Source organism: Halalkalibaculum roseum, from assembly GCF_011059145.1.
Classification (GTDB): Bacteria; Bacteroidota; Rhodothermia; order Balneolales; family Balneolaceae; genus Halalkalibaculum; species Halalkalibaculum roseum.
In genome coordinates this window covers 1-57671 of record NZ_JAALLT010000001.1, presented here as the reverse complement: position 1 = coordinate 57671, position 57671 = coordinate 1, and the positions used below count along the sequence as shown (strand labels likewise).

The following is a 57671-nucleotide window of genomic DNA, read 5'->3' as shown; positions in this document are numbered from 1 at the left end:
TGGTAACCCTTTCGCCCTTTGGTACCTTTCCCGGCTCCTCAAAAAAGACCAGCGAGTTGCCCATGGCCATGGATTGAATCATTGAGGAGCTCTGCCTATTCAGAATGGTGACGGTTTGATCCTCGACTTTTGCTTTGAGAAAAATGGGGCGGTCCGACCTGTTATCAAAGGTGTGTTTCAGTGGAATCAGAATTCTCTGCAGTCCCGGATCCTCGGCCCCGCTCAGTTTTTGAAGCAGGGGTAGCACGTGGATATAGAAACAGGTCAGCGAGGAGGCCGGGTTACCCGGAAGGGCAAATACAAATTTGTCTCCTTTTCTCCCAAAGAAAAGCGGTTTTCCGGGTTTTTGATAGACCTTGTAGAAGAGCTCTTCCACGCCGTTCTCCTCCAGGGCCTGTTTTACAAAGTCGTAGTCGCCGACCGAGATCCCACCGGAGAGCAGCAGCACGTCCGATCTATCGAGGTAACCGGAAATGCCCTCCTTGATGGCCTTGAAATCATCCCTGATATGCGTGCGCTCAAGACATGAAAAACCATACTGTTCCAGAACCGCATTCAGGGCATAACTGTTGGATTCATAGATCTGACCCTCCTTCTTCTTTCTTCCGGGAGGTATCAGCTCATCCCCCGTGCTGATAATGCGTATATCCGGTTTACGGTAGACCCTAACCGTATCCATGCCCAGCGAACCTATTTGCCCGATAGAAGCGGGGGAGAGATAATGTCCGGGTGAAAACACCCTTTCTCCCAGGCTCAGCTCATTGCCCCGGCGCCGTATATTGCTTCCTTTATCCACCGAATCGTCGACATAGAGCACGGCCCCGTCCACTCTGGTCTTCTCCTGCATCACTACAGATGTCGTATTAGGAGGAACCCTCGCGCCGGTAAAGATACGCACCGCCTCTCCCGGCTGGAGATCGTACTCGTCACCGGAGCCCGCCTGAATTTCACCTACGATTCGGTAGGTACTCGATTCTCCGCAGACCGCATAACCGTCCATGGCGGAGTTATCAAAAGAGGGCAGGTCGAACGGGGAGGTAATCTCTTCGGCCAGGTAATAGCCCCGGGCTTCTTCTAGCGATACTTCGATGGGTACGGGCTCTGTATCCTGACCGAGAATAATTTCCGAAGCCTGTTCAATGGAAATCATTATCCTCCTATTGAGGTCATGGAGCGGTTCTGCTCGTAATGCTCCTTCTTCATCTCCACATCCATACCGTCGCGCGAAAACTTCTTATCCTTGATAGCGTCCAGGATGATCTCATCAATGGCCTCCCCATTTCGGAAGGGCGTCAGCAGATCGGTTTCCGCCGTGGCAAACAGGCAATTCTTCATATTGCCGTCTGCTGTTAACCGGATGCGGTTGCAGCCGGCGCAAAAAGGATTGGTGATGGTACTCACAATACCGAAACTGCCTTTAAATCCCTTAACCTTGTAGTTGGCTGAGGTACTGTGCTCGGGATCTTCCAGTTTTTCAATCTCACTGTATTTAGAACGTACCGTCTTTAAAATTTCTTCTTTGCTGATCCCTTTGTCCCAGTCCCATTCGTTGCCCTTGAATGGCATAAACTCAATGAACTTCACCCCAATATTCTGATCTTCAGTCAGAGCAATAAAGTCGTTAATCTCCATATCATTCACGCCCTTAATCAATACGATATTCAGCTTGATATCGAAGTCATAGGCAATGGCCTGTTTGATGTTATCCATGATCCGGTCAAAGTAATCGCGCTTGGCGATGAACACCGACTTGGCCTTGTCGAGGGTATCCAGGCTGATATTGATTCTCTTCAGGCCGATCTCCTGGAAAAGTTCAAAATGCTTGTTCAGTACAATGCCGTTGGTGGTGAGCTTCAGGGTCACACCCAGTTTCGCCAGCTCCCGTGCCAGGAATTCAAAGTTATTCCGGATCAGCGGTTCGCCTCCCGTCAGTCGAATGGTATCCACTCCCAGCTTCGTGAAGGTTTTGGAGATGGCTACGATCTCCTCCAGCGTCATGACATTTTCCTTGTCGGTCAGCTCAATGCCCTCTTCCGGCATACAATAGAAACAGCGCAGGTTGCAGCGGTCGGTCAGCGAGATACGCAGGTAGGTATGCTCCCGTCCGAAGCTATCGATAATTTGAGGTTCCGGATTAATCATGACGCGCCCCTTTTAGAATTTCAAAAATGTGCAAGAGTGCAGGGAAAATGGCATCCAGGCATTCAACGGCGCCTTTCGATGAACCGGGTAGGGCCAGTACGACCTTCCCACCCTTAATTCCCGCGACAGAACGCGACAGCATGGCGTAGGGTGTACGCTCCTGACCGTAGCGGCGCATCTGCTCTTCCACTCCATGTAGTGTGGTATCTAGCAGTGGACGGAGCGTATCCGGGGTGACATCCCTGGGTCCGACGCCCGTGCCACCGGTATAAATTAATAGATCCGAATCCGACTCTTTGAGTTGCTCCTCGATCTCAGCGGCCTCGTCGGGGATGACCGTGCGGGTGGCAGAGATATCCAGCGACTCCATCTTCTCAACGATCAGTTTGCCGGATCGATCTTCCTTTTCGCCTTTGGATACCGAATCGGAACAGACCACAACTTTGGCGGTCAGTCCCTTGCCGGAAAAGATGATGGAAGATTTCCCACCGCTCTTTTTCAAAAGCTTGATATTGCGAATCTCCACCCCTTTGTCAATGGGCTTCAGCATATCGTAGATGGTCAGGGCCACCACACTGGCTCCATGCATGGCCTCCACCTCAACGCCTGTTTTATAGATCGTTTTTACCGTCATATGGATGACAATCTCCAGTCCCTCGATCTCATATTCAATGCCCGCATACTCAATGGGCAGGGGATGGCAATCGGGAAGCAGTTCCGGTGTTTTCTTTACGCCCAGCAGTCCGGCCGTCTTGGCCATTTCAAAGACATTGCCTTTGGGCACCGCATCGTTTTGGATGGCATCAATGGTCTTCTGACTGCTGGTCCTGACGACCGCCTGGGCCGTGGCCTCGCGAAGGGTGTTATATTTATGAGTGATATCTACCATCTACTGATTCACCTTCCACTGGTGCGTTTCATCTTCAAATAATTCCTTGCCGAATATGGGCACTTTCGCCTTAATCTCCTCAACCAGGTAGCTGCAGGCATCCGTCGCGGCTTTTCGATGGGCCGATGAGGTAAACACAAACAAGCAAATCTCACCCGCTTTCACCGTGCCCAGACTGTGGTAAATATGGGCGCAGGTCAGGTCGAATTTGGAGAAAGCCGCTTCCCTAATTTCATGAAATTTCTTCCCGGCCATCTCCTCATAGGCGGTATATTCGATGGCGGCCACTTTCTTTTCATTGATGACATCCGCCCGCACCTGTCCCAAGAAGATACTGTGTGCACCGATACCGGTTTTCGATTGGTGGTGCGCTATAGAACCGGCGATCTTGTCGGGTGGTATGGCACCTTCCACAAATACCTTTTTAATCTTCTTTTCGCTCATTGTATAATCGATTGAATGCCTTCCGTGACATTGTGCAGGTTTGTAAAACCGTATTTCTCACTCAATAACCGAATCGCTTTGCGGCTCCTGACCCCTGACTGGCAGTACACATGCACTTCCCGGTCTTTGGGAATTTCCGAATGCCTTTCCTCCAGCTGGTTCATGGGAATATGCAGGATATTCTCGGATTCCGGTTTGGGTTGTTCATACGGCTCACGTATATCCAGGTAGATCGTTTCCCGGTTCTTTAAAGTGCAGTTTATCGCCTCCAGTTCCAAATCCCGTTCTTTCACGCGGGCCACCTGCTCCTCGTTTCTGTTGAATCGAATCACATGATCCTGCATGGTCAGGGTGTCCACCACTTTCAGCTTACCCGAAAGAACTTCCCCGAGATCCAGGATGATTTTGATGGCTTCTGCCGCCTGCAAGGTACCCAGCACGCCGGGCAACACTCCCAGCACGCCCGTCTCCGCACAACTGATATCCCGGGAGGCTATTTTGGGAAACAGGCAGCGGTAGGTCGGTCCGTTTTTGTAGTTAAACACCGAGAGCTGACCCTGGTACTTATAGATGGAGGCATAGACCCACGGCTTGCCGCTCTTCACGGCCGCATCATTGATGAGATACTTCGATTGAAAATTATCGGTCCCGTCGATGATCAGGTCATATTCTTCAAAGACCGCCAGTGCATTTCCGGTTGTTAATCCTTCTGAATACGTGACGGTTTCAAGCTCGCCATTCATTTGTTGGAGAGCCTCCGCGGCCGCTTCGGCTTTAGGCTTGCCGACATCCTCTTCCGAGAAAAGAATCTGCCGGTGCAGGTTGGACCGGTCCACCCGGTCGTAATCCATCAGTCCCAGCATACCCACTCCGGCAGCAGACAGGTATTGCGCAACCGGACAGCCCAGCCCACCCATGCCTACAATCAGCACCCGAGCATTGCGCAGTTTTTCCTGACCCTCGATCCCGAGTTCTGGCAGCTGTATCTGGCGGCTGTATTTCTCTTTTTGGTTGGGTGTCAGCATCTCATTAGCCTCCGGCATAGGGTGGCAAAAAGGCCACTTCATCGCCCTCTTCCAGCTTTTCGCCGGCATTCAGCACCTGGTTGACGGCCAGTTGTATGGTCTCCTCCTCTTCAAGATCGTACTTCTGTACGCAATAGGCTTTCAGTTGCGCTACGCTGTTTCCGGTTTCATCCAGATTAAGCTCTTCTTCGGAAGTACCGGTCTGTTCGGCTACCGCTCCAAAATACTTTACGGTGATACTCATGGCAGTGATTGCGTAACGGGTTTATGATTCAAAATTGTGTAGTTCATTCCGGTCCTCCGGGGTATCCACATCAAAGTGACCCATCTCAAAGGGAACCGCAACCACCCTTTCAGGGTGCTGTTTCATAATTTTTTTTGCTCCCTGGTCCCCGCTGAGTTCCAGCAGCAGGGGAAACAAGGACTTTGAGAAAATCGCCGGCACGCCGATGTCTCCCTTATAAGAGCTGGCCGTGATCTCTTTGGTTTCCTTCCTATGTTCAGTCAACAGCTGACGGATCAGCTCCGTACTCACAAAGGGCTGGTCGGAGAGCAGGAACAACAGGTTTTCGGTATCGGGATGATTTTTCAGCGTCTCCTCCACACCTTTTCGGATGCTGGATGCAATGCCCTCCCGCCATTTCTCATTGATCACAAAAGTGAAGGAACCCGGATCAATCTGCTGTTGAATCTCTTCCGCATTGGACCCAAGCACAATGATGCCGGAACCAAAGGTCAAAGGTTCGCACTCTTTAATAACCTTCTGCAGCAGCGGCTGATCCTTGAACTCCACCAGCTGCTTGGGCTCGCCCAGGCGGGAGGAGGACCCGGCTGCGAGTACAATAACCCCGGTATCTTTGTCATCACTCATAGCTCTACTTCCTTGAATGCGCTTTGTTTGTGGTCATGGATGTCGCCCTCGCGTTCCCTGAGATGCGAAACATGTGCCCCCGTCAATACCGACTGTATTTCGGAAAGAATGGAGAGCGCAATCTCTGAAGGCGTATCGGCCTGAATGTCCAGCCCGACAGGAGCATATATTCTGGACAATTGTTTATCACTGAGCTCTATGCCATCCTCTTTCAATTCATCCAGCATTCGTTGGTACTTCTTGTTGGGACCAAGAATACCGATGTAGGGAATTTTAGGAATGTCCAGCAGCAGTTTTAACACCTGCAGGTCGTAGTTGTAGTTGTGCGAAATCAATACAAAAGAGGTCCGCTCATTGATGCTGATGTTCTCCAGTACTTCCTCCGGCTTGCTCACGATGACCTGGCAGGAGTTGGAAAAGCGGTCGGTACTGGCGTGGGACGGCCGCCCGTCCACAATGCTGATATCCCAGCCCAATATTTCCGCCATCTCCGAAAGAACCTGCGCGTCATTGCCGGCTCCCACCAGCACCAGCGAGGGCGGTGGGGTATAGAGATGCAGGAAGGCATGCAGCTGCTCGCCTTTGCTATGGTAGGCAATGAACTGCGAATACTTGCCCCCGATCACGCTTCGAGCGTCGTCCATAATCTGTTGCTCCAGCTCCGCGTCTTCCTCCAGTTCAGTGATTTGCTGTTCGTCATTGAAAATCAGTTTGGTGCCTGGTTGTTTTTTGCTTTTCTGCAGGTTGAACAGCGATACAATCACCGCCTTTTCCCCGCTTTCTACCGCCTTGCGCAGCAGCTCTACCGGGTTATGGGGATCCTCAAAATCCAAGGGTTCAAACAGCACCTGTATGATGCCGTTGCATCCCAGCTGGGCCCCGATCACCGCGTCATCCTCATCGCTGGTATCGTAGGTGATGAGTTTATTTTCTCCTTTCTCCAGGGCATGCAGTGCTTTTCGCAACGCATCGCCTTCCAGGCAACCGCCGCTGATAGCCCCGGTCATCATCCCATATTCATCCACCAGCATGCGCGCCCCGGCCCTGCGGTACGAAGACCCTTCTACGTGCACGACCGTGGCCAGCACGCAACCTTGTCCGGCAGCTTTTGCTTTCTCGTAAGCGGTTATAATGGATTCGGTTTCTTTCATGAAGTTGCCAGTCGTAAACGGTCTATAGATTCTTTGATGGTGTCAATGGCGATGGTTATCTCTTCCTCTTCCGTATAACGGCCGAGTCCGATGCGCAGGGAGGAGAGGGCCAGCTCATCCGAATGTCCCATGCCCTTTAAGACATGCGAAGGCTCTACCGTCCCCGAGGTGCAGGCCGATCCCTGGGAAACCGCCAAATTCCTGAGTGAGCGAAGCAGCTTGCTGCCGTCAATATGCTCGAAGGAGAGGTTGGTCATATGCGGCAGCCGCATCGACTTCTTTCCATTGACCCGCACATCACCCAATGCCAACAACTCCTCTTCCAGCCGGTCCCGCCATTGGCTCAAGCGTTTTGCATCTTCTTCCATCTCGGTGGCACAGAGTTCACAGGCTTTTCCAAAACCCACGATGGCAGGCACATTCAGGGTACCAGGGCGCAATCCTTTTTCCTGTCCCCCGCCAAACTGCACGGGTGAGATCTCTGCCTTCGGTTCCTGGCGAACATAGAGCGCCCCTGCGCCTTTTGGACCATACAATTTATGCGCGGAGAAAGCAGCCAGGTCTACACCCAGCTTCTCAACATCAACAGATATTTTTCCAACGGACTGCGTGGCATCGGTCATCAATAAAGCATCGTGCTCTCGGGTAATTTCAGCAATCTCTTTCAGCGGGTGAATGACACCGGTCTCGTTATTGGCATGCATCAGGCTCACCAGGATGGTACGGCCGGTAATGGCATTCTTAAGTTCCTCTAAATCAATAGCGCCTGAGGCATCCACCTCCAGGTAGCTGACCTCAATACCCCGCTCTTCCAGCTCATGGCAGGTGTCAAGTACGGCTTTATGTTCGGTAACACAGGTGATGATATGATCTCCCTTTTCCGCGTTCGCCCTGCATGCCCCGATCAGAGCCAGGTTAACCGCCTCAGTGGCACCGGAGGTGAAGATAATTTCACTGGGCTTCGACCCTATCAGCCGTGCAAGCTGATCACGGGCTATGCTCACCGCTTCTTCTGCATCCCAACCGTAGGCATGGTTGATGCTGGAGGCATTCCCGAATTTCTCGGTGAAATAGGGCAGCATATGCTCCATGACCCTCGGGTCAACAGGAGTGGTGGCATTATAATCTAAATAGATCTTCTTCACGGATTATAACCGGTTGTTTCGAATTGCTCTGTTCTGCATTTCCATGCACCTTGTATTGGAAGTTTTATCTAACCCGGACGATCCATATCGATTTCGGACCGGCGCATCTTGCAGAACTATCTGATTTTTCTTTGTTAAAACAATTTCCTTACTAGCAAAAATAGAGAATATTTGTTTATTTGAAAGCTGCACCGGGTAAGAAGTTTAAAAATGTTTGAAAGTCGAAAGCATTTGTTTGATTATTGTAATTATCTGTGATCCTCAGCTAATACAATAAGTTGCACGTCCGGGTTTAGTTAATAAACAACAAGTGGCCATGGCGATATTTCAGCTCACCATTAATAGCAAGGAGCAGCAGGTAGATGTTGCCCCGGATACGCCTCTGCTCTGGGTACTGCGGGATCACCTGAACCTGCCCGGCACCAAATTCGGATGCGGTATCGCCCAGTGTGGGGCCTGTACCGTACACCTCGACGGCAATGCCATCCGCTCCTGCTCCCTGCCTGTATCAGCAGTCGGCGATGCAAAAGTCACCACTATTGAAGGACTCTCCGAAGACGGGGATCATCCCGTTCAGCAAGCCTGGCTGGAGCATGACGTGCCCCAGTGCGGCTATTGCCAGGCGGGACAGATTATGAGCGCCGCCGCGCTGCTGAAACAAAACCCGGATCCGAGCGACGAGGATATTCAATCGTCCATGAGCGGGAATCTATGCCGCTGCGGCACCTACCTGAGAATTCGAAAGGCCATTAAATCAGCTGCTAACACTTAAATACCAGTATTATGGGAAGCGCAAAAACATCGATGGGACGAAGATCTTTTTTGAAAACTATGGCAATGGGCGGTGGGGGACTCATGGTCGGCTTCAGCTGGATGTCGGCATTGGCTAGCGACAGCGACATCGAAAATCTCCCGGATGAGATGTTCGATATCAATGCCTATATACAAATTGCGCCCGACGGCACGGTGACTATTCTCTCGCCTAACCCGGAGATAGGTCAGAATGTAAAGACCTCCATGCCGTTGATCGTGGCCGAAGAACTCGACGTTGACTGGGAACAGGTGAAGGTTGAACAGGCTCCCCTGAATACGAGCAAGTATACCCGCCAGCTTGCCGGCGGTAGCCAATCCATTCGACAGGGATGGGACAGTCTGCGGATGGCCGGAGCCACTGCCAGATACTTATTAGTAGCAGCCGCTGCCAAGAAATGGGGCGTCAATGTCAATAACCTTAGCACCGCTGACGGTGTTATCACCAATAAAAACACCGGCGACACCATTGGATACGGGGAAGTCGCTTCCGAAGCCGTGAATATTCCGGTGCCCGAGGAAGTCCCTCTCAAAAATCCCGATGATTTCAAGCTGATCGGTAAGTACATCAAAAATGTCGATGGCAAGGAGATTGTCACGGGTAAGCCTTTATTCGGACTTGATTTTACCCGCGAAGGGATGGCCATCGCCATGATCAAGCATCCCCCCTCCTTCGGCATGAAAATGAAATCTTTTGACGCCACCGAGGCGAAGTCGATGCCGGGCATTTATGATGTGTTCACCATCAACACCTCTATCGGGGAACCGCAGTGGTCGGACGTCAATGCGTTCCATGAGCTGGTTGTCGTTACCGGTGAGACCACCTGGCAGGTCAAAAAAGCCAAAGATGCCCTGAAGGTAGAGTGGGAAACTACCGGTGACCTGGAAAACAGCGCGGATCATACCCGCAAGCTCCGGGAAGCCATTACCGACCGCACCGGAGAGGTGCAACGAAAAGACGGAACGCCGGAGACCGTGGCGGAATCGGCCGCACGAGTCGTGGAGCGCACGTATACCGCACCCTTCCTGGCCCACAATACCCTTGAGCCGATGAATTTCTTTGCAGATGTGAGCAGCGACCGTGCCGAACTGATCGGCCCGATTCAAACTCCCGAACAACTGCGCGGGTCGGCTTCACAGCTGCTGGGTATTCCCGAATCGAATATTATGGTCGACATGACCCGCATGGGCGGTGGTTTCGGACGAAGGCTATATGGCAATTTCGGATTGGAAGCCGCTGCGATCTCCAAAAAGATCGGCGGACCGGTAAAACTGATTTACACCCGCGAAGACGACATGACCCAGGGTACCTACCGTCCCGCTTACGCAATCAACTATAAAGCATCGCTGGATGACAATGGAAACCTGCAGAGTTTCCAGGCCAAAGGAGCCGGAATTCCTTCGAGCCCATTGTTTGCAAACCGCTATCCGGCAGGAGCTGTTGATCACTACTCTTCAGAAAATGTGGGAGTGGAGACCAACATCACCACCGGTGCATGGCGCGCCCCGCGATCGAACTTCACGGCGGCCGCTGAGCAGTCCTTTATCGACGAGCTGGCTGAAGTGGCCGGCAAGGATCCCATTGACTTCCGTCTGGAGCTTTTCGACCGGGCCATGAAGAATCCGGTGGGCGAAGACAACGATTATGATGCCGAGCGTTATGCCGGCGTACTTAAGCTGGTTCGCGAGAAATCGAACTGGGATAAGGAGATGCCCGGTGTGTACCGTGGCGTGGCCGCTTACTACTGCCACAATTCCTATGTGGCCCAGGTGGTTGACTTAGTGAAAGACGGAGATTCCCACCGTATACAGAAAGTGTGGTGCGCCGTGGATTGCGGTATCGTGGTTAACCGCGAAGGCGCCATCAACCAGGTGGAAGGAGGTATTGTGGACGGACTGGGACATGCCCTTTACAGCAGGCTGACTTTTGATAATGGTACTCCCGATCAGGACAATTTCAACGACTACCGGCTCATCAGAAATCCGGAAGCGCCTCAAGAAATTGAAGTCTTCTTTGTGGATAGCGATGTGCATCCCACCGGACTGGGAGAGCCTCCCTTGCCGCCCGTAATGGCCGCCATGGCGAATGCCCTCTACAAGGCTACCGGCCAGCGTTATTACAATCAGCCCTTGATGGTAGCAGAACAGGAGATGGCAACGCGGGAATCCTAACAATCAGAAAGCATTAACCGCTAAATACACACATTATGGCAGCTTTTACACTCACGATCAACAATGAGAAACACGAAGTCGATGTAACGCCCGATACGCCCCTGCTGTGGGTGCTGCGGGATCACCTGAACATGCCCGGTACCAAGTTCGGATGCGGTATCGCTCAATGCGGGGCCTGCACCGTGCACCTCGACGGCAACGCTATCCGCTCCTGTTCCCTGCCGGTATCGGCGGTCGGGGATTCCGAAGTGACGACTATTGAAGGACTTTCTGAAGAAGGGGATCATCCTGTACAGCAGGCCTGGCTGGAGCATGATGTACCCCAATGCGGCTATTGCCAAGCGGGTCAAATTATGAGCGCCGCCGCGCTGCTGAAGCAGAATCCGGATCCGAGTGATGAGGAGATTGAATCGGCTATGAGCGGGAATCTGTGCCGTTGCGGTACCTACCTGAGAATTCGAAAAGCGATCAAAACCGCGGCAAAGAGTTGATGGAACACGGAGGCCACGGAATCGGCGGGTTTCCGCAGATTTTATATCTGTGAAAATTCGTGTTCTATAAGGTCTTCTTTATCCTGCTTCGTTAGCTGTTTAATCTGATACTCGCGCCGGCAGGCTTCTGATCGATCAGGCTGCTCCTCCACAAAGACCACCTTTCTCGGCTCATGGATGCGAAGGTACTTGGCCCCGTTGCCCTCCCGGTGCTCGTGCCATCGCCGAATGAGATTATTCGTACACCCCGTATACAAACTCCCATTCGCGCAACGTATCATATATACAAACCAGCTATTCATTTTTTTTACCACAGATCTACAATTGAACACGGAAACCACAGACAATGCGGTTTCTCGCAGGTTTCATAATGTTATTCTAATTAAGAATTATAAATCGTTTTTGGTGTCATTCCGACCGTAAGTGGGGGAATCTCATCCGCTCAGAAATGATAAAACTTAATATAACGGATGAGATCCCTCGACTAGGCTCGGGATGACAATAAAAGTGTTTGATGAGAAAAATAATAGTTTTAAAACTCGCCAATATCCGCATTATTAGCGGGCATACGTGTTCCATAACCTTGTTTCCCAAAAGAAATTTTAGGGAATGAAAAACTCTCTCCAAATCTCTAATCTGCTTGTGTAGATTTCAACGAAGCACAAACCGATGAAACACGCAATAACCTCCTTATTTCTTCTCCTATTCTTTTTCCTTTCCGTCGCCTCCCATGCCCAGACCATAGAGACAAAAAAAGACAACTACTATCTACAGGGGAAGAAACTGAAAATGTCGGAAGTCATGGATCTGATGAAGCCATATCCCGAAATACATAAGATGATGCGATCGGGAGTTGCAACAGGTTATCTGTCGCTACCGGTTTCACTTGGGGGTATTTCTCTGATTATGGCCGGATGGATTGAGGGCATGGATTTTTTCGACCATGAAGCAGAAGCAAATTATACCCTGATCGGAGTTGGTTCAGGATTGACTATTGTAGGACTCATCATAGGGACCTCCGCCCGTTCGCAGAGAAGAAGTGCGGTAGAACTTTATAATTACGAAAGTAGAGGCACCTTCCAATCGCCCATAAGAACCTTACACCTCGAAGCCACCGGCACCAGCGTTAAGATGAGGTTTTCGTTTTAAAGTAGTTGTTTGACCGTAGATTTACACAGAAGGGTATATTAATATATTCTCAAAATCCTTATGACTCCATTCTATACAATAGCATAAGTATTCTTTATTGTTACTTTGGGCCGCCAACAGTAACAATAAACACNCCTTACACCTCGAAGCCACCGGCACCAGCGTTAAGATGAGGTTTTCGTTTTAAAGTAGTTGTTTGACCGTAGATTTACACAGAAGGGTATATTAATATATTCTCAAAATCCTTATGACTCCATTCTATACAATAGCATAAGTATTCTTTATTGTTACTTTTGGCCGCCAAAAGTAACAATAAACACCCGCCAGGATTTGCTCGGCAGGGCATCGGTGCCGCTTGGCGGGGTAAAAACAAAGATCCATCACGGTCGTCAATTGCTTCAACAAACTCATCGGTGTGTTTTTACACCCATCCGCCTTCACATCCCCTCCGCACCCACCTGCCTCACAACTCCAAGTGTGGAAAACCTATTAACCCACCTCGTTTTGAGGGAGTTCTACTCCCGACGATTAAATTTCCAACAGACCTTTAAGCTGATCACTGACACACTGTCTCTGTACACTTAAAACGGGGGTCCGGGGGTATTGCGGGAAAGCTAAGCGTAAAAGCATTGAATGCGGAAGAGCAAAATCAACAGAGCGATTATAACCAGTACAACATCTCAAGCCCCCCGGTGGGTTTTTGGTTCGATTTTGCCCAGTCAAAAATGAACAGTGATCATTTATTACAAGCTAATGCTTATTTACGGAGCAGAGTATTAAAAACAGAGCATTTTCTTGCCGCAGATTTACACAGATTCGATTTAATAATAATCAATAAACCCGCGGACATCAGTATCGCCCGTGGCCTTCGTGCCTGCCCCGACTTGTGTCGGGGTTCTATTCAACTGGTAGGGCAATATCCTCGCCCCAGATGTACTTACCGAACCACTGCCAGTTGTGCCACATCGCCGCCAGTCGCTCCTTGGGTTTGGAGATACCATGTCCAAAGCCCTCATACACAATCATCTTGGCATCCACACCCACATCCTGCAGCCCCTGCAGCAGCTCGTATGCGTTGGGGATGGGCACCCTCCGGTCGTTCTCCCCATGCTGAATCAGCGTCGGCGTGGTGGCATTGTTGATATAGCTCATCGGCGAAGTCTTTTCATAGATCTCCATATCCTCCCATGGCGTCGCCTTCAGGTACTGCCGGGTAAAAGGGTGGATATCCGTATTCACATAATAAGTCACCCAATTCGAGATCCCCGCCCCCACACTCACCGCTTTAAAGCGGTTGCTGTAGGTGGTCAGAAAAGCAGAAATATACCCACCCTGACTCCATCCCATGCTACCTAGCCTGGCGGTGTCGATCAGCCCCTCTTCCGCCAGGTGATCTACGCCCGACAGCACATCCCAGGCATCACCCACGCCCAGATTGCGCACGTTCAACGAACGGAACTCCTCCCCATAGCCGGCCGAGCCGCGATAGTTGGGACGTAACACCAGCGCACCCTTGTTCACCCACTGTACGATAGGGTAAACATAGGCAGGAGTAGGATCCGGCAGGGAGATGCCCGTCGGTCCCCCATGAATTGCAACCAATAGTGGGTATTTCTTGGATGGATCGTAATCCTGCGGTTTGTGCAGTACCCCTTCGATGACGGCGCCGTCTTTGCTTTCCCAGGAAACGACCTCGCTCTGCACGGTAGCCCAGCCTTCCAACTGACTGTTATAATCGGTGAGCTGCTTCAACTCAAAATTGCCGGTACTGCCCAGGTATACCTCGTTCAGTTCATCACCGTCTCGCCCGCGAATAGCCACGCGCTTGCCGTCTTTTGAAAGCGATATATCAAAGACCAGACGCTTGCCCTGATCAACCTGTGTTACTTCCCCGTTTTCAGGATCCAGAAGAAACATCGGACGTGTGGTCTTACGGTAGGCGGTAGCATAAATTCCTTGATCCGACCATGTGATGTTGCCGAGGTTTTCATCAAAATTGGTCGCCACTTCCCGGGTGTTGCCACTCTCGAGATCGTAAATAAAGTACCGGCTGTTGGTGAAAAAGTTGGTACTGTCGTTGTCCACGCTGCTGGAATAGATAAAGGCATCCCCCTCCGGCGACCAGTCGCTGAAGACGTCGATGGCCGTATTGGTCACGACAGGGGTTCGCTCCCCACTTTCCGGATCATATAGTGAAATATCCGAGCGCAGGAAACTGGTGATGATGGGATCGGGCTGGTGGTTGATAGCCAGCTTGCTGCCATCGGGTGACCAGGAAACGCCCGTAACCGTAAACTCCGCATCCTCCAGATGGGCCTTCAACTCCGGTGCCTCCGGACAAGTGGTATAGGTGGTATCCTGCATGCAGGGCACCGGCTCGCTCATGGCATAATGCGGATCAAAATCCACCGTGTAGAGACGACTCAGTTGGTAATCCTCGTTGTCCACCGCGTAGTCGCCATAGCGCTCCTTGATGGTTTTCTCCTCTTCGGAGGGCTCATCCTGCACTGTAAAAGCCAGGGTACTGCCGTCCGGGGAGAGCTCAAAATCCTGCACGCTCTTGTCGATGTAGCTCAGTGGATGCGCCTCACCGCCCACGGGATTGATAATGAAAATGCGGTTCTTATCCTCCAGACTTCTGCTGAACAGAATCCACTTCCCATCGGGTGACCAGGTTGCAGAAGAACTGCTTCCATCCACATTGTTGGTAAGCGGAATGGGCGTGCCCCCGTTTTTGGAAAGCCACAGCTCCGAGTCGTAGCGGTTGTCGTCCCACTCCACCGCGCCGGACCTGTACAACACGTGCTGGCCGTTCGGGGAAATCTGCACATCCGCAGACCCTTTCAGCGAGAGCACCTCTTCAAATGTAGGATTGTGGAGTTCCCGCTCCGCCTGTTGGGCAATGACTGAGAAGTTTAAAACCAGCAGGAGTACCGGCAATAGGATGGCAGAAAAGAAGGCTAACCGGATATTCTTTACATTCATAATGGTTATCAATTTGGTGAGTGTGGAAGTTTTGGTTTGACCACCGAGCAAGGGTAAGTAACGTAATTTTAAGCGGGAATGGAACCCCAAAACGACTTGGAGGTCGGCTCGTTTTATTTAGTCGCAGATTTGCACAGACTTGAATTAATATATTAACAAATCCGCGGGCATCAGCATTATAAGTGACCCCTAGTAATATAATGGTACTTTTGACACGCAAAAGTACCGCTGCCAAAGGCATCCCTTCGGGAAAAACGTGCCGCCAGGATTTGCTCGGTAGGGCGTCGGTTCCGTTTGGCGGGGTAAAAACAAAGATCCATCACGGTCGTCAATTGCTTCAAAAAACTCATCGGTGTGTTTTTACACCCACCCGCCTTCACGTCCCCTCCGCAAGCACCTGCCTCACAACTCCAAGTGCGGATAAAGGGTAAACTAAAACGGGGGTCCGGGGGTATTGCGGGAAAGTTCAACGTAAAAGCGTTGAATGCAGATGAGCAAATTTAAAATGACCATTATAATTAANCCTGCCTCACAACTCCAAGTGCGGATAAAGGGTAAACTAAAACGGGGGTCCGGGGGTATTGCGGGAAAGTTCAACGTAAAAGCGTTGAATGCAGATGAGCAAATTTCAAATGACCATTATAATTAATACAACACCTCAATACCCCCGGTGGCTTTTGGTTACTTTTGGCCAGACAAAAGTAACACTACATTTTTATGCCACAGATCTACACAGATTCGAATTATTATGTATCATTCGTCACGCGAGAATCCGCCTCATCCGCGGTTTCCGTGTTCCATTCTGATCTGTACCAGTACCTGTCCTTGTGTTCTTGATGAGCCGGGAAGCTCTGGCTTATATTGAACCGTTCAATTAAGGTGAACTATTACTTATGACTTTACTCTTTTTCCTGGTCGGACTGATATTTTTAATTGTCGGTGCTGAACTCCTGGTACGCGGTGCTTCGCAAGTGGCATCTGAATTCGGAATATCCCCATTGATTATTGGTTTGACGGTCGTAGCTTTCGGAACCAGTTCTCCGGAACTTGCCGTCAGCATAAAATCCGCTTTGTCGGGACAGGCAGACATCGCTCTGGGTAATGTTATTGGTAGCAACATTTTCAATGTATTGTTCATACTCGGCATATCGGCACTCATAATACCTCTGCGGGTATCCAGCCAGCTGATAAAGTTTGATGTTCCATTGATGATTGCCCTATCCATAACAGTTCTGCTGTTTGCCATAGATCGAACCATTAGCTCCCTGGACGGTTGGCTGCTTCTTTCAGGTTTGATCTGTTATATAGGGTATCTGATTTATCAGGGAACCAAGTCCGGCCAGTCAGTTGACGAGAGTGCGCTTTCCCCTTCAACCGGTGAAGGGAACCGGTTAGTGCAAATCCTATTTATCGTTGGAGGTCTTTTACTGCTTATTGTTGGTTCGCGCTGGCTTGTTGATGGAGCTGTATCCTTTGCAACCTACCTGGGGGTAAGTGAAATAGTAATAGGTTTGACGGTCGTGGCGGCAGGAACCTCCCTGCCGGAAGTGGTCACATCTATCATAGCAGCAGTAAAAGGGGAGCGGGATATTGCGGTCGGCAATGTAGTGGGAAGCAATATCTTTAATATAGTGGGAGTTTTAGGTCTGGCGGGAATCTTTTCCGGTTCAGGCATCCCCGTCATAGAAGGGGCCTTTTATTTTGATATCCCGATTATGGTTGCCGTAGCCTTTGCCTGCCTTCCCATATTTTTTACCGGAGGTACCATCAATCGCTGGGAGGGACTTCTCTTACTAGGGTACTACCTAGCATACACGTTCTATCTTGTAATGGCGGCAAGCCGGTACGAGAGCCTGGCTATATTCAGCAATGCCATGCTATATTTTGTTATCCCCTTGACAGCTATCACCCTTTTGGTGGTATCTATTCAGGAATATCGCAAGCGAGGAAGTACCGTTTAGGGTCTAAGTAGATATAATGATCATCTATGCCCAGGCTCGTTCAACGTGACCATTCGGTAGTTTCCGGTAGAAGACACAACTTCAATTCCCAATCCTCGACAGTTATCATCCATGCTCCACCAGCCATTGGAATTAGGGATCTTTGGTGAAGTCCATACCGGAGTTATTATTATAATCTCTGCAGTAATCCTACCTGCATAAAAAATGGCCCAATTTAACTGAAAGGCGATTTTGAAAGCTCAAGAAAAACATCAGCATCTTTTGAGGAAAACATAGTGATGTTTGGAATAAAACATCACTATGTTTCGGGGAAAATGTCACTATGTTTTGAGTAATTATAGGGATACCAAAGTTATATTATCTGGCTGTTACCTAAATTTTTATTACTAAACTTTTTCTTTTCATGAGTCTGGATAAAATAGATCAAAAAACAATAACCTTTTTCCAGAACGAGATTTTAGATTGGTTTAAGAAAAATGGACGTTCATTCCCTTGGAGAAAAGAAAATCTAGGAAGTTATGAGTTAATTATTGCAGAAGTTTTACTTCAAAGAACAAGAGCAGAAACTGTCTCGAATAAATTTTATAATTTTTTAGAGCAGTTCTCCTCTTGGAAAGAAATTGATGAGAAGGAAACTAAAGAGTTAGAGGAAGCTTTAAGACCATTTGGGTTATATCGGCAAAAAGCTAAAAGATTAAAGATGCTTGCCGATGAGATGACAGATGCTGAAAATAACCTTCCTATTGTCAGAGAAGAACTCGAAGAAATACCACTTATAGGCCAATATATTGCTAGTGCAATAATATCATATGTTCATGAAAAGCCAGCTCCCCTTTTAGATGTTAATATGGCGCGTGTACTTGAAAGATTCTTTGGTCCAAGAGAACTTGCTGATATTAGATATGACCCCTATTTACAGAAGCTATCGAAAGAGATTGTCGATCATTCTGAACATCAAAAAATTAATTGGGCTATACTTGATTTCGCTTCTTTAATTTGTAGAAAAAGGAATCCAAAATGTCAGGAATGTATGCTGAATGATGAATGCCATTGGTTCAATAACATCAAGAACTAAAACCCCCTTCAACTAACCTGTAAAAAGGCAATGTGTTAATAAATGCCCCATCGTAATTGAAGGTTTTATAAAGACATTCAAATTTACCTTGTTGTTTAATCTTCTTCGGAAAATGATTCCCAATATCAGTAAAACCAATCGATTCGAGTTGAGCTTTTGAAATATCTGGTACTGAGTGTATAAACCAGGTATTCAACGCTTCACGATATTTCTTAGGAAAGTGTTGAAAATATTGAGTCGCTAAGATAACCCCCACACCAAACTCCCTACCTTTTAACATAATATCTTCTAGGATTGGAAGATCTAGGTCCATTACTAAATTAGCCTCATCAATTGCTAAATAACTATCAATAACACGTAAACTGGGGCTTCCATTAGTGAAAGGATGTTTTTCTACATTTAGCATATAATCTCGATATAATGATAAGAATACAATCATTGCTAGTTTCAAATCTTTATCGAGATTCGCTATAGATGCCAAGGAAACTATAACCGATTTGTCAAAGAATTTATCAAATGGCACAATTTTGTCAGGATTCGTTTCAAACATTTCACTCATCACTAATTTCTCCATTATAGATCTTGGAGCATCCTGACGGTCATCTGTAATTTCCTTATACTTTTCTAGTACCGTCTTTATTGTAGGTATCCTTATAGAGCTATAGTCATTCATACTACTACTATAACCAGCATCCTCGAATGATTTAATAACACTATTAAGTATTACAGTTTCTTGTTTTGGACCAATTCCCCCGTAAATCTTACTTAAAAAATCATAAAATAATCTAGCTTTGGTATAAGCTGGATTCTCGTCCTTAGACCCTCTAATATCAAAATAGTTAATAGGCAACCTATATGGTTTATACTGTTTGGCATCTATACTTTTTACAAAATCTTCATTCCCGGGTTCTTCTAGGGAGGCATAATCCCGCTTTGTATCTAAAACCAATACCTTCGGGGTAATACCGCGATTATTTCCTTTACTTATTGATATTTTATGTATCAAGGTTTGCAATAACTGGGTTTTCCCCGTACCTAAATTCCCTAAGACACCAGTATTTAATTGTGTTAAATTGGTATTACTTGGCCAATAGTGAATATCTTCCTTTTTAAATCCCGTGTCATAGGTTCCTACCTTAAATTTTATACCACCAGTTTCGTCATGTTCTTTTACCAATGATGATTGACCATCTTTTTCTTGGGATTTTCCAAAGTTATTTTCCTCGGTAGAGTTTCCATTCTCTTTTTCCATTTCTTCTTTGGCCTTTTCCGTAGCCCCATTTCCCTGTTCTTTGTTAATCAAAGGTTGCTGCTGATTACCTTGCACTGAACTTTTAAAATCCCAATCTCCAACTTGCTCATATAATTCATTAGCTAAAGTAGCTCCCCCAGTTTCCAGAACTTTCATAGTATTTTGCTTAGATACTAAAAACACATCGTCAAAACCTTTGGGAGAGAATATATTATTCAATTCATTATAGTTGCTATCGTCTTCATTTCTACCATATTCAAAAGTAATTAGCCTGCCATATTTATCAATATCTAAAGAATCATACTTAAAAAGATTTCCAAGAGATAAGTATCTAAAAAACTTAGCAACAATCTTTTTCTTCTCATCGCCCGTTACGTAGCCACTTTCAGAATTAATTAATTGAGTGGAAAAGGAGAAGTCCACCATTGAACCAATTAAATTTTTAAAACAATGGTCCCATAAAGCACTTTCTCTAGCTTTTTGAAAAAGCTTGCCTAAATCCTCAGCAAAATTTCTTGCTTGGTCCAACGCATTTTCTTGTTCTTGTGGGTTTAGTCTTCCTGAACGATACTTGACTTCGACAGGAGTAATCTTAACTCCTAGACCTTCCCCATTACCATCATTTATACATAAAACGATCAAGTCGGGGCGGGTATTTTTCCTTGTTCTTTTGTTAAAAATTAAATCTAGGATATTCTGAAATGGGTCTAAAGGTATGGTTAAGAACAAGGAATTTTCTGTTTCACTTTCTTCTTGAGTATCTAGCCTAGCAAGCAATTGATCTAATATCTCCATAGCCATCATTAGACCAATTTCACCCCTAGCACGATTCCCCCCTGAAGCCAAATTTCTAAGCATTGGCAAACCTAATGACTTATAACGACTTAAAATATTCTCGGTGACAGTCGATACATCATAGGATTCAGCAGGTAAAACCTGTGTCAAAAAACGCTCAATACTAACACGTATTTGAGAACCTTGATCAGTGTCACTCGTTAATAAATAATACCCTAAATGGCTCCCCCTTTTATTACCAAATTCGGGCATTTGAAAATCCCAAAGGTAAGAATCGCTGGAAGCCGAAAGGAAGCCTGAATTAAATGAACCAGCCGACACTGCAGCAAAGGTTGAATCAGCAGTTGCCATTCTTAATGGTTTATCATGGGGGCGAACAATTTTTTGTGTCTTTTTAGTGTTTAAAGAAAGAATATTTTGAACAGCCCAAAGATCATTTTCAATTGTATTAGCCTGATCCAGACCTTTAGGATAACTGTAGTATTCAATAATATTTCCAGCCTTGCCCTCTTTATTATTTTGAGAAGTTATCGAGGCAACTGATAATGGATTAAAACAGTATAGAGATCCCCAGCCGTTAAGATTTGAATCTCCTCTGGGTTCCGATTTCCATACCGGTTTGTTTTGATCAATATTTAATAATAAAGTTATATCATAATTTCTTGATTTATCATCATCCACATTTGCTTCAAACTTATCTCTATCATACCAGTATATCTTTTCATCTAGAGATTGGTAATAGTGAAGCAATTCATCTTCTTCCGGCTGTAGCTTTCGATCTCGATCATCAAAAACATGTAATTTAGTTGGAACGATATTTAAAAAAGAGTTGGTAATTAACTCGTTTAAATTAGTAGTATTATCCTGAGTTGATAACTTTCCACCTAACCAATCACTAAGACCTTGAGTTAGGTTCTGATTGTTTTTGGTTCCCCCTTGTACCAACACATTAATTGTCGACCTGGTTTGCAAAAGTTTATTAACATCTTTCAGGCTTGAATTAATATGATTCTGTGTTAGGATTGATACCTTTTCATCTAAATTAGAAAACCCAATTACCTCAAGGGCTTCTAAAGTATTTTCTTTATCGATAGCTAGAGTAGCTTCCTCATTTTTATAAATACCCCAATAGTCATCATCACTAGAAATTGATTTAAATAATACTTGCTCATCTCCTAAGGGATCATTTTTACTCGTAGTGAGCCCAAAAATTGCAGCAACAGAAGAAGGATCAATAACTGCAGCGTAGGGACAATATCTCCATTTATTTTCAAGCTCCAGACAATCTTTCATAATTGATTGTGCCCGGTATTGCCAAGCCAAACGCACGGGATGATATGGAGATACCAAGATATAAGCACAATGACGCCTAAACTCTTCATTAGTATTGTCTTGATCTCCATCAACTAACATTATGACATCATACCAAGAGGCAAGGTCGGTTTTATCTAACCATTTTTTATATGCTGAAAGATATGCCCGGATCTGTTCACCTAAGCCATCAATTTCGGTTAAACTAATAGACCTAATATCTGGTCTTTTGATACCTACCGTATCTTCAAGAGAGGATATAATTCCATTTCTAAGATTATTTAAATCACTCGGAATATCTATATCAGGAACACCGATCGGCAGGGAGTTTAACTCTTTTACTGAATTTTTTTTAAGTACATTTTCAACAGAAATTGCAAAAGGCTTACCATGATGAGTTAAAGCTTCATCTTCCAAATTGCCAAGATTTCTTGGACGATCGGACTCAAACTTGTACCCAGACTTCTCATTATAGTGGGTTTCGATTAATCTCCTGAACTCTGAATTTACTTTCGTACTTCTCTCATTCGATTCACCTATTACATCCCAATTATATACTTCAGAGACAGCATCTAATTTAAAACCTAACTCTTCATCTTCTCCAAAAGAATAAAGAAACTCAAAAATAGTAACAGACTCGTAAAATTTTACAGGCTTAAGCCTTAAATTTTTATAGTTATTTTCACTGCCGTTATTTGAGCTGACTGCTTCTTTACAATAAAGCTCGATATCTTCTTGTAGGGCAGAAATAATAAAACCTTTGATATAACCACCATCATTTATACACTCTATTTCTGCTCCCTTTTCAGTAAGAATAGTTGGCTTTTCATCGTAGACCGCTACAGCTTGAAATGATTCTTCACTCCCACCAATTGGAATTAATTTTAAAGTTAGGGGCTTACAGTTATCCGCATCAAATCTTACAATGCAGTGCCGATTTTTTTGGGGAGTTATATTTAAATCAATAGTATTTTCTTCAGCTTCTTGTTCTTCTCCACCATATACAAGCTTTAGATTTTGAAGTTTATCAAAATTGTTTATTTCTAATCTTACAATATTACCTTCAATCGGAATAGGCTCACCATCTTTAATAAAATCTTGAGCGATTCGATTTAGTACCTTAACCTCAATCTTTTTATTGCTTCCTGAAAGATATTCTAAATATCCCTCCCAAAAAGTTTGGTCTAATTTATACCACCAGTCTGCTGATTCATTATTACTAAGTATGTAGTGTACCAGGGGTTGACTCCCAAACTCAAACGCATTGGCCTGACTACCTAGTAAGTAATCATAAAAAGATCCTATCGGTTCTCTTTTTACCTCAAGTCCAACGCTTTCAATATATTCTAATAAATCATTTTTTAGACCCAAATAAGATTTAGATGAAACTAAATCGCCTATCGACTTTATAATATCTGTGCAATGCTCAAATGTATATTCTATATCATCATTTGTTGTAGGGCAAGGCAATCCTATTTTTAGAAAAATATTGGGCAAATAATTTTCTTGATCTAAATGCTTGATCTCCAATGAATCTAATCGCTTGATAACTTCCCATAAATTTGAATATCCATTAGAACCTTTCAAAAGTTCTTTAGCATATTTCCTAAATCCATTCAGCAGCTTAGTTTGATTAGGAAATTCTTTCAAAATTGCAGTTCCAACATTCTCAAAGAGATCTGACTTATACCATTTACTTAGATCATGATATTTATTTATGACAAGAGATGCTTCATGCATCGACTTCTCTTCAACAATACCCGGTTCATAAACTGTTGTTAGAACCCCCTCTTTAACTTTATTCCTTTGCTTAACCGCACTATCAGTATATATCCTTTTGTTGATATCAGCTTGGATTTTATCCGCACTGAAATAAAAGTGGAAGTTTGTTCCGTCAGCTTCTAACCCCCTTGGAGCTTTTAAGATATAATTTGCTATCCCTTCCTGAATTAAAGCAGGAATATTTTTTATCCTTACTCTAACAAGGCCTCCACTTAAGTCAACATTATCTTTTATTTCATCAATTAACGCTTGTACGTACTTACTCATAATTAATCGGAAAATGGATTTTTAATAATTACACCTCTTTCACCATCAGGGCTATCTAAAGTTATACCCAACTTATTAAAAGCTTCACCTAAATCACTCAATGCTAAAGCATCTGGATTAATCTCCCATCCAAAACGAGATAAAGTTTTAGAAATATCTAATGCACTACCATATTTACCATCTATAGATAAGCTAGACAGTAATAAAGTCGCTACGGGTCCGGTTTTGAAGATCCAGGGGGCAGCGTTATAATCACCTGTTTTTACCGTCCAATAACCCTGATCGTAGTTTTTATCTTTTTCATGTATAACCTGCCTTTGACCCAAAAGATGTTTAACAAAAAAGTGAATATTCCTTCCTACACCGCTTTTAGAATTTATTTTGTTTATTTCTTCATGAGTTATCTCTTCGTATGCGGTATCAAATTTTTTCTTTTTTTCAGAGTTGAATTCTATTTGTTCAATCCACTGTTTGTAATCGCCCGGAGATCGAAATTCTTGAATAGAAGATGGAAAGTGCTCCAGAGCTAGGTTAATACCAATTCTAGCATATATATAATTTGCAACCTCACTCTTTATTTGGCTGGTCAATCTTTCGTTAATATCAAAGCCCTTTAACCCTGTAAAAGTTTTTTCCACAATATTAAGTGATGTGGCATTTCTATCGAGTTTTTCTCTAAATGCATTCCATACGACCATATTTGCATGCATAACCCACCTTGCATGAGACGTCAATAAAATTCTTAGGTAGGATTCAATAATTGAAAGCCATTGTCTAAGAGAGACCTTATCTTTAATATCTCGAAGAACTTTTAAATCTGCTTTCAAGAAAATTGCCGGAAATCTTTCAGAATTAAACTGCTTAGCTGCCTGAGCAATCTCAAAGTTTCTGTCTAGTTCGATTTCCTCTATAGATTTCCTTTGCTGAGATAAATTCGAAAATACTTTATTCAATAGCTGAGCAATAGGATTATCAGTTTCTGGAATGCTAAAAATATCTAAGCATTCTTCTAATAATGAATTTAATTCTTCTTCGCTACCAGCTCCAAAAGAAAGAACCTTTGTGAACATCCTTCCTGGATTCCAAGGATTACTACCACTTGGACGTACCGGTGCTACAATAACTCCCATATTGGGTATTAATGGTTGCCAACCATAATAATTTTCTTTGTCCAAATAACTACTTTTAGGCTTGGGTATATCCAAGAAATCTTTCAGCTGGATATTATGCTCTTCAGAAAGAAATTGAAGTTTTTCATGTATTGGCCTTACTATATCCTCGTCTTTTGAAAATTTGTCTACCACCTGCCCCTCTCCAACATTTAGGAAAAAATTCCGATAGACACTCGCAACTACAGACTCAGGCACAACATACTCCGGAGCAGGTTCCAGACCTAAATAGGATCTATTATAAAAATCAGACTGTTGAGATTTACTTAAAGGGCTCGCCATTAGTCTTGATATCTTTTAAGATTCCAGAGTAGTTGATCCATATTTATCTCTTCATTTTTTTGAGGGTCTTTACTACCTTTAATAGTAATTATATCTAAGAAGTCTCCCATATTTTTTAGGGTTTTCTGACTAACTTCGGTGCCTAGGCGTTCTAGCTGTGCATGGACCTCTCTTGGGACCATTGCATTATCCAATCCTTTCAATTGTTGATACATGGCATTAAACAACTTGTAAGTAATTGGCAGGGGCACGCTCTTTTCTCCTGATTGATTCATTTTTGCAACTAAAAAAGCCATTTTCTTTGTTGGCTGTATCAAATTTTCAGTATGCATTATTTTAATATCAACTGTGAAGTTGCTACTTACTTCTAGAGTTAAAACTTCCCTTTCTGTATTTAGTGGTTGCCCAAAAGTCCTAGCCATGTCAATTGATAATTTTTGATTGGAAAGGAAAAAATCCTTAAAAGAATTTTTAAGGTTTCTCCTATGTAAATCACCTTCTTTACTACATAAAGTTTTGTATTCATTTACAGACTCAGAATGAATACAAATCCCATTTTTAACTGAAAGGGTGCGATAAGCATACAAACTGAAAAGCTTACGAAGTAAATTTTGAAGTGAACTTAAATGAGGGGCCAACGCTTTATTAGTATCCTCCATAGTTTGCAAGATACCTGACGCCTTTGAAAAATGGCTAAATAGTTTACAGTCTTGCTCAGATAAATTTAAATCTTCCTTTCGATTTATTAAATATTCTTCAGCGTATTCAATAGAGGTAGAAACCTTTCTATCAAAAGTCCTATACGAAAAATCACTCCCCAGGATTTTCATATCCATTTCCCAAGCGCGACCGGTTTCAAGTTCTTCCTCTAGACTTTCTAAAACACTTCCTATTTCACTATTACCAATATTTGGCAAATTACTTTGATAATCCTTGAAAAAGCCTTCTAAAAAACCACTTGTCTCATTTTTGAAAACTTCTAAAATATGCTGGTGTTCAAGTATAGCACTTAAGTCTGGATAAAATGGGAAAAGCCTAGAAGGGTATTGCTGGAAAGCCTCAAGCCAAACACTATTATTTTGTTCTTTTCTCTTCTCATCCCCTAGAATTGCTTGAACCATTAAGGAAAACCATTCCCGCATTGAAATGTTGCGGCCAGTTTTGACTTCATATATCTTGAAAAGTTCAACTAAATTTTCTATATGACCTTCATGATCTAGCTGAAAATCAACAAATTTTTCATTACCCACTTCAAGCTCATTATAAGCCAACCTTAAAGCTTGTTGCGCTGGTGAACTAGTATGTTCATCAGGTTTATTAAATACTGACTCTCTTTCCATTGGCCATACATAAAGTGATGGACTTGTAGTAACATCTTCTTGAATTTTATTATCGTTAATTGGCCAAGAGTTAATTGGATTTGGGTTAACATGTTGTGTTTCGTTTATGTTCTCTAACAGGTTGACTACTTTTGAAGAATAGCTATTTTTCAATTTTACATATTGCAAAGCATCCTGAAGAATACCCCGATTAATACAAACAAATAAGAACCTCTTCTTGGGAATTTCCTTTGTTAGCCATTCTAAATCATTTAAAAAGCTATGGCCAGCCCCCTCTCCTTCATTTCCAACAGTAGCATCTTGAATAATTTTTAACTCGCCTAATAACCCATCAGATTCTTCAGAAACATCAATATTTATTTCCCTTTTATAATCTTCTCCCTTTTTAAATAGAAGTTCTTTAATATCACCATTGCTTGATACCTGTTCTGATAATACTTCGAAGAAGTAGTTTAAAGCTTCTGTCTTGCCATTACCGGGCCCACCTAAAAGAAATATACCAACCCTATCACTTAGTTTTTTGTGAGAAACATCTTGAGCTAATTTTCCCAACTCTTTTATTAACCTAGTTTTAACTAAGTGTTTGTCAGGTTTAGTCCTTTTAGTAAATGCTACTGTCACACCTGACTCTCTGTGACCAGCCCATTTTCTAACTTCATTTTGAGTTGAACCCTTTTTTGACGCGACCATTCTATCCTCCATATACTCCTGCCAAATATTTCTAGTATGTTTATTCATGTTACTATGACTGTAATCCCCTCTCTCTAAGCTACGGAACATATAAAGTTGGGCTTCCACTGATCTCGTAGTTCTGCCAAGCTTTTTCCCAAGATTAATTATCTTTGGATTGTTTTCATGAATACCTTCTCCCTCAAGTTCACGATATAATTTAAAAACATATTCTATTTCTTCTCTCGACCAAGTAGTTCCTGACTTTTTATTTTCTTCTCCGCCAGGAACTCTAGTATGGTTACTCATTTTTTTCTATTTATCTGTTAAGCTCTTAATAAATTCACCAAACCCATAACCTAATAAAGGTGGTACTGCATTACCTACTTGAGTGTATTGTGGCACCTCATCCCTCCTGTTTAATCCCCCGGTGGTAACTTTTGATCTAAATACAAAAGAATCTGGAAATGACTGAATTCGAGCCATTTCCCTTACTGTTAATACCCTATTTTCTTTGACAGAATAATGACAATAATCATCCGGAATTGTCAACTGAGCTGGGGCAGGTTCAGTAGCTTTTAAGGCTTTCTGACTATGTTTTTTCGTTTTTAGATCCTCAAAATTCTCTCTCAAAATTTCTTCGGGGACTTTACCATTCGATCTTTTTACTAAACCCTTTTCAGAAGCTGCTTTAAATAACTTTTTAACCGACTCCTTCTGAGAAAAGAATTCATCTAATTTGGAGAAATCTAAATCGATTTTATTTTTTGATGCAATCTGAAGAAAAGAAAACCGCTTTTTCACCCTTTGGGTATGGTTTCTCTCTTCTTGGTTATAGGGATAATCATCTAAAGAAAACCCTTCAGGATGATTCAGGTAAGGCCTAAACCTTTTATTTAAGTTCTTGACATAGGCAGAAGGAGGACTTTCCTTAGATAAGTCATCTATTGCTTCTTTTGTAGAAATCTCCTGATCAGGTTTCTGAATTAAAAAACCATAGTTTGCTACTTCCTCACGAGTCATATTAATCAAAGGAAAATTTTGGCTATGCAATTTTGTATATGGCAAGTCAGCAAGGGCCTCTTCATTAACTTCCATTAATTTTTCTGCAAAAGTATGTACAGACTTATAGATAGGATTTATTGTCTTGAGAATTTCGAAGATCCGTGCTTGATCACTTCGAACTCCAAATAAAATAAATCTTGGCCTATTTTGGGGAATTCCAAAATCACGAGCATTTACGATAAAACAGAATGGAACATAACTCTGGGAAATAAATGCTTTTGCTAGCTCGAACCAAGGATACCTAACCCCACCATCCTTTTTAAAAGGTTGGGTTATACCGAGAACATTTTCTAGTATTACAAACCTAGGATTGGAAAGATGAACGAAATCTAAAAAACTATAAGGTAATTGATTCTTGGGATCTCTTTCTTTTCTCCTTCCTGCTAAGCTAAAACCTTGACAAGGAGGACCGCCTGAGACTAAATCGATATTTAATTTTTTTAATTCTGAACTATATATCTCACAAAATTCAACAAGTTTTAAAATATCACCTACATGTAATCTTGGACTACCGTTTTTAAAGTTTCTTATGAATCCTTTAACATCATCTTGTCCTTTGATCAGGAGCGATGAATTTTTATCTGAATGATTAAGATCTTGACCTAATAAATTATAAGAAAAAGTTTCTGCCGCCATTCTTGACTTTTCATTAGCAAGCATTAGGTCAAATCCGGCTGCTTTCAAGCCCAAACTTAATCCCCCGCAGCCCGCAAACAATTCAACGTGTTTTAGTCTAGGTACTGGCATAATTATTATTCGATTGCCTTAGTAATTTCAAATATTTAAATAATAACAGTTGTTATCGAGTAGATATGATCTTCAAATGCTATGAAGTAAGATATTAGCAATAAGGAAAGATCTAAAATGAAAGCCTTTCTTTCTAAGGTCTAATTGATTCTGATGATATTTTATTTGGTAATCAAATAAAGAAATTGGATAATCATTACAAATTATTTACAAAATATTTTCAATAATACCCCTTCCCCTCCACACTATGCCTCACCCCGCCGCTGGGGTCGTCCATGTCACCTTTATATCGGGGAATCAGGTGGCAGTGAAAATGAAAGACGGTCTGTCCGGCCTCCGATCCGCAGTTCATGCCGATGTTCCAGCCATCCGGCCGGTGCTTCTTTTGCAGTTTCTGTTTCACCTTTTGCAGCAACTCAAAACAGGCGGTCTTCTCCTCCTCCGTTAAATCGAAAAAGTCACCGGCATGCCTGCGGCTGATAATCAGTGTATGTCCCGGTGATGCCGGATACCGGTCATACATGGCAAAACAGAGTTCATTTTCAGCGATCATCTCTTCACCGGTATTGCAAAAGGGACAACTCATATCTGGCATCTGTTTTAGTTGATTTCTTGAAATCTTTTGAAACGTTCTATCAAAGCATCCTCATGTGGCATAAATCGCTCCTCCACAGGCAATAAAATCTCTTTCCCATCCCAAGCCAGAGTATGATCGATCTCTTTGCCTTCCTTTTTTAACCAAGCTGATAATTTGATTTGATAGTTCGGCTTTATGGTCAGTAGGTAACTGTCAAACATCCAATGATGAGTTTTACATAAGGCAAGACCATTACGGGGATCGTCGGTTCCTTTATCTTCCCATGGTATGATGTGTGCTCCGTCAATCAGCGATTCGTCAGTTCGGGTCACAACACTGGACCTACAAAGCACACAAGTGTCCTTGTAAATTCTGCGAAGTGCTTGACGGAATCCTTTGTCACGAACCTGGCGCTTATAAGATTGCTCTATATATCGCTTTTCATCGTTTGAAACATATTTTTCAAATGGCTCCGCAACCCGTTCTAGAAGACCTTCACTATAATCATAAGAAAGGCGATTCAATGAGATCAGATCTTCCAGTAATTCAGCAGTTTCTTTATTAAAATAGGTTGCCAGCAATAACTTTCTGTACCGGTTTCTTTCTTGTGAATCAGAAAAATGCCGGAAAAGGTCCGGATTTATTTCTACATGCTCCACCCGTTTTCGAAGCGATCCCAATGAGGGTGAACTTGAAAATGGCCTCGCGCCTTCTTTATAAACCAGCTCCCAAAACGGCTCGCTTTGCATATGGTAATAGGGAAGGGCGATCGTTGTAATTCGATCTTTACCCATTATAGCATTCCAATAGGTAAAAAAGGTATCGGTCAGATCACGGCTCAACTCGATTTGGTGATTTGTAATCCATCCGCTTTCAATACCGTCCAAAATACTTAGCAATAAAAACGGTTTATGCGGCGCCCGTCCCTTTGTTACTTCACCCCAGTCATGGGTGGTATCAGATCGAAGACTCGTTAATTCATTTCTATATGGAAGAGTATCCATTGACAATAGTTTTTTTACCTGATTTTATTTCTTGTCTCAATTTTAAAGGGATTTGGATTGTACAGCTGAAAGGATTGCGGTATTCAAAGCGGTCAGTTGTTCATTCTGATGAAGTCTCTTAACATCAATGATTATACTCTTTAATAATCAGAAAGTCAGATTAGTTAACATACCCGTTGGAACACGGATGACGCGAAAGGTACGAATGGCCTCAGATTTTCAATGTCCTTTAAAAATGAATTTGTAGCGGTCCAAGACATCAAGTTTTAGAAGGACGATCGAAATTTAGATGGTTACTGTTGATCCCTACAGAAAACCATGAATCAGTACCCTATGATGCCCTCAATACTATCAATCCTGCTTTTAGTAGCCATGAATACCGAAACCATTTTTAATTTTGAAAAAAATAATGATTTGTCAGACTGGAAAATCGTTAACGATAACGTGATGGGAGGCAGATCCGACGGCACCTTTTACCGTGGTTCGCAGGGCAACGGCATCTTTGAAGGAAGCATTTCACTCAAGAACAACGGGGGGTTTGCATCTGTACGCTATTGGCCAGGCAAACTTTCTGTGGAAGACTATGACAAGATCGTTTTCCGTCTCAAAGGGGACGGAAAAAGATACCAGTTTAGGATAAAGAATGATCTGAATGACTACCGGTCTTATATCACCTACTTCGAGACCTCGGGAGAGTGGCAGGAGATAGAGATATCTTTGCAAAGTCTATATCCCAGCTATCGAGGAAGAACCCTCGATCAGCCCAACTTCAGCGGTGACAACCTGGAAGAGCTCGGCTTTCTGTTTGGGAATGGCAGGGAAGAAGATTTCCGACTTGAAATTAAAAGCCTTGAGTTACAGTAGGTCAGTCTGTTTGATCCATTTTATATAATGGTACTTTTGACACGCAAAAGTACCGCAAAACGTGCCGCCAGGATTTGCTCGGCAGGGCATCGGTGTCACTTGGCAGGGTAAAAACAAAGATCCACCACAAACGGCAACAGCTTCCACAATCTCATCGGTGTGTTTTTACAACCGCCTGCCTTCGCGTCCCCTCTGCACCCACCTGCCTCACAACTCCAAGTGCGGTTAAAATAATAAACTGAAAATGGGGTCCGGGGGTATTGCGGGAAAGTTAATCGAAAGAGCATAGAGTGTGGAAGAGCAACATCAAAAGAACGATTATAGCTAAAACAACATCTCAATACCCCCGGTGGCTTTTTGGTTCGTTTTTGGCCAGTCAAAAATGAACAATGATAATTGTCTACAAGCCAAAACTTGTTTCCGTGCTAGGGACTGTATGGAACACTGATGACACGAATACTACAGATTTACACCGATTAATTATAGGAATTCAAAAATAAAATCTGCGATAATCAGTCTTGCCCGCGGATTCCGTGTTCCATATAGCTGCTCACTGATAAAGGAATGAATAGCAGCAAGACATAGTTGTAAATCCTTCAATCCCAACTCAAATTATTTCTTACATGAGCGAAGTACATGCCTACGCTGCACAATCTGCCGATGCCGATTTGAAACCTTTTGATATTCAGCGCCGTGAGGTGCTGCCCGATGACGTTAAAATAGATATTCTGTACTGCGGTGTCTGCCACAGCGATATCCACGTGGCACGCAATGAGTGGGGCAATTCCATGTACCCTGTAGTGCCGGGCCATGAGATTGTTGGACGAGTGACAGAAGTGGGAGATAACGTATCTGATTTTAAAGAAGGCGACCTGGTCGGAGTAGGCTGTATGGTAGACTCCTGCCAGACCTGCGATTCCTGCAAGGACGGTCTGGAACAATACTGCGAAGAAGGGGCTGTGATGACCTATAACGGTCCGGACGAACATCTCGGCGGACACACCTTCGGTGGATATTCCGGGCAGGTAGTGGTAGACCGGGAATTTGTACTGAATATACCTGAGAATATTGACACCAAAGCCACTGCGCCCCTGCTGTGCGCCGGTATCACTACCTGGTCGCCGCTGCGCCACTGGGAGGTGGGGGAAGGAGATAAGGTTGGCATCATCGGTCTGGGCGGTCTGGGACATATGGGCGTCAAGTTTGCCCATGCACTCGGTGCCGAAACCGTGATGATTACGCGTTCGCCTGAAAAAGCCAAAGACGCCAAGCGGCTGGGCGCCGACGATGTACTGATCTCCACCGATCCCGAACAGATGGAAGAACATGCCGGCAGTTTTGACTTCCTGCTGAATACTATTCCGGTGGGGCATGATATGAATCCCTACATCAACCTGCTGGGCCGCGACGCCACCATGGTGCTGGTAGGCGCTATTGAACCCCTGGAGCCTATGCACGGGGGCGGACTGATTATGGGACGCAAACGCGTTGCCGGTTCGGTCATCGGAGGTATCCCCGAAACCCAGGAGATGCTGGATTTCTGCGGGGAGCACGGTATCACCTGCGATGTAGAGATGATTGACATCGAGGAGATCAACGAAGCCTACGAGCGCGTGGTCAACTCCGATGTGAAGTACCGCTTTGTCATCGACATGGATTCGCTGAAAGAGAGCTAAGGGTCTTATGGAACACGGCATCCGCGGGTAATGCGGATGTTCACAGATTTTTTATGTTTACCCTCACTTCCGCCGCTCTGCTGCGGAAGTGAGGGACCTATTTAACTCAACCAAGCCCCCTCCCATAAATATATCTTTGATTTGATCCGGCAAATCCCCACTTTCATTTACACAGTTGTACAAATAACAACTACTTACCTATAAAATAAAGGGACCGAGGGTGAATATGATAACTATGAAAAAAACACGGGTATGGACAGGAGGTATTCTGATGGGCATGATGCTGCTTGCGGGATGTACGCAGGTTGTAGAGGATGGCAATGAAAGATGGGATATCGGATCGCCGGAATATGCCGAGATGGCCGAACAGGCAATGATGCATATGCAGAGCATGGACTTTGATGCCTGGGGAGAGATGCTGGCCGATGATATTGAGTATTACTTCCCTGATGGGGATGCGGGAACGCGCACTGTACTGACCGGCAAAACGGCTGTACTTGACTGGTGGAAAAACTGGGAAAATACGTCAGGCGTATCTTCCATGACCTTCAGCAACCCGGTGTTCCTGCCGGTAGTTGCCCGGGAGGCTCCCAACTATGCCGGCTTGACCGGACCCTACGTGATATCCTATATGTCCAATGAAATGGTTTTCAATGGGAGTACCGTGAATATTCGCATGAATTTCACGCTGCATTTCAACGATGAGAAAAAGATCGACCGGTATTACTCCTATTACGACCGATCGCCGATTATCAATGCCATGGGCACCAATATACTTTCCACTTCAGAAGAAAACTGATGCAGTTTATGGAGCGTGTTCATTCTTTCCACCAATCTCAGGTGAATCGAATGGATATGCTCCATTTTTATTGAGAGGGTAAGGAACACGGATTCCGTGTCATCCGTGTTCTATCCCGTATTACTCCGTGCATCTCTGTGTACCTTTGTGCTTCTTTGCGCACCTCTGTGTGACAGCTCGAAAGGCTTACTCTAACTCCTACAGATTTCCTTTATTCAATTCCTCTACAGCATAATTCGCCGACCGGGCCGTCAGTGCCATGTAGGTCAGTGAAGGATTTTGTGTGCCGGTTGAGGTCATGCAGGCCCCATCGGTTACAAACACATTCTTGCAGGCATGCAGCTGATTCCACCTGTTGAGCAGTGAGGTCTCCGGATCTTTCCCCATACGAACGCCTCCCATCTCATGGATGTCCAGGCCGGGAGCCTGTTCGGAATCACGGGTTCGGATATTGGTAAAGCCAGCCTTGTCGTACATTTCCGACATCTGCTCAAAGAAATCTTCGAGCATCTTTTCATCGTTATCGTCATACTCCACCGAGACGTTCAGCAATGGCATGCCCCATTCATCTCTCTTTTCCGGATCCAGGGCCACATAGTTGGATTCTTTGGGAATGGTCTCTCCCATCATATGTGAGCCCACTCGCCAGGGACCCGGGCTAGGATTGAGCAGGTTCTCCTTCAGGATTTGTCCGGCACCTGAGGTATCCCGAACCTGTGACCTGTGGGCGCTGAGGCCTGCCGCATAGCCGCGCAGGAAATCGGTTTCCTGGCTGAACACATTACGGAAACGTGGAATGTAACCCCCGTTGGGCCGCCGGCCGGAGGTAGTGCGATCCATAAATCCTTCATACTCGGCCGAAATGGTGCCGCGGTAGTTATGAAAAGCCACATATTTGCCCAACAGGCCGCTGTCGTTGCCCAAACCGTCGAGAAAACGATCTGAAGTGGAGTTCATCAGAATCATGTTGCTGTTCAGTGCGCTGGCGTTGAGAAAAATGATGTCGGCGTAATATTCTACCGTCTCTTTAGTGTTGGCATCCACAACCCGTACCCCGACGGCCCGTTCCTGCTGCTCGTCGTAAATGATGGAATCAACCACCGAATGCGGACGCAAAGTCATATTACCGGTTTTGGCCGCCCAGGGGATGGTCGAGGAGTTGCTGCTGAAATAAGCCCCATAGGGACAACCCCGCTGGCAAATGTTGCGATACATGCACTGACCGCGTCCCTGCTCCAGATGAATGGGCTGGGGCTCCGTCAGGTGAGCACAGCGGCCGATGATGACCGGGCGCTCGGGATAGTGCTCCGACATCTGTTCCTTAAAATAGCTTTCCACGCAGGTGAGATCCATAGGCGGCAGAAACTCACCGTCAGGCAGCTGCGGGATGCCATCTTTGTTGCCCGAAATACCCACAAATTTTTCAACATGGCTGTACCAGGGGGCAATATCTTCGTAGCTGATCGGCCATTCCACCGCGAAACCGTCCCGGGCGGGACCCTCAAAATCGTAGGGACTCCACCGCTGGGTCTGACGGGCCCACAACAGCGACTTGCCCCCAACCTGGTAGCCCCGGATCCAGTCGAAGGGCTCCTGTTGCACGTAGGGATGTTCAGTATCCAGTACGAAGAAATGCTTGGCGTCTTCCTTAAAAGCATAGCACCGGCTCACCACCGGATTTTCCTCGGCGATATCCCTGGGTATCTCCCCGCGATGCTTAAATTCCCAGGGCATCATATTAGTAGTCGGGTAATCCTCCATGTGCTTGACATCCCGGCCCCGTTCCAGCACAAGTGTTTTGAGTCCCTTTTCAGTGAGTTCCTTGGCAGCCCAACCGCCGCTCATACCTGATCCAATCACGATGGCATCATAGGTTCGTTCTTGCTTGCTGTCGATGTTCAGATTGGCCATGTCCTTACAGGATCTAAAATTTCATTTCATTTAACTTGTTAACTCGTTACGCAGCCGTCAAAATGGCCGGGAACCAGCTGGTAGGGATTGACTTCGGTCATCACATATTCCGATTGCAGAAAGCCCTGAATGGTATAGCCTTTGGTCATCCCAAGGAATGCACGGGCATCCTCATACGCAGGTTCCGCGGAAGTCCCATCCATCAAACCGGTCAGAAACACTTCTTTCTGTTTGGCATCGCAATCGGAGAAGGCGGTACCCACTTCTTCTTCAGCCAGCGCGTCGATCTGCCCCAGCCCGCGCTGAAAAGCTTCGCGGTCGGACGGACCCCGGCAGCCATCGACCATGACCAGCACAAAATGGTGAAGCTTCAGTTCCTTTGCCCCGGGGATATCAGTAGCGGGTATAAGGGTTTCCACGATATCGCCTAGTAGTGACTCCTGGGAGGGTGTGATCTTCAGGTTATCCAGTGCTACAGATACCCGTTCAGAACTGAACGTGCAGGAGGGCGCCAAAAGCATGGCTCCGCCAAGCAGGGAAAGTTGTTTGATGGCTGTACGTCGGTCCATAGCTGAATCTGTTCTATAATGTCGGATATCTATATTTACCTAGGTAAGCATAAATCTTTTTCCATACAAAAGGAACTTTAATATCTGTGAAGAGCTACCATTTTTATGGAACACGGTATCCGTGGATAAGGCTGATTTTTACAGATATTTATTTTGAACTTTTATCTTTAACCGACGTAAATCTGCAATATTTGTGTCATCTGTGTTTTTTACTGGTACTTTTGACGCGCAAAAGTACCGCAAAACGCGCCGCCAGGATGTGCTCAGCAGGGCATCGGTGCCGCTTGGCAGGGTAAAAACAAAGATCCATCACACCCGCTAATAGTTTCCACAATCTCATCGGTGTGTTATTACAACCGCCTGCCTTCTCGACCCCTCTGCACCCACCTGCCTCACAACTCCAAGTGCGGAAAACCTTCAATAGTTTATCGTTATAATAGAGCTCTTCCAGCGTCTATCAGGATAGTTGGCCTAATCTGTTACTTGACCACTGACACACTGTTCACTGCAAAACGGGGGTCCGGGGGTATTGCGGGAAAGATAAACTAAAAAGCATTGAGAGTAGAAGAGCAAGATCAACAATACAATTATAGCTAAAACAACATCTCAATACCCCCGGTGGCTTTTTGGTTCGTTTTTGGCCAGTCAAAAATGAACAAAGATGCTCTTCGAAATAGTAAACTAAAGTGAACTCAATTGAGAATGAACAAGGCATTTGTTTCCGGAGCAGAGCGCCGGAAACAGAGAGTATATAAATTAAGATCCGTAAAAATCAGCCTTATCCACGGATACCGTGTTCCATTTGCCGTTTCACATATAGTCCCTTTTCCCCTACCACTAAGTCGCATTTCTCCACCCGGTACGCCTCTACTTTAGGTTCAGCACCCTCAAAGAACCTAATTGGTAATTCGGAGGCCTCTTATGAAAACATCTAAAACCTATCTACTTAGCACCAGTTACAGATTTCAAATTGTATTGTTTGTACTGTCAGTACTTGGACTTATCCTGCAGGGCTGCGATAATGTCCTTGGCGATGTCGGTTTAGGCTTTAATTCAAAAACAAACAACCGACCTGCCTACACCAGCAGTAGCTTCTCCGTATCCGGAACCGTAACCTTAAAAGAGAGCGGCCAACCTGTAGACAGCGCGATCGTGAGCCTGGTGAACCGTCCATTGTACGAAGACTGGGAGTGGGGCGGCTACGACTACACACATCTCGGCCAGTTTTACACTGATTCATTAGGCAAGTATAGCTTCTCACGGTCCACCACGAAATGTGGCTCGCGCCATTTCTTTGTCAGTGCCCAGGCCACAATTGATTCTGTACTATACTCGGCATCTCAGCAGTTTGTCTCCTGCAGCGGAAGTAATCGCATTAACTTTGAACTGACTAAGTGGAACCCGTTTCAATAGAACACGGATAACACGAATACTGCAGATTTACACCGATTAAAGATAGGAGTAAAAATAAAAATCTGTGAGAATCAGCCTTGACCGTGGTAATCAGTGTTCTATACCGGGTAATCAGAATCGGTAACTATAAGTCACCTTAATCGTCCCCGTCCTCTGCCGGGTCTGGAATCGATCAAACTCCCTCAGCCAGTTATGGTTGTACACCAGGTACACATCCGATCCCGGGCGGATAATCCACCGGAAGCGCGTATTCAGTCCCATCAACTCACTGAGGGTATCATACTGCAACTTGGTCGATAGAAAAGTGGCATTCGTAAAATCGAAATTGCCCTCAAACAGGAAAAGATCCGTGGTGAAACGCCCTTCATTCAGGTCCACCAAAGTATGTACATACTCAGGATTCAGGCGAATGCCGGGAAAGGGCCTCAGGTTGAGTCCAATCGAATATTCCCGCTGCAGACCGGACCAGAATTCCCCGAACTCAAATTCGGTGTTGGCAGACACCATGCGATAGGATGCGGTCTCCGCACGTATCGATCCCCTCCATGTGATGTATTCATCCGGTGGGATAATTACCGTTCCGTCTCGGCGGATATCAAAAGGACTCCGAAGTCGCTCATAGCTTCTGGAGACTGAAAGGTCCACCTGATCCCCGCTTTCCAGGGTAAGCCCCAGCAGGGTGAAACCCAGCTCCTGCGACAGCAGCTTGAAATCGAGATCCGTTAAATGTTCAAAGCGAATTCCCCAATTGATTTCCCGAATCCAGTCGATCTTTTCAATGCGTGGATTGTAGCCTATGGAAGGTTGCAATCTCCGGAATCCCACACGCCTGACGAATCCTACCGCCGGATCAAAAGCAGTTCCGAATTCCCGGTACGACACATGTCCCGACCATGGCTCATTCGGGTAGTTGAGGCGAATGCCCCTGGTGGATCGGTCCCAGACATCCGTGGAATCGTCCAGCGGGGAAGAAGGATTGTGCAATACAAAAAAGGCCTGAAACTGAAGATTCTTATCACCCAGAAAATTGGAAGTGCTCAACTCAAGATCACTGCCGAAGGTGTGACGGGTCTGCAGGGGATCAGCCAGTTCATCCCCGTTCTCGGTGTCCCGGCGTGTGTAGATAATACCCAGGGTACTCTCTGACCCGATGTTGCGCTTCACGCGGGCAACCGTGAAGTTTTCCGGGCGGATATCGCTATGCTCACCGGTGCGGACATGCAGCATGGCCAGGTTATAGTTTCCGGCATTGCCCAGCAAGCGCGCTCCGTAAGTGATGGGAACAGGCTCGCCTTGGCGCAGGCCGATACGACGGCTGAAAAAGGGTGTCTCGAAACTGCGCGGGGCAAAACGGTAAATGTTGGATCCCTCCAGGAAAAAATCACGCTGCTCCGGAAATTGCAGCGGAAAGCGGGTCAGGTTGATGCGGCGCTGGTCCACCTCGGCTTCCGCAAAATCGGTATTCAGTGTAAGGGAAGCTTTCAGGCTTGGGGTGATGCTGTAGTTTATATCCAGTCCGGCATCGGCGGTTGTAGAGGTTTCAAAATCCCCGCCGGTGAACTCCTTGTTGTTATTAGCGATTCCGTAGGGTACCACTTCCAAACCGATGCCCTGACTTATCCCGGTCAGTCCGGTGACCCTCCCGGCGTCCTGTGGCCGCTCGATACCCTGGCTGCGCCGGTAGCCTGACCACAGCACCGTCTCGTTTTTACGACGAATCACCCGCATGAAATTGGCTCCCCATACCGAGCTCTCGGGATCAAAATTCAGCGTGCTGAAGGGAATCTTGATTTCCGCCGACCAGCCGAAATCACCGATCACGGTTTTGGCATCCCAGATACCATCCCAATTCAGGTTGATATCATTGCCCTGGCCGGTACTCAGCAGCCCGTCGGTCCGCAGGGCATTGGGGTTGATCTCCATGAAATAAGCATTGCGCTGGTCGTTGAAGGTGTCGAAAATCCAGGTGAAACGTTCGTCGGAGGTGATGCGTACATCCCGCCGCTTAAGAAAGGCTTTTATCTGAGAGGGTTCACTGTCGTAAAGCATGACCCCCATGTAGAGGTAGTCACTGGTATAGGCAATATAGACCTCAGTCTTTTCGGAGGCCGGATCGCCTTCCCTCGGCTCCTGCATGCGAAAACCGGTAGCGGGAGTTATTTCCTTCCAGAAGGCCTCATCCAAGCGCCCGTCGAAGTCGATCTCCTGTCCCGCTTCCAGCTTATGAGCGCCGATGGTTTGGGTGGATTGCGCCAGGGCAGTGGTTGTTGCCCCTATTATCAAAAATAGCAGGAGTATGGTTGTGGCAAGAGATTCACGCCATGCAATTCTGTCCCGTATAATATCCCTGTTAAATATTCCCATAACGCAAAAAGGTACACAAAGTTCAGCAGTAAATATTTAAAATCTCTTAAATCCAATGGAACACGGATGACACAGATGCTGCAGATTTACACTGATTTTCATACTTACTCCCCCAAAGAAACTTTATGTACCCAAAAACCCGCATAAACCCTTGTTTTTACCTACATTTAAAATCAAACGTGGTCTTGCCACACCACCCGAACTCAATCAATCGATTGGAGGATATGCTATGAATCTATTCAAACTCACTTCCAAACCAGCTTTCGTCGGAACTTTGTTAACCTTCACATGTACGGCTATAATGATGCTCGCTAGCTTGACAACTGATGGCATTGCCCAGGATCTCCCTTCTGCAACCGTTGATGGCAGTGTCGTTTATAATGACTTTCCTGTTACCGAAAATAATAACAACGATGAAATTGCCCGGCTTCAGCGGGGACTGCACGGCATGACGCTGACCTTCATCCGGTTTGCACAAGAACAAGAGATTGATGCCTTCAAAACAGGAAAATGGACCGGAACTTTTCTTACCCGTCATACCGATGAGGTTTATAATCCATCGGAGTTTTTGGAATGGATGAAAGATGAACTGGCTATGCATGATGTCAGCTTTGAAGTAGTGGAAGAGACTACCGACCGGATCGAAGCAAGCCGCGGTCACCTGCTCACGCGTGATAAGTTGCCCTGGTTCTACCGCTACGACATCACTCCGGGAGAGTATGAAGATTTTTACCACGGTGCCCTGGTTGAAATTGCCAACGCCTACGGTGTAAGCTACACACAGAAACAGGAGGGTGATCAGATCATACTTACCATTGAGAAATAGCTGACTTCAATAGAACACGGAAAACGCAGGTGCAACAGATTTTCGCGTTTTTTTAATTACTCTCCTTCCGCCGCTCTGCTGCGGAAGAGAGGTGACTGCCTCTTTCCTGTCCCCGTTTCACGTTTGACATTTCACGTTTCATAACTAACCTAAAATCCTCATTTAATTTTCCTACTTTCCCCTTACCTTAGGTGCACCAAACAGATATTCAATCAAAGTGAGGGAAAAAATTATGGAAGTATTTGTAGCCGACAAACTCCCGCAGGAAGCCATTGAAGAGTTAAAGGAAATCGGGGTGAATGTGACCTTTAAACCCACCTCCGGCAAGGTAGACCTGGACAAAGGTCTGGGCAATGCCGGGGTACTGATCGTCCGCTCTACCGTAGTCAGTGAAACGTGCATTAAGAACAGTCCCCAGCTGATGCTGATCATCCGCGCCGGGGCCGGTGTGAACACCATCGACATCGAAGCGGCCAGTAACTTCGGAATCTATGTAGCCAACTGCCCGGGACAAAACTCCATCGCCGTGGCGGAGCTGACAATGGGACTCATCCTATCACTGGATCGCTCTCTACCCGATAACGTGATCGATTTCCGTCAGGGACATTGGAACAAGGCCACCTATGCGAAAGCCGATGGTTTGTATGGCAAAACCCTGGGTGTAATCGGTGTTGGACAAATCGGTAAGGAAGTGATCAAGAGAGCCAAAGCCTTTGGACTCGATATCATCGCCTGGTCACGTTCCTTAACGCCCGAGAAAGCCAAGGAGATGAAAATCAACTATGCCTCTGAGGTGAAGGAGGTAGCCAAACATGCTGACATCCTAACGGTACACCTGGCCATGACGCCCGATACCAAGGGAATCATCTCCAAAGAGGTGCTTTCCTCGCTAAAAGACGGGTCCTTTTTTATCAACACCTCCAGGGCTGGAGTCGTAGATGAAGATGCCCTCTATGAAGAAGTGAAATCGGGACGTCTCAAGGCCGGACTCGACGTGTTGAGTGATGAGCCCGAGGTTAAGCAGGGAGACATGGAAAGTCGTTTTGAAGAGTTGGAAAACGTCTATGTCAGTCACCATATAGGCGCCAGCACCAAACAGGCGCAGCTTGCTGTGGCCTCAGATGCGGTGGATATCGTAAGGGGCTACCTGAAAGAAGGCAAAGTGCGGAACTGGCTGAACCGCTGCGACCACACCGAAGCTCCCTGGAAACTGGTTGTACGCCACTACGACCGTCCCGGCGTCATTGCCAATGTAATGAACGAGCTGAAAACAGCAGACATCAATGCCCAGGAGCTGGAAAATGTCATTTTCGATGGCATGAAAACGGCCTGCTGTACCATTCAGCTTGATTCCAAGCCCTCCGACGAGGTCTACGAGCGCATCAGCACTCGTCAGGATGAGGTTATCAGCGTCATGCTGATCGAGAATTGATTATAAATATTAAACAAACCACCCTGTCAGGGTTCGCGAACCCTGACAGGGTGGTTTCTATTTATTCCTCTTCATTTTCTTCTGTCGCCGTGGAGTCAGGCTGAGGATTTCTGCCCATCAGCTCCTCAAACCGGCTTCGGGCTTTTGAGAGCTTCTCTTTCTGGTTTTCCAGCATCACTTCCAGCTCGGAAAGCTGCTCCTTGGCCTTCTCGACGCGTTCCACCCGCCGGTTGATGACGGTTGAGTCACCTTCGGCATTCTCCAGGTTCTCTTCGGCCGTTCGGATATCCTCGCGTGCCTTTTCAGCAACTTCTTCACCTTCGGTCACCTTTTGATCTAAGGCGCTGATCTCTTCCTGCAGCTTTTTGGCTGCTGCGGCCCGGGCCTGTCCGAATTCACGTCCGCTCATATCGCCTTTATTCCGGCCATAGGCATTACCCTGGCCCTGATTCTCTTTACCGGCTTTAGCTTTAGCATTCCCCTTTTTGCGCGTGGAATCGGGGACAGCCGTCTGTTGAACGCTATCAGCAACAGCTTTTCCTTTATTTTGTACTTTCTCAGCTTTTTCCTTGTTGCCCTTATTGCCGCTCTTTTGGCTCTGAGCATGGCTGTTGGTAACGGCACCGGCAACAAATAACAACAATGCGATTATCAGACTAACACGTGATAGTAACTTCATAAATAATAGAATTTGGTTTAGTTATTCAGGCTGTCCAGGCTCGACTGCAGCTCATTAATTTTTTGCTCAACGGAATCACCGGCGGCAGATAGGTCCGTTGCCATGGAATCGGTCTCGGCAACAATTTGTGTCTCTGAATCTTCCGGTGAGCTGTTATTAGTTTCTGCATTTCCGCATGCTGATGCAAGCAGCAAAGCCGCAACAGCAAAGGCTGTTTTTATCTTTCCCATAGTATCCCAAAATATGTATTCCCATTATGTTTAAGGCACTTATATGGATATTAGCACACTTTGTTCCCTTATTAAAGAAATGACCTTACCTAAACCCTCCAAGGGTCGTATTTATAACAGCCTGCTTGATATCATTTAGCAATCAAAAATTTAAGCCACCAATACCAAAAACAGCCTATCTTCCCTCTTTTCACTGTTGACATTTCATGCCCCTTTATACCCTATACCTTATTCCTAATCCCTTTCAAATCCAGCACCCAACCGAACCCTCCAAGGGTCGCATGACCCTTGGAGGGTTGACTTAGAGGCCCTAACCCATTAATAAAATTTAAATAATCTGTTACAAATGACTCTTTTTTAGCTCTTGTATAATGAATGCAGCTATTAGTCATTAAAATTTAGATCACTTACCCCATGATCGAAGTGATAAATGATATACAAACACATACCAACAGCTACCTGAAAATTCTGGAGCAGGATCCAAACCACCGCTTTCGGTCGTGGGAACATTGCTACAACTTTTTTAAGGATAAAGAACAGTTTCGTCAAGGATCAGAACTGGAGCGAATGGCCTGCCTGAACCTCGGTTTTTACCTGGCCAGCAGGGGCATGTACAGCGGATTAAACGGGCTCTTATGGAAGGATTACCGCATATATTCCGGGATGATCGAGATACTGATGGATCCGGACTACTCCACGCTCTGGGGTATCGGCATCAACCAGCTGGCCCACAATAATGCGCTTATCGATAAGATCTTTAAGCTGAAAAGCAGGCTGAACGATACCATCAAATCTATTCCCTACCGAAAAAGTACTTTGGATCAGCCGGATTATATCAGCGCGACCGATGCCCTTGTCACCAAAATCATATTCGGCACCATGGGTTGCGTGCCCTCTTACGATACCCACTTTAAAAAAGGATGCACCGAAGCCGGTCTGAATGTAAATCACACCTTTGACAAGGAGTCTTACCTTGCTGTGATGGGTTTCTATGTGGAAAACAACAAAACCTTTCAGCACGCTTCTTTTGAGATCTCCAACAGCCGCGGCATGGAGTACCCGGATATGAAAGTAGTAGACATCTACCTCCGCCAGCTCGGCGAATAGAACACGGAAGCCACGGACAGTGCAGATGTACACGGTTTATATAATGGTGTAAGAGATTTATATAATAAGTCTGTGAAAATCTGTTTATTCCGTGCCCATCCGTGTTCTATACCGTTTAGTAGCTACCTGTGAGCTTTCGGGTTTCCAGCAGCCAATCCTTTGCCGAATCTTCAGAATCCACATAGCTGATATTATTTAGTCCCCAGTAGCCGATAACTCGTCCTATGTACCTGATGTTCTCGCGATTCTGCGGATTCTCTTCCGCCCATGCAATTTTAAATGTCCATGGTGTACACAGCTCATCAAATAGATCTTTGTATTGGAAGGCATGACTCCTATCTATGGATTCCAGATCTGACTTAATAAAAATCCGCTTACAGCTAAAATATGTGCTCTTTTCACTGATCTTTTGCCAGATGATGTAGCTGTCATCCAGGTTAATGCTTCCTTCAATCTTTACATTCAGTATCCCATTGGCATAAACAATGGAGAGCAGATACCTGTCATTTTCCAGTAGATAGGTCATAATGGTAAAACTTTGTTAGTGAGAGTCCCGGGCTCCACTGCATGTTCAGATGTCCCGGTTGGAATATGACGAGGCAAATCACCGATGGTTACAAGAATACATCACCCGATCCGCGTGAATCAGTATTACCCGCGGTTTCCGTGTTCTATACTAGAAGGGCACCATTATTGTAAACTGGTGCGTCAGCACCGTGGCATCATCCAGCATCAGATCGCCGTCAGGAGCAAAGATAAAATCTCCGGCAGCGTTCGCCGCAAAGAATTGCGGGCCCCAAACAACATTGTTAGTGCCCGGCTGACCGGTTCCGTAAGTCAACAAACCGGTATACTTGATGGCAATATCCTTTAGGAAAGCCCCAACCGACATGCTGAAGGTCCACTCGGTCCAGTGCTCACGCTGGCGACGGAAACTCTGCTGAATATAATTCCACTGTTTGAGCCTGTAGCGAAAAGTTTTGGCCCGAATCCCGCCTTCCCAAAGCATATGCTCGCCTCTCCAGCCCAGCCCGGTTTTAATGGCTGAATTGAAAAAGGCGAAATCATTTTCAATGGTTTTCTCCCCCTCAGCTACAAGTACGGTCGTGCCTTCGGGATCTAAAATATTTTGCTGCGCCTCTACCCAGGTATTGCTCCATATCGGTTCAATGATCAGGTCGGCCCCAAAGCGAATGTCATCTTCCGAGGTGTGCGATGCCCCGATACCGACATCAAAGGCCCAGGTATTGCCCGGGTCTCGGGGAATATTCATTAGCTCATAATTGGGGATCTTTGGGTGGGTCTTATAGTTCATGGTAAAGATACCGCCCAACTTCCAGTCATCATCACCCACCGCCTGATTGTAGCCCAGATGCATACCCAGAGTGTTGGTTTTATCGAGATTCTCCTCCACGCGAAGCTGACCTGCAAAATCGGTGGTCGTGAGTGAGTTCACATTCCAAAAAGTTATGAAGTCATCGTAAAACACCTCATGGGTCATGTCGGTCCGGCTATAGAGCAGCAAGGCTTCAAACTCACCGCGATTGCCCGTTTCCATGAGCAGACCGAGCCGGGCATCCAGCATGTACCCGTCCTGTTCTATGCGTCGACTGCGCGGATAGAGCAGATCTACTCCATCCATCGCGCCCAGACTTGCCCAGTAAAACCGGGCTCCTAGTGAAGTCTTTTCACTTAATTGCGTCCCGCCCTGCACCCAGAAATAATTGTTGTTGGTCGATTCATCCTTGAGCAGGTTCGACCTTCCTGAGGCCTGACTCATATCCTGGATGGCAATTCCGACCCCTCCAAACCAGTTTCCCGAAGAGGTCAGCCCGCCCAGTGTCAAGGTTTTGGCGCTACCGTTGCCATTGGAAATGCGGTAGAAGGCCGGCAGCATAAATACCTTTGTTCCCTTGACCCTCACCGCTGTGGCCGGGTTGATGAAGGTGTCTCCCAAGGTATCATCCTGGGCTATGGATACATTGCCCATGCCGATGTTGACAGCCGGGTGCACCAGGAACTGGTCACCCGTAGCCACGGGAGCGGTTTTCAGATTTATGAGCTGTGCACCGGCCCGGATTGGAATCAACATCCCAACCAGTAAAGCAAAAATTATCGTACCCTTTTTCATGAAACGTCTCTTTTTGTTGTTTTAAATGCTGTTTGAAGGACAAGCCCCGTTACTGTTATGACACAAGAGTTGAAAGCAGTAACTATTCCTTTATGGATTTGTAGAGCGGGAAGGAATTATCATGGTTGAAAGAGTAGAAAACCAAAAAACACGAATTTATTTAAAGAATCGTAGAGCGGATTGCCAATCCGCTCAGCAAATTGCTTGAAACGATTACTGATAATAGAGCAGGGCTACGGGAAAGTTAGCTATGATTTAGATATAGCTCATGATTCAAGTTCTGAAATGTTAAATTGATGCGGATGGCCGGCCTGGAAAATGGTTGACAGATTATCCCATACGGATAACCGATAGTGGGCCCGGGCTTTCCCCAAAGGAATAACCATATCAATCCCTAAGTTCTAACAATAGTTACCCCGGGCTTGAGCCCGGGGTACGGAAATGCAATTAGATTGAAAACCTGAGGCACTTGGCCTAACAAAAGCAAAATACAACTCGAAGGTTGGCTATGATTTAGATATTGTCAATGATTCATTGACCGAAATGTTGAATAGACACGGATGGCCGGCCTAGAAGACCGGCCGACAAATTATCCCATTGGGATTACTGATAGTAGTCCCAATCTTGCCATAGGCACTCTTCCGAAGGTTGGGCAAAGCACCTTTTACGATTGCCCGCAGCTCTTGGACATTGCCTGATATTTTTAGCGGATTGTCACGGATGGTCGGATTAACAATCCGACCTACAAATGAATGCACCTATTCCGGCAGCGGATCTCCCTCTTCTCCTGCGAATGCTACACTGCCGTCTTTGAATACCTCAAAATTCCAGCGGTGATTGCCTATACAGCCTGCCGGACAATCCCCAAAACTGTACTCAAAGGTAAAACGTAATCTGTCTTCCAGTAAGATCGCTCGTATGTCACTGCCATCGGTGATGGGATCATATCCGGCACTTTCAATATCCTCCAGCTCTTCAAAGAGGCGTCCAACGGCATGTCCGTTGATCACCCTGTCGGCCCTCAGCGTAGCCAGTGCAACAGGCAGAGCCTGTTCCAACTCTCTGTACTCGGTAAGTGTCATGCCGAACTGCTCCACCAGATCATCTAGTTCGGTATAGCCCGTTTCAGTAGTTTCGTTCCGCCAGGCATCGATCCAGGAGGCCGTAGTGTCGACTTGCACCAGTATTTCATGCGGTTGTGCCGGTTCATGGGCGTGTACTTCATAGGTTTCGGTTACTTCATCTGACTCCGGGAGGTCGGAAAGCACGATATGCACCAGCCCGTTGTAAAACAGGTCCGTTAGCTCCTGGGGTATTTCTGTCTGTGTGGAATTCCTATCATTGATGTACCGTACAGCCAGCTTTTCAGCGTCCAGTTGATAGCGCTCTTTCTGCTCACTGCTTAGAGATTCGTCATCTGCAGGTACGATACCCTCACCGTTCTCCCAGTCAATAGGACTGCCGCCTCCGGAGTCTCCAATTACCGTGCAAGAGCTCGCAGTGAGCATGAGTACCATGAATAGTGCCGAAAGAATTACATGATTTCGCATCATATGTTTAAAAAAGATCTTTATGAACATTTGTGGTGTGAAACGAATGACCGGAGAATAACCGGGGCCTTATTTGACCCCGGTAAACCTCCCCGGTATTGGGTTAGAGGGGACTTGGCTCTCTTTTCAGGGAGCTCCCCGTTTATATGACACACGAGTCCGGGGCAGTAACTACTGTTTTCTCGGAATTGTAGGGCGGAATGCCAATCCGCTCGGTACAGCCTTTGAAACGGTTAAAGATATTTAGGCAAGACTATGGACAAAGCTTGGCTGTGATTTAAAATTAGCCGCGATTCACTTTCTGGAATTTAAATTAGTTGCCCTGGGCTTCAGACCAGGGTATAAAGGTTCATTTGAATATAAACCTGAGGTAAGCAGCCATGCAAAGGCATAAAACAGCTCGAAGGTTGGGCTAAGCACCTGTCACTATTGCCCGCAGCTTAAAGACACAGCCTCTCACTTAGAATGGATGGCCGGATAAACAATCCAGCCTACAAATTGACCATAAAATATTACCCAAACCTATTTTTATTCAAACCACGGATGGCCGGCCTGGAAGACCGGCCGACAAATTATCCCATCGGGATATGCGAATGTAGCCCCAGGCTTAAGCCTGGGGATTAGAAATGAGTTCAAAGAGAACCTGAGGCTGAAAACAACACAAAAGCAACAAATCTGCCGAAGGTTGGGCAGGAAACCCGTCACGATTGCCCGCAGCTCCTGGACACTGCCTCATAATTTGAATGGATAGTCGCGGATGGTCGGTTTGGCAAACCGACCTACAAATTATTAAAACCCCATTCGAATACTAAGCGAGGGATTCAACCCCGGCATCGTTCTCTTCTTAATATCATAACCGCCCGACTCATTCGGCTGCAGACTCCAGTCAATCGTGTTGCGCCGGTCAAGCACATTGATTAAATCCGCGCGAAGCTCCAGATCCATAAACGAAACCTCCGGCCGGTAGATAAACGACAAATCAAGCTGGTGGAAGGGACTCAAACGATCATTCTCCGGCGACTGAAAATCATACTCTCCAAACTGACCTGCACCTTCATAGAGCAGGTAATTATAATACGACTGTCGGAAAGCCCAAGTGCGGGAAAACACACTCTCCCACTTCAACACTGTAGAGAATACCGGTGTAACCCGCCAAAGGGTACGAAACTGAATTCGGTGCGGCTGATTCCAAGGAACCGGTACCTCCCTGCCAAACTGCGAATCCATCGTAACACGCGCCACACTGTAATCATAACCCGCCATCACTTTCAGTCTGGATGCTGCCATAGACCGGTTGATGCGCAAACCGACGCCGTATGTTTTCTTCTCGGTCGATTCCGCAAATGCCGAGAACCCGCTCCGGGCGATGTCCGATCCCTGCAGCAGGTTATCATAAGAGACGATATAGGCCGTCGGCTGCCATTTATAAAACCACTCAAAATTAATTCCCGTCTGCTCGTCCGGCTCAAGCATCAGCGACCCGCTCAAGTGCCAGGCCTCCGGTACTTTTGCCGTTCCGGCATGAGACCATACCGTAAACGAAGGAACCAGCGATGTAGGACCTGGATTAGTAATCTGGTATTGATTGATAAACTGCCGGTACAACCCGCCGGAAATGCGCAGTGACCAGTAACCCAGTTTCGCATCCGGACGATCAACTTGCACGCTGGCTCGCGGCTCCGGGTACACCCGCCCGATGGAACTCGAATAGGTCAAGCGATTGCCGGCCGTAATTTCCCAGTACTCGCCCGGCCTCCAGCTTCCGTTTAGAAAAGAAGAATAAAGTGTCGACTGCTGATCGGTGAAAGTAGCAAGATAAAAAAGGTCAGATAGATCCACCCGTGATTCCACATAGTCCATGCGAGCCCCGGCTGTCATAGAGAACCTGGGACTGAAGCTGTACGTCCCATCCGTACGAAAAATCAGATGTTGTATGTTATTAGCATTTCGCTGGTTAGGCACCAGGTTCAGGGCGCCCGCATCAAGGAAAGAGGCAAAAACGCTTTCCGAGTTTAAACCAAGGTTGGGTAAACCGGGACTATCACTGGTTCCTATAAGGTAGCGGTGACGAAGTCGGTTGCTGCTATAGCTCACTTGTGTGTTCAAGTCCAGCCGGGAAGAAACCAGTTGGGTATAACTGACCTGTCCCATCACATTATTCCAGCGGTATTCATCTCTTGCATAGAGGTACCGCGGGGAAGGTTCGTCAACCGGGGCCTGTCTCAACAAATCCGTACTTACAAGGTTGCTGCCCACGTATAGTGAAGAGGAGAGCGTTTTGTAGTTGTCGATATCGTATCGGGTAGCCAGATGCAGGTCATGAAACCGGACGCGGGAAGTGTGCTCGCGAGGTTCATACAGCGCGGCGTCTGTTTCCGAATCAATGATCAGATTCGTAATCAGCGGATCAAGGTCGTCCCACTCGGTGAGTGTCTGCTGCAGACCCGGTTCCTGAAATAGATCCCAGTAGTTGAAGCGCGCCGCACCCATGATATTAAAGGAGGAACCCTCTTCCGAATCGTTTTTGCCGATGCGGTAGTCGCCCCGCAGGTTAACACTCAATGGATCGGCCTGTGCCATAAAACTCTTATCACCCATTCCGCCAATATCATGAGTTAGATCGATCAGACCGGCCGTCTGACTTCCCTCTTTTGCACCAAATCCCGCCTTATGCAATTCAACAGAGCCCAGGGCATAAGGGCTAAAGGCGCTGAACATCTGTCCGAAGCTATGCGGATTATAGACCGGAACGCCATCCAGCCTGATACGGTGTTCCCCGGGCTGTCCTCCTTGAAGGTGCAGATCCGTCAAGGGCAATCCGTACTGCACCCCCTGGAAAAGAGTGAGGCTGCGTATAGCATCCTGCATCCTACCGGCGGGAGCCCATCGGCCCGTGGGATCGGCGGACTGCCTGTCAGCGGCATAAACGACCTGGGGCTTGTGTTCGGTCACCACGATAGGTGCAAAATCCACCGGTTTCGGTTTCAGCACTACCTCCTCGCGAAGCTGCTCTCCCGGCCTAATGGTTATGGTCTTTGATACCGGCTCGTAACCGATGTAACTGAAAATGATGTCATAAGAACCTGTCAGTAGTTTATTCAGGGCAAAGCTGCCGCTGCTGTTGGTGCTGGTTCCCCCGGAGGCATCAGCCAGCATGACGGTAGCACCGGGCAGTGGTCGACCGGTTTGGCTACCCACTACTTTCCCAAAATAGGATCCATAAACTGCCTTTTCTTGGACTTTTTTGACAATGACAATGGTACCGGTAGACAGGATTAGAAAATCGAGGGATGTATCCGATAAAATGGTTCCAAGCAAAGTGGGAACCGACTCTTGATTGATTCGCTGGTATACAGTGATGCCTTCCACCAGGTCAGGATCGTAGACCATGTCAATTTCGGCTTCCCTGGCTATGGTTTCCAGCACCTCATGCAGTTCTTCCCCACGGAAGTCAAAGGAATAGGTTGCCTCCCGGTTACCTTGGGCACGCAGATGGTTCGATGGGATGAGCATCAACAATATGACGCTGATGGTCGTAATGAGCCCAATACTTGAGAAAAATGAGCGCCTGTTTATCAACCCTGTCAATCTAAGCTTCACCGTTTCTATTTGCGTCCTGCATTTCTATTTATAAATCCGGTACCCGTCGGCACTGGCTGAATATCGGAGACCCTTGACCCGGCATATATCCTTCAACATCACTTCCACGTCTTCCGGATTCACATAGTGGATGGTAACCTTCTCACTGTTGTAGCTTTCGGCTTCCAGGGTGATGGTTATATCAAAACGGCGCTCCATCTCTCGCAGTATAATTTGGAGTGGCTTTTTGCTGAATACAAAACTCTGACTTCTCCAGGCCAGTGCTCGTTCAAGGGCAGCCGAATCGGGGGAGGTAGGTGCCGGAAGTCCGTCTGTCCAGCGGCTCATCTCACCCGGCTGAATAGCCACCGAGCGATCCTCCTGACTCTCTGAATAAAATAGCACGCTACCTTCCGTAACAGTTACCTCGGTCTCTGATCCCGGATCTTCCTGCCACGATCGCACATTAAAGCGGGTGCCCGTTACGCGTACTACACTGTTGTTGGCGCGAACCTCAAAGGGAAGGGAGCCCTTCTGTACCTCAAAGAAGGCTTCTCCATTCAATTCAACCTCACGGCCGAGCAGGGAAAATAACCTGCTGTAGCTCAGTTCGCTCCCGCTGTTTAATTCAACCATGGACCCGTCAGGCAGCTCAATAGAAGCCGTTTCACCATATGGTACTTCAATGGATTTTGGGATAAACAGGTATCCGGCTCCTAGAATTATTAACAGCGATGCTGCTGCCATCAGCCATTTCCAGTCCATGGAGCCGGTGCCGTTATTTCGCATGTCTTCTGCTGATTCTTCCTCAAATTGCAGGCGCCGATGAACCTTAGATAAGGCCTCATCGATTTCATCCGAATCCACTTCTTCCTGGGATGATACAGCTTCTTGGCTCTTCTGCCAGATGCTTTTCACCAGTTCCCGGTCGTGCTCAGGGAAGTGTTCCAGTATTTCTTTTTCAGGGGACCTATTGTCACCGTTATATTTTTTAGTGTCAGTCATAACCTTTGGCTTTAGAGTTTTCTTCCTCACGGTACGAAAGGTGGCGCTCTTTCAGGTATTCCAGGGCCGCCACGATGTGGTTGTTAACCGTATTGGATGAAATGCCCATTACATCGGCAATTTCATCATGATCCAGACCTTCAAAGCGGCTGAGCTCAAATGCTTCCCGCCGCCGGTCCGGTAGGTCACTAATCCATCCTTTCAACAGGTTCATCTGCCGCTCCTCCTGCTCCTCATCATCGTTCATCTCAACGCGGGGTTCTTCCATCGCCTCCAGCCCCGTAGTCTTTGAGGAATGATCGCGAATGTAATTCAGCGAACGGTTCCGCACCATCCGGTAGATGTAGGCCTTGGGCGAATCAATCTGTTTCAATTCATGTCTTTTTTTCCAAAGCACCACAAAAGCATCCTGTGCAAGATCCGCGGCCGCGGCTTTATTTCCGGTATACCTCACCGAAAACCGTACCAGCTGCGGGTAGAGTGCACGGAACAGGCGGTCAAAGGATTCCCTGTGCGATTCAGAGATCTGCTCTACCCACCTGTTTATTTGTTTGTCAGTCGGATTATTCATGAATTCCTACTTGAAAGACACATCAGGAGAAAGGTATAACTATTCGGTATGGTTTTAAACGTTATATAGAACACGGATACTACGGAATATGCGGAGGCACGCAGGTTTTATGATATTTTATTCCCTGTTTCCGACACTTTGTTTCGGAAATATATGGTAAGGAAATTACCCTTACGCAGTAGAATAGCCCTATTTTTCTCAACCTTCCCATTCCTTTAAGGTGTCATCCCGACCGTTAGTGGAGGGATCTCATCCACTCAGAAAAACTGAGTCCTTTCATAGCGGATGAGATCCCTCGACGGGGCTCGGGATGACAAAAATAAAAGATCCATATAAGAAATCAGTTAAAATAGAACACAGATACCCGCCGACAAAATCCGTGCAGATCAGTCTTCCATAAAGCTCTTAGGCATAAACACACCTCCAAGGTTCCCAAACCTTGGAGGTGTGAACATCATGCTTCGGAAACAACCGGCGAGCAGCAATCCAGTTATCCCATAAACCAAAAAATCAGTGCGAATCTGCGGCTTAAGAACATACGCAACAGTAACATTAAATCTTTACCTTTACAGTAAAGAACACCGATCCAACAAACCTATGTTTGAACAATACCATATAGAAATAAGCAGCGAATCCAGACACAGCCAGGTACTGAACGCTATTCTGGCATTTATTACCGGAGTGCTGACTCTTGTATACCCGAACTTCCTCTACCTGATTGCGGGCAGTTACCTCCTGTTCCTGGGTATCATATTCATCGCCTTTAAAGTCTCCCCAACGCTTTCTGCGCTTCCCATAGTGGCCGGGGTGCTTATCTTCATCTTCCCCGAACTTATCCCCATCACTTTTGCCGGATTCCTGGGACTCTTTGGATTGCTGCTGCTCTTCGCCTTCCAGTTTGCGGTGGTTGGTGTCATAACCCTGGTGCTTGCCCTGCTGGTGATCATGAATCCCGGTTCCATTGCCTACCTGGTGGCTACCTTCCTGCTGATCTACGCTATTTCAGATTTCATCAGGTACTTCCAGCAAGGCGAGGCGTAGCTGTATAGGACACGGATATCCGCGGGTCAAAAATCAGTGCCGATCAGTGTACCATTAAGATCAGTGGCTAAGTACACTCAAAATTGCTGTACTATTTACAGTATGTCATTAACTGCAATTAATTATATATTAAATATAAGATGTTGCATTTTTGGCTGGCATGAAGACCAATAAAAAGTCTTTTTGCAGTAGTAAAAAATTCCGACTGGACATCATACGGCAGACACTATTACACCTTTAACATGAATCAAAGAGGTGTACCTGCATATGATCGGGCAAATGATTTCCCATTATAAAATCACTGAAAAGCTCGGTGAAGGCGGAATGGGAGTCGTTTACAAAGCCCTCGATACCAACCTCGATCGCCATGTAGCCCTCAAATTCTTTCCGGAATCAGCTACGCCCTCCCCTAAAGACAAGCAGCGGTTTATTCGCGAAGCCAAATCAGCTGCAGCCCTTAACCATCCCAATGTCTGTACTATCCACAACGCGGATGAGTTTGAAAACCGGCAATACATTGTCATGGAATACGTGGAGGGAGAAACCCTGCGAAAGAAAATGGAGTCAGGCCCCCTTTCTATTTCTACCCGCCTCGATTATGCCATTCAGATTGCCGATGCCCTGAAATCCGCCCATGGACGGCAAATCGTCCATCGTGATATCAAACCCGAAAATATTATGATAGATGCCGAGGGGCGGGTTAAAGTGATGGACTTCGGCCTGGCTAAATTCAAAAATACCGGGGACATCACCAAGACCGGTGATACCCTGGGTACTACGGCCTACATGTCACCCGAACAGGCCCGGGGAAAGAATATAGATCACCGGACGGATATTTGGTCATTGGGAATCATATTATATGAGATGTTTAGTGGACGTAAACCTTTCTTCAGTGAGTACCCGCAGGCCGTAATCTATTCCATACTCAATGAAGAGCCTGACCGCATAGAAGAAATAAATCCTGATTTGCCTGCCGGGCTGAGTACGATCATTCATAAAGCGCTGGAAAAAGATCCGGACAAGCGATACCGGGAGGTCGAGAAACTACAGGAAGATTTTACAGAAATAAAACAAATGATTGGGACAACAGCCTCTCAATCGGCTTCTTCGGGCATAGGAATAGCAAGCAGCACCACAGGCTTCAAAGAACGAGTCCTGTCTCCGGTACCCATCACCGTTGTAGGGATTATTGCTGTAATATTGCTGGGCTTTTATTTCTTTTTTCCTAATCAAAAAATAGACTTTGAGGAACGGGACTGGGTCATGATCACCGATTTTGAAAACCGGACTGACGAAGCTGATTTCAGCCAGTTTCTCAACACGATACTCGAGGTTGGACTGAACCAGTCTGCTTACGTAAACCTGTATAACCGTCAGCAGGTGCTCAACATACTGAATAATGATCTTGAGATCAGCGGGGTCAAAACCTTGACGATGGATGTGGTTACCAAAGCAGCCGTTGAAGAAAATGTCGGCGTCATCATAACACCGACCATTGAACAGGAAGACAATTCATACATTCTGGCAGCGAACATACGGGATATCACTACCGGTACCACACGCGAGGTAGATCCGGTGAGAGCAGAAAACAAGGATGCCATCCTCAAGGCGATGGACCAGTTTTCCAAGCAAATTCGGTTGGAACTGGGAGAACCGCAGTCCGGCATATCAGAAAACTATACCCCCATCATACAGGCAACTACCTCCTCTCTGGAAGCCCTGAAATTATATGCTGAGGGAATGAAACTAAGAATTTATGATGAGCAGACCGGTTATGATCTCGTGGAGCAGGCAGTTGAGCTGGATCCAAAGTTTGCACTGGCTCACGCCGAACTGGGCATGCATTATTATATACGAGGAAAAAGGCAAGAAGGTGAAGAACACTTCCAAAAAGCACTGGAACAGATGGGGCGGCTTACCGTGAGGGAGCGTTTATGGATCCGGGCCGTAGTTGAAGATTGGAGGGGAGACCGCGAGAAAGCCATCGAGAACTATAAATCTTACCTCAGCCAGTATCCCGATGACTATACGGCATGGTGGCGCCTGGGATATACCTATCTGATAACAGGGAAATACCAAAACTGTATTGATGCTTACAGCGGAGTGGTAGAGTTTAATCCGGATGATCCAAGTGCTTTTGTCAATTTAGCTACCTGCAATAAAGCACTCGAACAAAACGAGCAGGCCCTCGAATACTATAACCGCGCATTTGAGATAAACCCTGATATGAAAAAGGGTATGTACGTCAATAACGAGTACGGTTTTATGCTTGTAGAAATGGGGAAACTGGAAGAGGCCCGAGAAACCTTTGAACTCATGCTTTCAGAAAAAGACAAGAAAGCACGTGGACTTCGATCATTGGCATTGCTGAATACTTATACAGGGCATTTTTCAAAAGCTATAGACCAGTTCAAAGAGGCTGCGCTTATAAACAAATCCAATGGTATAGAATTAAGTGAATACCGGGACCGCATGTACCTGGCAAGGGCCTATAAGGTTAAAGGCATGGAAGAGGAATTTAACCGGGAGCTGGAAGAGATAAATCAACTCATGGAGAACATGGACTTGAGTCCATCCTGGTTGGCCAGCGCCGGACAGTTGTATGCCAGGAATAATATGCTTGATAAAGCAGAAGAGATCCTCAGTCGGATTAAACAAAATATCGGAAATATTGTAGCCACTTCGGCTGTCAGCAGAAATACCAATCAGGATCAAGCCTTTTATTACCTGTTAAAAGGTGAAGTCGAACTGGCGAGGAAAAACTTTGAGGAAGCCAGGGAATCTTTGGTCATCGCCCATAATATCCTGGAAATGCCTGAAGTTTTGGCCTACTGTTATTACCAAACCGGTGAATGGGGAAAAGCTAAAGAGAACTACCTGGCAGTGCTAGAAGAGAAAAGTCTGAATAATGAAACGCAGCTGGATTGGATATTGGCTCACTACCGGCTTGCTAAAATATACGAGCAGCAAGAAAACACGGAGCAGGCTCAATCCTATTACCAAAAGTTTATGAATATATGGAAAAACGGTGATGAGGATATAGAGAAATTACAGGAAGCCCGAAAGCGGATGCAGATTCTTTAATATTTCCCAGCGTAAAGTTACTGCCCGCCAAGACTAGATATGTGATCTTTAAATTATTATTTTTCAATTACTTAAAGGAGAAAGACATTAGGGTTTAGGCATAAGAGAGACAATAATATTCATCTGCCTGATAGTTCAATCATAAGAGAGAATTCCATAATGATTGGTAAAAAGATTTCCCAGTACAAAATTGCTGAAAAAATTGGGGAAGGTGGGATGGGTGTAGTCTACTTGGCCCGAGATACCAAGCTCGACCGGGATGTGGCCCTC

44 protein-coding genes (1 of these 44 running past the window's edge) are annotated in these 57671 nt (G+C 46.0%); 16 read left to right on the top strand and 28 right to left on the bottom strand.

Annotation, left to right across the window (positions count from 1 at the left end):
* The 9 genes in view from G3570_RS00220 to G3570_RS00180 are tightly spaced (at most 21 nt apart) and all read right to left on the bottom strand, a layout consistent with a single transcriptional unit that may run on beyond the window.
* Positions 1–1150: the 5' portion of a molybdopterin molybdotransferase MoeA gene (locus G3570_RS00220; protein ID WP_165138026.1), read on the bottom strand. The gene continues 14 nt to the left of window position 1, outside the view; the window shows 1150 of its 1164 coding nt (coding positions 1–1150); its start codon is at positions 1148–1150; its stop codon lies beyond the left edge, outside the window.
* Entirely contained in the window at positions 1150–2142 is a 993-nt protein-coding gene (gene moaA / locus G3570_RS00215; RefSeq protein ID WP_165138025.1) for a GTP 3',8-cyclase MoaA, read from the bottom strand. Before moaA ends, G3570_RS00220 begins: the two co-directional genes overlap by 1 nt.
* Positions 2135–3031 (bottom strand): bifunctional molybdenum cofactor biosynthesis protein MoaC/MoaB, encoded by an 897-nt coding sequence (moaCB, locus tag G3570_RS00210; RefSeq protein ID WP_165138024.1) that lies wholly within the window; start codon positions 3029–3031, stop codon positions 2135–2137. The genes moaA and moaCB overlap by 8 nt, the downstream gene beginning before the upstream one ends.
* The gene (locus G3570_RS00205) at positions 3032–3475 is read right to left on the bottom strand and encodes a molybdenum cofactor biosynthesis protein MoaE (protein ID WP_165138023.1); all 444 of its coding nucleotides are present in this window, start codon (positions 3473–3475) and stop codon (positions 3032–3034) included.
* Positions 3472–4542: a HesA/MoeB/ThiF family protein gene (gene moeB / locus G3570_RS00200; RefSeq protein ID WP_249066539.1), complete on the bottom strand. Its 1071-nt coding sequence runs from the start codon at positions 4540–4542 to the stop codon at positions 3472–3474. The genes G3570_RS00205 and moeB overlap by 4 nt, the downstream gene beginning before the upstream one ends.
* Positions 4505–4744, bottom strand: a complete 240-nt coding sequence (gene moaD / locus G3570_RS00195) for a molybdopterin converting factor subunit 1 (RefSeq protein WP_165138022.1) — start codon at positions 4742–4744, stop codon at positions 4505–4507. Before moaD ends, moeB begins: the two co-directional genes overlap by 38 nt.
* Before the next feature lie 21 nt (positions 4745–4765).
* Positions 4766–5371, bottom strand: a complete 606-nt coding sequence (locus G3570_RS00190; RefSeq protein WP_165138021.1) for a nucleotidyltransferase family protein — start codon at positions 5369–5371, stop codon at positions 4766–4768.
* A complete protein-coding gene (locus G3570_RS00185; protein ID WP_165138020.1) occupies positions 5368–6522 on the bottom strand; it encodes an XdhC family protein in 1155 nt (384 codons plus the stop codon). Before G3570_RS00185 ends, G3570_RS00190 begins: the two co-directional genes overlap by 4 nt.
* A complete protein-coding gene (locus G3570_RS00180; RefSeq protein ID WP_346267192.1) occupies positions 6519–7667 on the bottom strand; it encodes a cysteine desulfurase family protein in 1149 nt (382 codons plus the stop codon). Before G3570_RS00180 ends, G3570_RS00185 begins: the two co-directional genes overlap by 4 nt.
* A gap of 316 nt (positions 7668–7983) precedes the next feature.
* Here G3570_RS00180 and G3570_RS00175 point away from each other — a divergent pair, with 316 nt between their 5' ends.
* From G3570_RS00175 to G3570_RS00165, 3 genes are read left to right on the top strand one after another with little or no spacing between them, the layout of a single operon-like run.
* Complete coding sequence (locus G3570_RS00175) at positions 7984–8439, top strand: (2Fe-2S)-binding protein (RefSeq protein ID WP_165138019.1); 456 nt, start codon at positions 7984–7986, stop codon at positions 8437–8439.
* An 11-nt stretch (positions 8440–8450) separates the two neighbouring features.
* The gene (locus G3570_RS00170; protein ID WP_165138018.1) at positions 8451–10649 is read left to right on the top strand and encodes a xanthine dehydrogenase family protein molybdopterin-binding subunit; all 2199 of its coding nucleotides are present in this window, start codon (positions 8451–8453) and stop codon (positions 10647–10649) included.
* A 35-nt stretch (positions 10650–10684) separates the two neighbouring features.
* On the top strand, positions 10685–11140 hold the full coding sequence (locus tag G3570_RS00165) for a (2Fe-2S)-binding protein (protein WP_165138017.1): 456 nt from the start codon (positions 10685–10687) through the stop codon (positions 11138–11140).
* 41 nt (positions 11141–11181) lie between these two features.
* Here the strand turns inward: G3570_RS00165 and G3570_RS00160 are convergent, their stop codons facing one another.
* Positions 11182–11442, bottom strand: coding sequence for a GIY-YIG nuclease family protein (locus tag G3570_RS00160; protein WP_165138016.1), 261 nt, complete (start codon positions 11440–11442; stop codon positions 11182–11184).
* A gap of 367 nt (positions 11443–11809) precedes the next feature.
* Here G3570_RS00160 and G3570_RS00155 point away from each other — a divergent pair, with 367 nt between their 5' ends.
* The gene (locus G3570_RS00155) at positions 11810–12289 is read left to right on the top strand and encodes a hypothetical protein (protein ID WP_165138015.1); all 480 of its coding nucleotides are present in this window, start codon (positions 11810–11812) and stop codon (positions 12287–12289) included.
* An 897-nt stretch (positions 12290–13186) separates the two neighbouring features.
* On the opposite strand, the gene G3570_RS00150 is transcribed toward G3570_RS00155, so the two are convergent.
* Entirely contained in the window at positions 13187–14674 is a 1488-nt protein-coding gene (locus G3570_RS00150; RefSeq protein WP_249066537.1) for a S9 family peptidase, read from the bottom strand.
* 223 nt (positions 14675–14897) lie between these two features.
* Between G3570_RS00150 and G3570_RS16320 the strand changes: the two genes are divergently transcribed.
* From G3570_RS16320 to G3570_RS00140, 3 genes are all read left to right on the top strand, one after another.
* Entirely contained in the window at positions 14898–15050 is a 153-nt protein-coding gene (locus G3570_RS16320) for a hypothetical protein (RefSeq protein ID WP_249066520.1), read from the top strand.
* 1117 nt (positions 15051–16167) lie between these two features.
* On the top strand, positions 16168–17235 hold the full coding sequence (locus G3570_RS00145) for a calcium/sodium antiporter (RefSeq protein ID WP_165138013.1): 1068 nt from the start codon (positions 16168–16170) through the stop codon (positions 17233–17235).
* A 403-nt stretch (positions 17236–17638) separates the two neighbouring features.
* Positions 17639–18310, top strand: a complete 672-nt coding sequence (locus G3570_RS00140) for an HhH-GPD family protein (protein WP_165138012.1) — start codon at positions 17639–17641, stop codon at positions 18308–18310.
* Here G3570_RS00140 and G3570_RS00135 read toward each other — a convergent pair.
* The 6 genes from G3570_RS00135 to G3570_RS00110 all read right to left on the bottom strand — a co-directional run bounded on the left by G3570_RS00135 (position 18300) and on the right by G3570_RS00110 (position 30570).
* On the bottom strand, positions 18300–23717 hold the full coding sequence (locus tag G3570_RS00135; protein ID WP_165138011.1) for a helicase HerA domain-containing protein: 5418 nt from the start codon (positions 23715–23717) through the stop codon (positions 18300–18302). The genes G3570_RS00140 and G3570_RS00135 overlap by 11 nt on opposite strands.
* 2 nt (positions 23718–23719) lie before the next feature.
* Positions 23720–25168, bottom strand: a complete 1449-nt coding sequence (locus G3570_RS00130; protein WP_165138010.1) for a hypothetical protein — start codon at positions 25166–25168, stop codon at positions 23720–23722.
* Entirely contained in the window at positions 25168–27486 is a 2319-nt protein-coding gene (locus G3570_RS00125; RefSeq protein WP_165138009.1) for a hypothetical protein, read from the bottom strand. The genes G3570_RS00130 and G3570_RS00125 overlap by 1 nt, the downstream gene beginning before the upstream one ends.
* Before the next feature lie 6 nt (positions 27487–27492).
* Positions 27493–28989 (bottom strand): DNA cytosine methyltransferase, encoded by a 1497-nt coding sequence (locus G3570_RS00120; protein WP_165138008.1) that lies wholly within the window; start codon positions 28987–28989, stop codon positions 27493–27495.
* 220 nt (positions 28990–29209) lie between these two features.
* Complete coding sequence (locus tag G3570_RS00115; RefSeq protein WP_165138007.1) at positions 29210–29584, bottom strand: HIT family protein; 375 nt, start codon at positions 29582–29584, stop codon at positions 29210–29212.
* A 5-nt stretch (positions 29585–29589) separates the two neighbouring features.
* The gene (locus G3570_RS00110; protein ID WP_165138006.1) at positions 29590–30570 is read right to left on the bottom strand and encodes an HNH endonuclease; all 981 of its coding nucleotides are present in this window, start codon (positions 30568–30570) and stop codon (positions 29590–29592) included.
* Positions 30571–30903: 333 nt separating this feature from the next.
* Between G3570_RS00110 and G3570_RS00105 the strand changes: the two genes are divergently transcribed.
* From G3570_RS00105 to G3570_RS00095, 3 genes are all read left to right on the top strand, one after another.
* A complete protein-coding gene (locus G3570_RS00105; protein WP_249066515.1) occupies positions 30904–31434 on the top strand; it encodes a CIA30 family protein in 531 nt (176 codons plus the stop codon).
* A 623-nt stretch (positions 31435–32057) separates the two neighbouring features.
* Positions 32058–33110 (top strand): NAD(P)-dependent alcohol dehydrogenase, encoded by a 1053-nt coding sequence (locus tag G3570_RS00100; protein ID WP_165138005.1) that lies wholly within the window; start codon positions 32058–32060, stop codon positions 33108–33110.
* A gap of 235 nt (positions 33111–33345) precedes the next feature.
* A complete protein-coding gene (locus tag G3570_RS00095) occupies positions 33346–33909 on the top strand; it encodes a nuclear transport factor 2 family protein (RefSeq protein WP_165138004.1) in 564 nt (187 codons plus the stop codon).
* Positions 33910–34107: 198 nt separating this feature from the next.
* Here the strand turns inward: G3570_RS00095 and G3570_RS00090 are convergent, their stop codons facing one another.
* Together G3570_RS00090 and G3570_RS00085 are read right to left on the bottom strand one after the other, a co-directional pair.
* The gene (locus tag G3570_RS00090; RefSeq protein WP_165138003.1) at positions 34108–35820 is read right to left on the bottom strand and encodes a GMC oxidoreductase; all 1713 of its coding nucleotides are present in this window, start codon (positions 35818–35820) and stop codon (positions 34108–34110) included.
* A gap of 38 nt (positions 35821–35858) precedes the next feature.
* Positions 35859–36389: a gluconate 2-dehydrogenase subunit 3 family protein gene (locus G3570_RS00085; protein WP_165138002.1), complete on the bottom strand. Its 531-nt coding sequence runs from the start codon at positions 36387–36389 to the stop codon at positions 35859–35861.
* Positions 36390–37310: 921 nt separating this feature from the next.
* Between G3570_RS00085 and G3570_RS00080 the strand changes: the two genes are divergently transcribed.
* The gene (locus tag G3570_RS00080) at positions 37311–37802 is read left to right on the top strand and encodes a hypothetical protein (RefSeq protein WP_165138001.1); all 492 of its coding nucleotides are present in this window, start codon (positions 37311–37313) and stop codon (positions 37800–37802) included.
* A gap of 111 nt (positions 37803–37913) precedes the next feature.
* Here the strand turns inward: G3570_RS00080 and G3570_RS00075 are convergent, their stop codons facing one another.
* Complete coding sequence (locus G3570_RS00075) at positions 37914–40166, bottom strand: carbohydrate binding family 9 domain-containing protein (RefSeq protein ID WP_165138000.1); 2253 nt, start codon at positions 40164–40166, stop codon at positions 37914–37916.
* Between the two features lie 229 nt (positions 40167–40395).
* Here G3570_RS00075 and G3570_RS00070 point away from each other — a divergent pair, with 229 nt between their 5' ends.
* Both G3570_RS00070 and G3570_RS00065 read left to right on the top strand, forming a co-directional pair.
* Positions 40396–40992, top strand: coding sequence for a hypothetical protein (locus G3570_RS00070; RefSeq protein ID WP_249066514.1), 597 nt, complete (start codon positions 40396–40398; stop codon positions 40990–40992).
* A 232-nt stretch (positions 40993–41224) separates the two neighbouring features.
* A complete protein-coding gene (locus G3570_RS00065; protein ID WP_165137998.1) occupies positions 41225–42424 on the top strand; it encodes an NAD(P)-dependent oxidoreductase in 1200 nt (399 codons plus the stop codon).
* 61 nt (positions 42425–42485) lie between these two features.
* Here G3570_RS00065 and G3570_RS00060 read toward each other — a convergent pair whose 3' ends face one another.
* Together G3570_RS00060 and G3570_RS00055 are read right to left on the bottom strand one after the other, a co-directional pair.
* Positions 42486–43103: a hypothetical protein gene (locus tag G3570_RS00060; protein ID WP_165137997.1), complete on the bottom strand. Its 618-nt coding sequence runs from the start codon at positions 43101–43103 to the stop codon at positions 42486–42488.
* Between the two features lie 17 nt (positions 43104–43120).
* Complete coding sequence (locus G3570_RS00055) at positions 43121–43333, bottom strand: hypothetical protein (protein ID WP_165137996.1); 213 nt, start codon at positions 43331–43333, stop codon at positions 43121–43123.
* 414 nt (positions 43334–43747) lie between these two features.
* On the opposite strand from G3570_RS00055, the gene G3570_RS00050 reads away from it, so the two are divergent.
* Entirely contained in the window at positions 43748–44440 is a 693-nt protein-coding gene (locus G3570_RS00050) for a hypothetical protein (RefSeq protein ID WP_165137995.1), read from the top strand.
* 115 nt (positions 44441–44555) lie between these two features.
* Here the strand turns inward: G3570_RS00050 and G3570_RS00045 are convergent, their stop codons facing one another.
* The 6 genes from G3570_RS00045 to G3570_RS00020 all read right to left on the bottom strand — a co-directional run bounded on the left by G3570_RS00045 (position 44556) and on the right by G3570_RS00020 (position 53276).
* Positions 44556–44966 (bottom strand): hypothetical protein, encoded by a 411-nt coding sequence (locus tag G3570_RS00045; RefSeq protein ID WP_165137994.1) that lies wholly within the window; start codon positions 44964–44966, stop codon positions 44556–44558.
* Positions 44967–45116: 150 nt separating this feature from the next.
* Positions 45117–46571 carry a hypothetical protein gene (locus G3570_RS00040; RefSeq protein WP_165137993.1) on the bottom strand — a complete coding sequence of 485 codons (1455 nt, stop codon included), beginning with the start codon at positions 46569–46571 and terminating at the stop codon, positions 45117–45119.
* Between the two features lie 758 nt (positions 46572–47329).
* The gene (locus G3570_RS00035) at positions 47330–48124 is read right to left on the bottom strand and encodes a hypothetical protein (protein WP_165137992.1); all 795 of its coding nucleotides are present in this window, start codon (positions 48122–48124) and stop codon (positions 47330–47332) included.
* 786 nt (positions 48125–48910) lie between these two features.
* Complete coding sequence (locus G3570_RS00030) at positions 48911–51721, bottom strand: carboxypeptidase-like regulatory domain-containing protein (protein ID WP_165137991.1); 2811 nt, start codon at positions 51719–51721, stop codon at positions 48911–48913.
* A gap of 24 nt (positions 51722–51745) precedes the next feature.
* Positions 51746–52705, bottom strand: coding sequence for a FecR family protein (locus G3570_RS00025; RefSeq protein WP_165137990.1), 960 nt, complete (start codon positions 52703–52705; stop codon positions 51746–51748).
* Positions 52698–53276 (bottom strand): RNA polymerase sigma-70 factor, encoded by a 579-nt coding sequence (locus G3570_RS00020; RefSeq protein WP_165137989.1) that lies wholly within the window; start codon positions 53274–53276, stop codon positions 52698–52700. Before G3570_RS00020 ends, G3570_RS00025 begins: the two co-directional genes overlap by 8 nt.
* A 597-nt stretch (positions 53277–53873) precedes the next feature.
* On the opposite strand from G3570_RS00020, the gene G3570_RS00015 reads away from it, so the two are divergent.
* Together G3570_RS00015 and G3570_RS00010 are read left to right on the top strand one after the other, a co-directional pair.
* Positions 53874–54317 (top strand): hypothetical protein, encoded by a 444-nt coding sequence (locus G3570_RS00015; RefSeq protein WP_165137988.1) that lies wholly within the window; start codon positions 53874–53876, stop codon positions 54315–54317.
* A gap of 279 nt (positions 54318–54596) precedes the next feature.
* Positions 54597–57401, top strand: a complete 2805-nt coding sequence (locus G3570_RS00010; RefSeq protein ID WP_165137987.1) for a protein kinase domain-containing protein — start codon at positions 54597–54599, stop codon at positions 57399–57401.
* The last annotated feature ends 270 nt before the right edge of the window (positions 57402–57671 follow it).

Excerpts from the sequence above, each read along its gene's own strand:
- moaA (WP_165138025.1), bottom strand. The coding sequence starts at position 2,142 with ATGATTAATCCGGAACCTCAAATTATCGATAGCTTCGGACGGGAGCAT.
- moaCB (WP_165138024.1), bottom strand. The coding sequence starts at position 3,031 with ATGGTAGATATCACTCATAAATATAACACCCTTCGCGAGGCCACGGCC.
- G3570_RS00205 (WP_165138023.1), bottom strand. The coding sequence starts at position 3,475 with ATGAGCGAAAAGAAGATTAAAAAGGTATTTGTGGAAGGTGCCATACCA.
- moeB (WP_249066539.1), bottom strand. The coding sequence starts at position 4,542 with ATGAAGTGGCCTTTTTGCCACCCTATGCCGGAGGCTAATGAGATGCTG.
- moaD (WP_165138022.1), bottom strand. The coding sequence starts at position 4,744 with ATGAGTATCACCGTAAAGTATTTTGGAGCGGTAGCCGAACAGACCGGT.
- G3570_RS00190 (WP_165138021.1), bottom strand. The coding sequence starts at position 5,371 with ATGAGTGATGACAAAGATACCGGGGTTATTGTACTCGCAGCCGGGTCC.
- G3570_RS00185 (WP_165138020.1), bottom strand. The coding sequence starts at position 6,522 with ATGAAAGAAACCGAATCCATTATAACCGCTTACGAGAAAGCAAAAGCT.
- G3570_RS00175 (WP_165138019.1), top strand. The coding sequence starts at position 7,984 with ATGGCGATATTTCAGCTCACCATTAATAGCAAGGAGCAGCAGGTAGAT.
- G3570_RS00170 (WP_165138018.1), top strand. The coding sequence starts at position 8,451 with ATGGGAAGCGCAAAAACATCGATGGGACGAAGATCTTTTTTGAAAACT.
- G3570_RS00165 (WP_165138017.1), top strand. The coding sequence starts at position 10,685 with ATGGCAGCTTTTACACTCACGATCAACAATGAGAAACACGAAGTCGAT.
- G3570_RS00160 (WP_165138016.1), bottom strand. The coding sequence starts at position 11,442 with ATGAATAGCTGGTTTGTATATATGATACGTTGCGCGAATGGGAGTTTG.
- G3570_RS00155 (WP_165138015.1), top strand. The coding sequence starts at position 11,810 with ATGAAACACGCAATAACCTCCTTATTTCTTCTCCTATTCTTTTTCCTT.
- G3570_RS00150 (WP_249066537.1), bottom strand. The coding sequence starts at position 14,674 with ATGAGCGAGCCGGTGCCCTGCATGCAGGATACCACCTATACCACTTGT.
- G3570_RS16320 (WP_249066520.1), top strand. The coding sequence starts at position 14,898 with ATGAAAATGCGGTTCTTATCCTCCAGACTTCTGCTGAACAGAATCCAC.
- G3570_RS00145 (WP_165138013.1), top strand. The coding sequence starts at position 16,168 with ATGACTTTACTCTTTTTCCTGGTCGGACTGATATTTTTAATTGTCGGT.
- G3570_RS00140 (WP_165138012.1), top strand. The coding sequence starts at position 17,639 with ATGAGTCTGGATAAAATAGATCAAAAAACAATAACCTTTTTCCAGAAC.
- G3570_RS00135 (WP_165138011.1), bottom strand. The coding sequence starts at position 23,717 with ATGAGTAAGTACGTACAAGCGTTAATTGATGAAATAAAAGATAATGTT.
- G3570_RS00130 (WP_165138010.1), bottom strand. The coding sequence starts at position 25,168 with ATGGCGAGCCCTTTAAGTAAATCTCAACAGTCTGATTTTTATAATAGA.
- G3570_RS00125 (WP_165138009.1), bottom strand. The coding sequence starts at position 27,486 with ATGAGTAACCATACTAGAGTTCCTGGCGGAGAAGAAAATAAAAAGTCA.
- G3570_RS00120 (WP_165138008.1), bottom strand. The coding sequence starts at position 28,989 with ATGCCAGTACCTAGACTAAAACACGTTGAATTGTTTGCGGGCTGCGGG.
- G3570_RS00115 (WP_165138007.1), bottom strand. The coding sequence starts at position 29,584 with ATGCCAGATATGAGTTGTCCCTTTTGCAATACCGGTGAAGAGATGATC.
- G3570_RS00110 (WP_165138006.1), bottom strand. The coding sequence starts at position 30,570 with ATGGATACTCTTCCATATAGAAATGAATTAACGAGTCTTCGATCTGAT.
- G3570_RS00105 (WP_249066515.1), top strand. The coding sequence starts at position 30,904 with ATGATGCCCTCAATACTATCAATCCTGCTTTTAGTAGCCATGAATACC.
- G3570_RS00100 (WP_165138005.1), top strand. The coding sequence starts at position 32,058 with ATGAGCGAAGTACATGCCTACGCTGCACAATCTGCCGATGCCGATTTG.
- G3570_RS00095 (WP_165138004.1), top strand. The coding sequence starts at position 33,346 with ATGAAAAAAACACGGGTATGGACAGGAGGTATTCTGATGGGCATGATG.
- G3570_RS00090 (WP_165138003.1), bottom strand. The coding sequence starts at position 35,820 with ATGGCCAATCTGAACATCGACAGCAAGCAAGAACGAACCTATGATGCC.
- G3570_RS00085 (WP_165138002.1), bottom strand. The coding sequence starts at position 36,389 with ATGGACCGACGTACAGCCATCAAACAACTTTCCCTGCTTGGCGGAGCC.
- G3570_RS00080 (WP_165138001.1), top strand. The coding sequence starts at position 37,311 with ATGAAAACATCTAAAACCTATCTACTTAGCACCAGTTACAGATTTCAA.
- G3570_RS00075 (WP_165138000.1), bottom strand. The coding sequence starts at position 40,166 with ATGGGAATATTTAACAGGGATATTATACGGGACAGAATTGCATGGCGT.
- G3570_RS00070 (WP_249066514.1), top strand. The coding sequence starts at position 40,396 with ATGAATCTATTCAAACTCACTTCCAAACCAGCTTTCGTCGGAACTTTG.
- G3570_RS00065 (WP_165137998.1), top strand. The coding sequence starts at position 41,225 with ATGGAAGTATTTGTAGCCGACAAACTCCCGCAGGAAGCCATTGAAGAG.
- G3570_RS00060 (WP_165137997.1), bottom strand. The coding sequence starts at position 43,103 with ATGAAGTTACTATCACGTGTTAGTCTGATAATCGCATTGTTGTTATTT.
- G3570_RS00055 (WP_165137996.1), bottom strand. The coding sequence starts at position 43,333 with ATGGGAAAGATAAAAACAGCCTTTGCTGTTGCGGCTTTGCTGCTTGCA.
- G3570_RS00050 (WP_165137995.1), top strand. The coding sequence starts at position 43,748 with ATGATCGAAGTGATAAATGATATACAAACACATACCAACAGCTACCTG.
- G3570_RS00045 (WP_165137994.1), bottom strand. The coding sequence starts at position 44,966 with ATGACCTATCTACTGGAAAATGACAGGTATCTGCTCTCCATTGTTTAT.
- G3570_RS00040 (WP_165137993.1), bottom strand. The coding sequence starts at position 46,571 with ATGAAAAAGGGTACGATAATTTTTGCTTTACTGGTTGGGATGTTGATT.
- G3570_RS00035 (WP_165137992.1), bottom strand. The coding sequence starts at position 48,124 with ATGATGCGAAATCATGTAATTCTTTCGGCACTATTCATGGTACTCATG.
- G3570_RS00025 (WP_165137990.1), bottom strand. The coding sequence starts at position 52,705 with ATGACTGACACTAAAAAATATAACGGTGACAATAGGTCCCCTGAAAAA.
- G3570_RS00020 (WP_165137989.1), bottom strand. The coding sequence starts at position 53,276 with ATGAATAATCCGACTGACAAACAAATAAACAGGTGGGTAGAGCAGATC.
- G3570_RS00015 (WP_165137988.1), top strand. The coding sequence starts at position 53,874 with ATGTTTGAACAATACCATATAGAAATAAGCAGCGAATCCAGACACAGC.
- G3570_RS00010 (WP_165137987.1), top strand. The coding sequence starts at position 54,597 with ATGATTTCCCATTATAAAATCACTGAAAAGCTCGGTGAAGGCGGAATG.